At 62.3% G+C, this 55,558-nt stretch carries 59 protein-coding genes (2 of these 59 only partly in view); 37 read left to right on the forward strand and 22 right to left on the reverse strand.

Annotated elements, in window-relative coordinates; all coding sequences use genetic code 11:
• The 5 genes from FHT79_RS04340 to FHT79_RS04360 all read left to right on the forward strand — a co-directional run.
• Positions 1-86: the end of a hypothetical protein gene (locus FHT79_RS04340; RefSeq protein WP_047613454.1), read on the forward strand. Its footprint begins 175 nt before the window's first position; the window shows 86 of its 261 coding nt (coding positions 176-261); its start codon lies beyond the left edge, outside the window; the stop codon is at positions 84-86.
• 9 nt (positions 87-95) lie between these two features.
• Positions 96-335, forward strand: a complete 240-nt coding sequence (locus FHT79_RS04345; protein WP_047612774.1) for a hypothetical protein — start codon at positions 96-98, stop codon at positions 333-335.
• The gene (locus FHT79_RS32490; protein ID WP_080759866.1) at positions 220-564 is read left to right on the forward strand and encodes a hypothetical protein; all 345 of its coding nucleotides are present in this window, start codon (positions 220-222) and stop codon (positions 562-564) included. The genes FHT79_RS04345 and FHT79_RS32490 overlap by 116 nt, the downstream gene beginning before the upstream one ends.
• Positions 565-689: 125 nt before the next feature.
• Complete coding sequence (locus FHT79_RS04355) at positions 690-3,251, forward strand: FAD-dependent oxidoreductase (RefSeq protein WP_097595649.1); 2,562 nt, start codon at positions 690-692, stop codon at positions 3,249-3,251.
• Positions 3,252-3,762: 511 nt separating this feature from the next.
• The gene (locus FHT79_RS04360) at positions 3,763-5,283 is read left to right on the forward strand and encodes a mechanosensitive ion channel family protein (protein ID WP_097595648.1); all 1,521 of its coding nucleotides are present in this window, start codon (positions 3,763-3,765) and stop codon (positions 5,281-5,283) included.
• A gap of 72 nt (positions 5,284-5,355) precedes the next feature.
• On the opposite strand, the gene FHT79_RS04365 is transcribed toward FHT79_RS04360, so the two are convergent.
• The 3 genes from FHT79_RS04365 to FHT79_RS04375 form a co-directional block, all read right to left on the reverse strand.
• A complete protein-coding gene (locus FHT79_RS04365) occupies positions 5,356-5,580 on the reverse strand; it encodes a hypothetical protein (protein WP_063475984.1) in 225 nt (74 codons plus the stop codon).
• The gene (locus FHT79_RS04370; RefSeq protein ID WP_097630774.1) at positions 5,577-6,329 is read right to left on the reverse strand and encodes a TMEM165/GDT1 family protein; all 753 of its coding nucleotides are present in this window, start codon (positions 6,327-6,329) and stop codon (positions 5,577-5,579) included. Before FHT79_RS04370 ends, FHT79_RS04365 begins: the two co-directional genes overlap by 4 nt.
• Positions 6,330-6,488: 159 nt before the next feature.
• Positions 6,489-7,226, reverse strand: coding sequence for a phosphatase PAP2 family protein (locus FHT79_RS04375; protein WP_097595646.1), 738 nt, complete (start codon positions 7,224-7,226; stop codon positions 6,489-6,491).
• Positions 7,227-7,417: 191 nt separating this feature from the next.
• Between FHT79_RS04375 and FHT79_RS04380 the strand changes: the two genes are divergently transcribed.
• Entirely contained in the window at positions 7,418-7,960 is a 543-nt protein-coding gene (locus FHT79_RS04380; RefSeq protein WP_097595645.1) for a hypothetical protein, read from the forward strand.
• 5 nt (positions 7,961-7,965) lie between these two features.
• On the opposite strand, the gene hutH (FHT79_RS04385) is transcribed toward FHT79_RS04380, so the two are convergent.
• The 5 genes from hutH (FHT79_RS04385) to FHT79_RS04405 form a co-directional block, all read right to left on the reverse strand.
• Positions 7,966-9,459, reverse strand: a complete 1,494-nt coding sequence (gene hutH / locus FHT79_RS04385) for a histidine ammonia-lyase (RefSeq protein ID WP_183902988.1) — start codon at positions 9,457-9,459, stop codon at positions 7,966-7,968.
• Positions 9,456-10,232 carry an ATP-binding cassette domain-containing protein gene (locus FHT79_RS04390; protein ID WP_047614846.1) on the reverse strand — a complete coding sequence of 259 codons (777 nt, stop codon included), beginning with the start codon at positions 10,230-10,232 and terminating at the stop codon, positions 9,456-9,458. Before FHT79_RS04390 ends, hutH (FHT79_RS04385) begins: the two co-directional genes overlap by 4 nt.
• 23 nt (positions 10,233-10,255) lie before the next feature.
• Positions 10,256-10,960 carry an ABC transporter permease subunit gene (locus FHT79_RS04395; RefSeq protein ID WP_028759049.1) on the reverse strand — a complete coding sequence of 235 codons (705 nt, stop codon included), beginning with the start codon at positions 10,958-10,960 and terminating at the stop codon, positions 10,256-10,258.
• Between the two features lie 10 nt (positions 10,961-10,970).
• Complete coding sequence (locus FHT79_RS04400) at positions 10,971-11,696, reverse strand: ABC transporter permease subunit (protein WP_028759048.1); 726 nt, start codon at positions 11,694-11,696, stop codon at positions 10,971-10,973.
• A gap of 106 nt (positions 11,697-11,802) precedes the next feature.
• Positions 11,803-12,645, reverse strand: a complete 843-nt coding sequence (locus FHT79_RS04405) for a transporter substrate-binding domain-containing protein (protein WP_028759047.1) — start codon at positions 12,643-12,645, stop codon at positions 11,803-11,805.
• A 196-nt stretch (positions 12,646-12,841) separates the two neighbouring features.
• Between FHT79_RS04405 and hutC (FHT79_RS04410) the strand changes: the two genes are divergently transcribed.
• Positions 12,842-13,597 carry a histidine utilization repressor gene (gene hutC, locus FHT79_RS04410; protein ID WP_028757215.1) on the forward strand — a complete coding sequence of 252 codons (756 nt, stop codon included), beginning with the start codon at positions 12,842-12,844 and terminating at the stop codon, positions 13,595-13,597.
• A gap of 34 nt (positions 13,598-13,631) precedes the next feature.
• On the opposite strand, the gene hutC (FHT79_RS04415) is transcribed toward hutC (FHT79_RS04410), so the two are convergent.
• Both hutC (FHT79_RS04415) and FHT79_RS04420 read right to left on the reverse strand, forming a co-directional pair.
• Positions 13,632-14,354, reverse strand: a complete 723-nt coding sequence (gene hutC, locus FHT79_RS04415; protein ID WP_028756042.1) for a histidine utilization repressor — start codon at positions 14,352-14,354, stop codon at positions 13,632-13,634.
• A 120-nt stretch (positions 14,355-14,474) separates the two neighbouring features.
• Positions 14,475-15,821 carry a formimidoylglutamate deiminase gene (locus FHT79_RS04420; RefSeq protein ID WP_097595643.1) on the reverse strand — a complete coding sequence of 449 codons (1,347 nt, stop codon included), beginning with the start codon at positions 15,819-15,821 and terminating at the stop codon, positions 14,475-14,477.
• Between the two features lie 122 nt (positions 15,822-15,943).
• Between FHT79_RS04420 and hutI the strand changes: the two genes are divergently transcribed.
• From hutI to FHT79_RS04450, 6 genes are all read left to right on the forward strand, one after another.
• A complete protein-coding gene (hutI, locus tag FHT79_RS04425) occupies positions 15,944-17,206 on the forward strand; it encodes an imidazolonepropionase (protein WP_183902989.1) in 1,263 nt (420 codons plus the stop codon).
• On the forward strand, positions 17,203-18,738 hold the full coding sequence (gene hutH, locus FHT79_RS04430) for a histidine ammonia-lyase (RefSeq protein WP_063475975.1): 1,536 nt from the start codon (positions 17,203-17,205) through the stop codon (positions 18,736-18,738). The genes hutI and hutH (FHT79_RS04430) overlap by 4 nt, the downstream gene beginning before the upstream one ends.
• A 52-nt stretch (positions 18,739-18,790) precedes the next feature.
• Positions 18,791-19,594 (forward strand): N-formylglutamate deformylase, encoded by an 804-nt coding sequence (gene hutG / locus FHT79_RS04435; RefSeq protein WP_097595642.1) that lies wholly within the window; start codon positions 18,791-18,793, stop codon positions 19,592-19,594.
• A 44-nt stretch (positions 19,595-19,638) separates the two neighbouring features.
• Positions 19,639-21,312 (forward strand): urocanate hydratase, encoded by a 1,674-nt coding sequence (gene hutU / locus FHT79_RS04440; RefSeq protein ID WP_047612722.1) that lies wholly within the window; start codon positions 19,639-19,641, stop codon positions 21,310-21,312.
• 5 nt (positions 21,313-21,317) lie between these two features.
• Complete coding sequence (locus tag FHT79_RS04445) at positions 21,318-21,893, forward strand: HutD family protein (protein WP_097595641.1); 576 nt, start codon at positions 21,318-21,320, stop codon at positions 21,891-21,893.
• A 174-nt stretch (positions 21,894-22,067) separates the two neighbouring features.
• The gene (locus FHT79_RS04450; RefSeq protein ID WP_028756049.1) at positions 22,068-22,697 is read left to right on the forward strand and encodes a J domain-containing protein; all 630 of its coding nucleotides are present in this window, start codon (positions 22,068-22,070) and stop codon (positions 22,695-22,697) included.
• An 18-nt stretch (positions 22,698-22,715) separates the two neighbouring features.
• On the opposite strand, the gene FHT79_RS04455 is transcribed toward FHT79_RS04450, so the two are convergent.
• Both FHT79_RS04455 and FHT79_RS04460 read right to left on the reverse strand, forming a co-directional pair.
• Complete coding sequence (locus tag FHT79_RS04455; RefSeq protein ID WP_183902990.1) at positions 22,716-23,417, reverse strand: DUF899 family protein; 702 nt, start codon at positions 23,415-23,417, stop codon at positions 22,716-22,718.
• Positions 23,418-23,708: 291 nt separating this feature from the next.
• Positions 23,709-23,969 carry a DUF982 domain-containing protein gene (locus FHT79_RS04460; RefSeq protein ID WP_028757206.1) on the reverse strand — a complete coding sequence of 87 codons (261 nt, stop codon included), beginning with the start codon at positions 23,967-23,969 and terminating at the stop codon, positions 23,709-23,711.
• A 511-nt stretch (positions 23,970-24,480) separates the two neighbouring features.
• On the opposite strand from FHT79_RS04460, the gene FHT79_RS04465 reads away from it, so the two are divergent.
• Genes FHT79_RS04465 through FHT79_RS04475 form a run of 3 tightly spaced genes read left to right on the forward strand, consistent with a single transcriptional unit; the run spans position 24,481 to position 25,904 of the window.
• Entirely contained in the window at positions 24,481-24,825 is a 345-nt protein-coding gene (locus FHT79_RS04465; protein WP_028756051.1) for a metalloregulator ArsR/SmtB family transcription factor, read from the forward strand.
• Positions 24,806-25,291, forward strand: a complete 486-nt coding sequence (locus FHT79_RS04470; protein WP_080759865.1) for an SRPBCC domain-containing protein — start codon at positions 24,806-24,808, stop codon at positions 25,289-25,291. Before FHT79_RS04465 ends, FHT79_RS04470 begins: the two co-directional genes overlap by 20 nt.
• Positions 25,284-25,904, forward strand: coding sequence for a glutathione S-transferase family protein (locus tag FHT79_RS04475; RefSeq protein WP_028757559.1), 621 nt, complete (start codon positions 25,284-25,286; stop codon positions 25,902-25,904). Before FHT79_RS04470 ends, FHT79_RS04475 begins: the two co-directional genes overlap by 8 nt.
• 317 nt (positions 25,905-26,221) lie before the next feature.
• Here FHT79_RS04475 and FHT79_RS04480 read toward each other — a convergent pair whose 3' ends face one another.
• The gene (locus FHT79_RS04480) at positions 26,222-26,404 is read right to left on the reverse strand and encodes a hypothetical protein (RefSeq protein ID WP_047612715.1); all 183 of its coding nucleotides are present in this window, start codon (positions 26,402-26,404) and stop codon (positions 26,222-26,224) included.
• 70 nt (positions 26,405-26,474) lie between these two features.
• On the opposite strand from FHT79_RS04480, the gene FHT79_RS04485 reads away from it, so the two are divergent.
• On the forward strand, positions 26,475-27,116 hold the full coding sequence (locus tag FHT79_RS04485) for an alpha/beta family hydrolase (protein ID WP_097595638.1): 642 nt from the start codon (positions 26,475-26,477) through the stop codon (positions 27,114-27,116).
• 23 nt (positions 27,117-27,139) lie between these two features.
• Here FHT79_RS04485 and FHT79_RS04490 read toward each other — a convergent pair whose 3' ends face one another.
• The 4 genes from FHT79_RS04490 to pcaQ form a co-directional block, all read right to left on the reverse strand.
• Entirely contained in the window at positions 27,140-27,811 is a 672-nt protein-coding gene (locus FHT79_RS04490; protein ID WP_047612710.1) for an RES family NAD+ phosphorylase, read from the reverse strand.
• Positions 27,808-28,332: an MbcA/ParS/Xre antitoxin family protein gene (locus FHT79_RS04495; RefSeq protein WP_047612708.1), complete on the reverse strand. Its 525-nt coding sequence runs from the start codon at positions 28,330-28,332 to the stop codon at positions 27,808-27,810. Before FHT79_RS04495 ends, FHT79_RS04490 begins: the two co-directional genes overlap by 4 nt.
• A gap of 81 nt (positions 28,333-28,413) precedes the next feature.
• Positions 28,414-29,103, reverse strand: a complete 690-nt coding sequence (locus FHT79_RS04500) for an isoprenylcysteine carboxylmethyltransferase family protein (RefSeq protein ID WP_097595637.1) — start codon at positions 29,101-29,103, stop codon at positions 28,414-28,416.
• A 19-nt stretch (positions 29,104-29,122) separates the two neighbouring features.
• Positions 29,123-30,040 carry a pca operon transcription factor PcaQ gene (gene pcaQ, locus FHT79_RS04505; RefSeq protein WP_028757563.1) on the reverse strand — a complete coding sequence of 306 codons (918 nt, stop codon included), beginning with the start codon at positions 30,038-30,040 and terminating at the stop codon, positions 29,123-29,125.
• A gap of 94 nt (positions 30,041-30,134) precedes the next feature.
• Here pcaQ and pcaD point away from each other — a divergent pair, with 94 nt between their 5' ends.
• The 8 genes from pcaD (at position 30,135) to FHT79_RS04545 (ending at position 36,465) form a co-directional block, all read left to right on the forward strand.
• Positions 30,135-30,944 carry a 3-oxoadipate enol-lactonase gene (gene pcaD / locus FHT79_RS04510; RefSeq protein ID WP_047612705.1) on the forward strand — a complete coding sequence of 270 codons (810 nt, stop codon included), beginning with the start codon at positions 30,135-30,137 and terminating at the stop codon, positions 30,942-30,944.
• Positions 30,941-31,345 (forward strand): 4-carboxymuconolactone decarboxylase, encoded by a 405-nt coding sequence (gene pcaC / locus FHT79_RS04515; protein WP_047612703.1) that lies wholly within the window; start codon positions 30,941-30,943, stop codon positions 31,343-31,345. Before pcaD ends, pcaC begins: the two co-directional genes overlap by 4 nt.
• Before the next feature lie 9 nt (positions 31,346-31,354).
• Positions 31,355-32,104 carry a protocatechuate 3,4-dioxygenase subunit beta gene (pcaH, locus tag FHT79_RS04520; RefSeq protein WP_047612700.1) on the forward strand — a complete coding sequence of 250 codons (750 nt, stop codon included), beginning with the start codon at positions 31,355-31,357 and terminating at the stop codon, positions 32,102-32,104.
• Positions 32,105-32,106: 2 nt separating this feature from the next.
• Entirely contained in the window at positions 32,107-32,718 is a 612-nt protein-coding gene (pcaG, locus tag FHT79_RS04525) for a protocatechuate 3,4-dioxygenase subunit alpha (RefSeq protein ID WP_183902991.1), read from the forward strand.
• A gap of 189 nt (positions 32,719-32,907) precedes the next feature.
• Positions 32,908-33,954: a 3-carboxy-cis,cis-muconate cycloisomerase gene (locus FHT79_RS04530; protein WP_183902992.1), complete on the forward strand. Its 1,047-nt coding sequence runs from the start codon at positions 32,908-32,910 to the stop codon at positions 33,952-33,954.
• A gap of 326 nt (positions 33,955-34,280) precedes the next feature.
• On the forward strand, positions 34,281-35,111 hold the full coding sequence (locus FHT79_RS04535; protein ID WP_028756262.1) for an MBL fold metallo-hydrolase: 831 nt from the start codon (positions 34,281-34,283) through the stop codon (positions 35,109-35,111).
• Positions 35,112-35,197: 86 nt separating this feature from the next.
• Positions 35,198-35,572 (forward strand): GFA family protein, encoded by a 375-nt coding sequence (locus FHT79_RS04540; protein WP_097595636.1) that lies wholly within the window; start codon positions 35,198-35,200, stop codon positions 35,570-35,572.
• A 23-nt stretch (positions 35,573-35,595) separates the two neighbouring features.
• The gene (locus tag FHT79_RS04545) at positions 35,596-36,465 is read left to right on the forward strand and encodes an alpha/beta hydrolase (RefSeq protein ID WP_183902993.1); all 870 of its coding nucleotides are present in this window, start codon (positions 35,596-35,598) and stop codon (positions 36,463-36,465) included.
• Between the two features lie 41 nt (positions 36,466-36,506).
• Here FHT79_RS04545 and FHT79_RS04550 read toward each other — a convergent pair whose 3' ends face one another.
• Together FHT79_RS04550 and FHT79_RS04555 are read right to left on the reverse strand one after the other, a co-directional pair.
• Entirely contained in the window at positions 36,507-37,268 is a 762-nt protein-coding gene (locus FHT79_RS04550; protein ID WP_183902994.1) for a polysaccharide deacetylase family protein, read from the reverse strand.
• Complete coding sequence (locus FHT79_RS04555) at positions 37,265-38,356, reverse strand: glycosyltransferase family 4 protein (protein ID WP_183902995.1); 1,092 nt, start codon at positions 38,354-38,356, stop codon at positions 37,265-37,267. The genes FHT79_RS04550 and FHT79_RS04555 overlap by 4 nt, the downstream gene beginning before the upstream one ends.
• 181 nt (positions 38,357-38,537) lie before the next feature.
• Between FHT79_RS04555 and FHT79_RS04560 the strand changes: the two genes are divergently transcribed.
• From FHT79_RS04560 to FHT79_RS04570, 3 genes are all read left to right on the forward strand, one after another.
• Positions 38,538-40,256, forward strand: a complete 1,719-nt coding sequence (locus tag FHT79_RS04560) for an adenylate/guanylate cyclase domain-containing protein (protein WP_183902996.1) — start codon at positions 38,538-38,540, stop codon at positions 40,254-40,256.
• A complete protein-coding gene (locus tag FHT79_RS04565; RefSeq protein WP_097595634.1) occupies positions 40,256-41,134 on the forward strand; it encodes an FkbM family methyltransferase in 879 nt (292 codons plus the stop codon). The genes FHT79_RS04560 and FHT79_RS04565 overlap by 1 nt, the downstream gene beginning before the upstream one ends.
• Before the next feature lie 172 nt (positions 41,135-41,306).
• Entirely contained in the window at positions 41,307-42,368 is a 1,062-nt protein-coding gene (locus FHT79_RS04570) for an acyltransferase (protein ID WP_183902997.1), read from the forward strand.
• Positions 42,369-42,492: 124 nt separating this feature from the next.
• Here the strand turns inward: FHT79_RS04570 and FHT79_RS04575 are convergent, their stop codons facing one another.
• Positions 42,493-43,398, reverse strand: a complete 906-nt coding sequence (locus FHT79_RS04575) for an NAD(P)/FAD-dependent oxidoreductase (protein WP_183902998.1) — start codon at positions 43,396-43,398, stop codon at positions 42,493-42,495.
• A 132-nt stretch (positions 43,399-43,530) separates the two neighbouring features.
• Between FHT79_RS04575 and FHT79_RS04580 the strand changes: the two genes are divergently transcribed.
• On the forward strand, positions 43,531-43,986 hold the full coding sequence (locus tag FHT79_RS04580; protein ID WP_097630779.1) for an Rrf2 family transcriptional regulator: 456 nt from the start codon (positions 43,531-43,533) through the stop codon (positions 43,984-43,986).
• Between the two features lie 7 nt (positions 43,987-43,993).
• Here FHT79_RS04580 and FHT79_RS04585 read toward each other — a convergent pair whose 3' ends face one another.
• Positions 43,994-44,473: a class I SAM-dependent methyltransferase gene (locus FHT79_RS04585; protein ID WP_028755871.1), complete on the reverse strand. Its 480-nt coding sequence runs from the start codon at positions 44,471-44,473 to the stop codon at positions 43,994-43,996.
• Positions 44,474-44,596: 123 nt separating this feature from the next.
• On the opposite strand from FHT79_RS04585, the gene FHT79_RS04590 reads away from it, so the two are divergent.
• Positions 44,597-45,772 (forward strand): DUF3095 domain-containing protein, encoded by a 1,176-nt coding sequence (locus FHT79_RS04590; protein ID WP_063475962.1) that lies wholly within the window; start codon positions 44,597-44,599, stop codon positions 45,770-45,772.
• Here the strand turns inward: FHT79_RS04590 and FHT79_RS04595 are convergent.
• Positions 45,762-47,099 (reverse strand): nucleotide sugar dehydrogenase, encoded by a 1,338-nt coding sequence (locus tag FHT79_RS04595; RefSeq protein ID WP_097595630.1) that lies wholly within the window; start codon positions 47,097-47,099, stop codon positions 45,762-45,764. The genes FHT79_RS04590 and FHT79_RS04595 overlap by 11 nt on opposite strands.
• On the opposite strand from FHT79_RS04595, the gene FHT79_RS04600 reads away from it, so the two are divergent.
• From FHT79_RS04600 to FHT79_RS04630, 7 genes are all read left to right on the forward strand, one after another.
• Positions 47,092-47,457: a hypothetical protein gene (locus FHT79_RS04600; protein ID WP_063475960.1), complete on the forward strand. Its 366-nt coding sequence runs from the start codon at positions 47,092-47,094 to the stop codon at positions 47,455-47,457. The two genes, FHT79_RS04595 and FHT79_RS04600, sit on opposite strands and share 8 nt — an antisense overlap.
• A 114-nt stretch (positions 47,458-47,571) precedes the next feature.
• Complete coding sequence (locus FHT79_RS04605) at positions 47,572-48,915, forward strand: adenylate/guanylate cyclase domain-containing protein (RefSeq protein ID WP_028755868.1); 1,344 nt, start codon at positions 47,572-47,574, stop codon at positions 48,913-48,915.
• Positions 48,916-49,070: 155 nt separating this feature from the next.
• Positions 49,071-50,960: an ABC transporter ATP-binding protein gene (locus tag FHT79_RS04610; protein WP_097595629.1), complete on the forward strand. Its 1,890-nt coding sequence runs from the start codon at positions 49,071-49,073 to the stop codon at positions 50,958-50,960.
• Positions 50,960-52,867: an ABC transporter substrate-binding protein gene (locus FHT79_RS04615; RefSeq protein WP_028755866.1), complete on the forward strand. Its 1,908-nt coding sequence runs from the start codon at positions 50,960-50,962 to the stop codon at positions 52,865-52,867. Before FHT79_RS04610 ends, FHT79_RS04615 begins: the two co-directional genes overlap by 1 nt.
• Before the next feature lie 3 nt (positions 52,868-52,870).
• Positions 52,871-53,869, forward strand: coding sequence for an ABC transporter permease (locus tag FHT79_RS04620; RefSeq protein WP_028755865.1), 999 nt, complete (start codon positions 52,871-52,873; stop codon positions 53,867-53,869).
• Entirely contained in the window at positions 53,869-55,041 is a 1,173-nt protein-coding gene (locus FHT79_RS04625) for an ABC transporter permease (RefSeq protein ID WP_165932225.1), read from the forward strand. The genes FHT79_RS04620 and FHT79_RS04625 overlap by 1 nt, the downstream gene beginning before the upstream one ends.
• Positions 55,042-55,137: 96 nt before the next feature.
• On the forward strand, positions 55,138-55,558 hold the beginning of the coding sequence (locus FHT79_RS04630; RefSeq protein ID WP_097595627.1) for a glycosyltransferase family protein. The gene runs 788 nt beyond the window's last position; only the first 421 of its 1,209 coding nucleotides appear in the window; its start codon is at positions 55,138-55,140; the stop codon falls past the right edge of the window.

Below are 55,558 nucleotides of genomic sequence, written 5' to 3' on the forward strand. Positions count from 1 at the left end.
GGGAGGCTTTCGACGAATTCCTGGCCGTCGTCGCCAAGGACGGCATTCGATCGTTTCTCGAAGATGAAGAGCCATCCGTGCATTGAGGAAGATTCGTGAAGAGCATCAATGATCTAGTCGCATCGGCGAAAACCGTCTGCGATCGATACCGGGCCGGTCGGATGGAGCGCGAGACCGTGCGGGAATGGGTTCTCGGACTCGGCGCCTATCCGCCGCCGCATGGCGAGCGTGTACGGGAAGCGGCGGAATGGTTCCGATTGCACAATCGTGAGCCCGTTTCCGAAGATATCGTGCTCGCGGACATCGACCGGCTCAAGGCGATTTCAGCGCCGTGATCCCGGGGCGTGCGAACGACAGGCGGCCGGCTCAGCTCCTGCTTCGCATTTTCCTGGAATAGCTCCAGCCTCGCGAGCTGGCGCAATCACGCCGGTACTCGGCGGCGTAGGACCAATGACGATCATGAGCATGATGCATAATACCGCCATCGCAGCTTTCATGCGAAGAGGTCTGGAGGTTCCGCAGCAGAGCGGTATGGCGCTTCCGTTGAAAGCTGAGCCACTCTAGCCGCGAAGCGCAGGTCGAGCGCGGCTACTGCAATTCAAGGTGTTGCAGCGTCCTTTGCGCGTCCTATCAGACGCGCGGCGCTGCAGGTAAATTTTAATTCGTCCGATAGGCAGAAGGGACAGTACGTGGCCACATTTCCGGAAAAGGCAAAGGTCGTCATCATCGGGCTCGGCGGTATCGTCGGCGCCTCCATCGCGCATCATCTCGTCGAGCGCGGATGGGACGATATCGTCGGCATCGATAAGTCGGGCATCCCAACCGACATCGGCTCCACAGCCCATGCCTCGGACTTCTGTTACACCACGAGCCACGACTATCTGTCGGTCTGGACCACACAATATTCGATCGATTTCTACGAGAAGATGGGCCACTACGCCCGCATCGGCGGCCTCGAAGTGGCGCGGACCGGCGACGATACCTGGATGGAGGAAATCAAGCGCAAGCTTTCCTCGGCACGCGCTTTCGGCACGCGCGCCCATTATGTCAGCCCTTCCGAGATCAAGGAAAAGTTCCCGCTGATCGAGGAAGATCAGGTAATGGGCGGCCTTTACGATCCGGATGCCGGCCTCGTCATTCCGCGCTCGCAGACCGTTGCCGGCAAGCTGGTCGACGCCGCCGAAAAGGCAGGCAAGCTGCAGGTATTCGGCAACACGCCGGCAAAGTCGCTGATCGTCGAAGGCGGCCGCATCAAAGGCGTCGTCACCCATCGCGGCACGATTATGGCCGACCACGTCATCGTCTGTGCCGGCCTCTGGGGGCGCCTGATCGCGGAGATGGTCGGCGAAGACCTGCCGGTCATGCCGGTCGACCACCCGCTCACCTTCTTCGGTCCCTATAACGAGTTTGAAGGCACAGGCAAGGAAATCGGCTTCCCGCTGCTGCGCGACCAGGGCAACTCCGCCTATATGCGCGATACCGGCGACCCGGCGACGACGGAGGGCGGTCAGATCGAGTGGGGCTATTACGAAGCCACCAATCCGCGCATGTGCCATCCGCGCGATCTTCTCGAAAAACACGAAGCACGCCTTTCGCCTTCGCAGCGCGACCTCGAGATGGAACAGATCATCGAGCCGCTCGAGCGCGCCATGGAACTGACGCCGATCCTCGGCGAACTCGGCTATAACGAAGGTCACTCCTTCAACGGGCTGCTGCAGGTGTCCGCCGGCGGCGGCGCATCCTGCGGCGAGAGCCAGAAGGTGCGTGGTCTCTGGTATTGCGTTGCCATCTGGGTCAAGGACGGCCCGGGCTACGGCAAGCTGATCGCCGACTGGATGACCGATGGCCGGACTGAAATCGATCACAACAGCATCGATTACGCCCGCTTCTATCCGCATCAGTTGACGGAAGAGTTCATCGAAGGCCGCTGCTACGAAGCCGCCCAGAAGATCTATTTCCCGGCCGTTCACACCCGCGAACCCTATGCATCCGGCCGCAACGCCAAGCGCTCGCCCTTCTACGAGCGCGAAAAGGAGCTTGGCGGCTACTTCATGGAACTTGGCGGCTGGGAGCGCGCGCACGGCTACGCCGCCAACGAACACCTGCTGGAGAAATATGCCGACCGCGTCCCGCTTCGCGAGAACGAATGGGACAGCCGCCATTTCTGGCGCGTGTCGAATGCCGAGCATCTGGCGATGAGCGAAGATTGCGGTATCGTCAATCTCAGCCACTTCCACATGGTCGATATCGAAGGACCCGACCATGTCGAGCTGATGGAATGGCTGTGCGCCGCCAAGGTCGGCGGCGATGCAAACATCGGCAAGGGCATTTACACCCACTTCCTCGACGACGAAGGCATGGTGCGCGCCGACTTCACCGTCTTCCGCATGGCCGACCGCTGCCGTCTCGTCAACGGCGCCGATGCCGGCCCGCGCGACCTGCACTACATGAAGCGCGTCGCCCAGGACCGTGGCCTTGACGTCACCATCACGGACGTCTCGGAAAAATTCGTGACGATCGGCATCTGGGGTCCGAACGCGCGCGACACGCTGAAGAAGGCTGTCGCCGATCCGGCCGGGCTCGACCAGGAAAACTTCGCCTTTGCGGCGATCAAGCCGATCGAAATCGCCGGTAAGCCTGTCACCGCCTTTCGCATCTCCTATGTCGGCGAGCAGGGCTGGGAACTGCACATGAAGTATGAAGACGGCCTCGCCGTCTGGGATGCGCTGCGCTCGACCGGCGTGATGGCCTTCGGCGTCGAGACCTATGCAAACTCGCGCCGCATGGAAAAGAGCCTGCGCCTGCAGAATGCCGACCTCCTGACCCAGTACAATCTGATCGAAGCCGATCTCGCCCGTCCGAAGGTCAAGGAAGCCGATTTTCGCGGCAAGGCAAAACATCTGGAATACAAGGCGCGCGAGCACCAGCCGGCCATACTCTGCACGCTTGTCATGACCGAGAATACCGACAAGTCGGGCGTGAAGCGTTATCCCCTCGGCAACCTGCCGGTTATCGATCCCGCCACGGGAGAGGTTCTGGTCGACGAGCTTGGCCGTCGGTCCTACACGACCTCGATCGCCTACGGCCCGACGGTCGGAAAGAACATTGCCTTGGCCTATTTGCCTTGGTCGCATTGCCAGGTCGGACGCAGGCTGAATATCGAGTATTTCGCCGAGAGTTATCCGGTGGAGGTTGTCGGCGTCGGGTACAAGCCGATCTACGACCCAGAAAATCTGAAGCCGCGCAGCTAGAGCAGCTCAGCTTTTAACGGAGCACCGAACCGCTCTATCATTTTGTTCTTACGCAATTCCGGGCAAATCCGCTTCGCGCTTTGCCTGGAATTGCTCAAGGCACCTCAAGCCAGATGTGGCGCCACAACGGCGGCTTGATAAGCTCGCTCGAAACGCAGATCCGTCATCTGTTCCCGGCGCCCGCAAAAACTTGCTTGGAATTTCGCTGAAACACCGTCGCTGTCACCGTTTCCCAACGTCCATCGCATCGTCAGGGGCGGCTCGGAACGCGCCGCTTTGAGACCAGCCAGCAGCCAATCGCCCAGAGCGTGCCGTGCGCCGCCGAGTGACGTCCGCACCCGTTTCCAACGCTGTCGGCGCTGGCGCTATTTTAAGGTTGCCTCGCAGCCGGATTGGAAGTCAGGATGCGGCGAAGCCGTCTAGACGCGCTTTGGAATTCAATAGCGAGCCATGATGTTGCACGAAAACCGCTCACACTCTTCGGCATCATGCTCCGGCAAATGGACGGTCGATGCTTGATACTCTCACTTGGTCCGCAGTGCTTGCCGATCCCATCGTCCAGGCCGGGACCCTGGCAGTGGTCGGCGCGGTCGTTACGCGCATAGCGCTTCGGCCCTTCCCGAGCTGGAAGCTCGCCGGCCAGGTGTTTTTTTTCGCGGTACTGACCGTCCTGCTGCTCTATCACGACATCGTGCCCTACGAAGTTGGGCCGACGCCCGCGTCGACCTTCGAACGCGTCTTCATCGCCCTTGCCAAGGTGGTCTGGTGGATCAATGCCGCCTGGGCACTGATCGCCTTCGTTCGCGTCTTCCTGATCTTCGAGCGGCAACCGCGCGAAGGTCGCCTCGTTCAGGATCTGGTCATCGGCCTGATCTATCTCGGCGCGATCCTCTCGGTGGTCGCTTACGTCTTCAGCTTTCCCGTCGGCACGCTGATCGCCACCTCGGGTGTCTTTGCCATCATCCTCGGCCTTGCGATGCAAAGCACCCTGAGCGACGTCTTTTCCGGCATCGCGCTCAATCTCGGCCGGCCCTATACGATCGGCGACTGGATCGTGCTGAATGATGGCATCGAAGGCCGTGTCGTCGAAACCAACTGGCGTTCCACCCATCTGCTGAACGGCTCGAACGACCTCGTCGTCCTACCCAACAGCTTCCTCGCCAAGGTCGGGCTGACCAATCTCAGCAGTCCCGACCGCAGCCACGGGACGACGCTGATGGTCCGCGTCGTGCCGACGATCGGGCCGTCGGCGATCGTCGACGTCATGCGCACAGTCCTTTTGAGCAGCAACTCGATCCTGACCGAACCGAAACCCGGCGTGCAGATCAAATCGCTTACATCGGATGCAATGGAACTGGAACTCTCCTTCCGCGTCAGGGATATCGGCCAGGTCGGGCCAGCGAAGAACGAGATTTTTGACCTCATCTACCGTCACATCAAGGCCGCAGGCCTCACCTTGGCCCGACCGATCGATGCCGCGGGGCCGCTGCCCGACCGCCTGCAGTCGGAGGAGATGGCGAAGCCGCACCGGCCGACGCCGCTCAAGCTTCTCGACGCCATCCCGCTCTTTTTCTCGCTGACCGAAGACGAGAAGGAAACGCTCGCAGCATCGATGACGCGACGCACCTACAAGAAGGATGCCATCCTCATCGAACAGGGCGATACGGTCGCATCGCTGATGATCGTGCGCAGCGGCGCCCTTGTCGCCACGCGGCGGGAAGGCCACAAGGAAATCGAACTCGGCCGGCTGGCGCCGGGCGACTATTTCGGCGAAAGCGGACTGCTGATCGGCCTCGGCGAAGCCGCCAGCCTGCGGGCGCTGACCTTCGTCGTCGTCTATGAGATCGCCCAAGCAAGCCTGACGCCGCTGTTACACGACCGGCCAGGCATCGCCGAAGAACTTGCCGCCACCCTGTCGCGCCGAATCGAGACGGGCCAGCACTCCTTCGCAACTGAAGGCGCCACGCTGAACGGCGGCTCGGTGAGCTCGCTGGTGACGCGGATCCGCCATCTGTTCAAGGTGCCGCAGTAGCTCCCTAAATCAAAGAAACGGAGCATGACGTCGTCCGAAACCGCTTCACACTTTTCGGTATCATCATCCAGGCTATTTCCGCTGAAACTTCTTCCGCGCCGCGCGCATCACACTCTCGGCGAGGATCAGCAGGCAGCCGAGGAGAAGCAGAGCGGCGGCGAGCAACGCGTCGGTATGGGCGAATTTCACCAGCACGCCGACGACGGCGATCAGCAGCAGCGCCGCCAGCGCCAGCGCGCCGTCGTCGACGAACATGCCGAAGAATTCCTTGAACGCGACTTTAAGAATATTCGTCATGCGGCGACCTCGGCATGGGCGTTGAAATACTGGCGCAGCACCCGGACCGCGGCGAAGGAAAAGACGGCGAGCACGGCAAGGATCGCCAGGAGCGAAAGGTCGGCGCCCGGCCACTCTGCACCGATGCCCTCGCCGACCCAGAATATGCCGAAGGCGCTGAGCAGCAGCCCGACGACGAATTTGAGGCTGTTCTCCGGAACCGCTGAAAGCGGTTTGTGCACGAAGAGGCCGATGATCAGCACCAGCAGGCAAGCCGCGGCAGCCCCAAGGCTGGCATAACCGATCATGCCATGTCCGGCGCCGGTGGCGATGACGATGAACACCACTTCGATCCCCTCGAGCAGCACGGCCTTGAAGGCCGCAATGCCCGCCAGCAAATTCGCGCGACGCTCTGCGGATTGGCGTCTCAGACTATCCGTCTCGGCCGCAAAGGCTTTTTCCTCGTCGTGCAGGGCGATGAAACCAGAAGCCCTGAGGATCGCCTTGCGCAACCAGCGCAGGCCGAAGAGAATGAGCAGCGTTCCGATGACGAACTGCATCAACTCGACCGGAATGAGGCCGAGCAACGGACCGAGCGCCAGCACAAGAATGGCCAGAACGCCGAGTGCAAGACCGGTACCGATGAAGGCCGGACGCCAGCTTTGCGTGACGCCGACGGCAAGGATGATGGTGAAGGCTTCGACGACCTCGACGAAGGAGCCGAGAAATGCGGCCGTGACCGTCGAGGTGATCGTTGTCAGAGTTGCCATGGGTTCTGTCCGTTATGCCGGCGGAGATCAAAGCCTTGTTGATGCCGGCAGCACTGTGCAACAGCTGCGAGAAAGGGAAAAGGCATGCGCTGCCAAAGATTGTGCATGAAGGGCGATCCCTATCTCTCCGCCGCCTGCGCCATGGACGGGACAGGAGAGCTATCTGCTATCACCGTTTTCAGCCTCGGCGCCATCGTCCGGAGCGCGGCTTGGAACGAAGCGTTTCGAGATCAGCCAGCAGCCGAGCGCCCAGAGCGCGCCGGCGCACCATCCGGCGAAGACGTCCGTGGGGTAATGAACGCCGAGATAGATGCGGCTCAAACCGACAATGACGGCGAGGAAGACGCCGGCGCCCATGACGAAGATCCGCGTCGACCGGTAACGCTGTGTCCGCGCCAGCAGCGCCCCGAGCGTCAGATAGGTCACCGCTGAGACCATCGCATGTCCGGAGGGAAAGCTGAGATCGCTCACTTCGACGAGATGCGGCACGATGTCGGGACGTGGCCGGGCAACAAGGATCTTCAGCGTCGTGCTCGCCAGCCAGCCAGTCAGCACCGAGGAAAAGACGAAGATCGCGATCGGCCAGCGCCGGTCGAGCATGAGATAGACGGTGATGAGAACCGTCAGCAGCGAGAGAACGGTGACGCCGCCGAGGCTGGTGATATCGTCGACGGCATGTGTCAGCCAGGCGGGCCCGATCGGCACCGCAAGTTCGCCCGGTCGCCGCAACGCCAGCAGGATCGCTTCGTCGAAGCGGAATGTCTCGCCCTCCAGGACTTCGCTCGTCAATCGCTGGAGCACAAACAGCCCACCTGCAACGGATGCCAGCATAATGAGCGTCAGCGGCTCATAGGCGGTAAGCCGTGCCAAAAATCCGTGTCGTTGAACCTCGGACATACCTGTCATCAAACTCCGTTCACATGTTGTCGTCCCTCGCCAGATTGGCAATGCAGACCCAGGATTCAAGTCCTCGCGGCATTCAAAAACAGTCCTGCGGGCCGCCGGCGCCGGATCTCCGGCACTTGGTAGCAAAAGCTCAACCTTCTTTTGCTATCGCTGGAGTTGATTGCGTTGGAGATGGTTCGGCAATGAAAATTCTCACTGCGATGATCCTGATGGCCGCCGCCCTGCAGCCGGTTTCGGCCTTGGGCGAGACCGAGTGGATGGGCGGCGCAAGACAATGGTCGGTGGGTTTTGCAAGCGAGAAGCCGCCCTATTGTCGCCTGCGGTGGGACAGCGAACTCGGCAAGACCATGGAATTCCGCCAGAGCGCCAGCGAGACCTTCTGGCTGGTGGCAAAGAGCACCTGGGACATTCCAGCCGACACCAAGACCGAAGTGACGCTGACCGATCGCAATTTGACGAAAGTCGTCGCCGCCGAATTCTTCGACAAGACCACGCTTCGCCTCTGGCCTCCGGCCAGCAAAGGAAGCGGCGGACTGAAGAAGATCATCAAGAATTCCTTCGCCGGAACCCCTGACGTGCAGTTGACCTTTGCCGGCGACGAAGGCGACTGGACGCTGCCGCTGTCGCGGGTGGACCAGCTCTACCCGACCTATCTCCAATGCCTCAAACGTCTCGAGGCCGGCGGAAAGCCCAAGCAGGATTCCGAAACCAGCAAGCCGTTCTGACGAGATCAGCCGAGCGGCGGCGGCGCGGTCTCGCGGATCAGGCTGCGCACAGTCTCGATATCGCCGTTGAGCGGCCGCTCGTCGCCATAATGGGAAACATGCTGGCGCACGACCTGGTAGACAAGGCCCGTGCCGGCCGCCCGCGGCGCCTTTGCCGCCAGGAAATCATGTGCCTGGGCCGCCGCCATCAGCTCGATCGCCAGGATATATTCGGCATTGTCGATGATGGCGAGGAGCTTGCCGGCGGCAGCTGTGGGATGCGCCAGGAAGTCCTCCTGCAGGCCGGAAGTCAGCCCACCGTCCATGGCCGCGGGTGCGGCAAGGCGGCGGTTCTCGTTGCTGAGTGCGGCAGCGGTATATTGGGCGATCATGAAGCCGGAATGGCTGCCGGCATCGCTCGCCAAAAAGGGCGGCAGACCACTCACCAGCGGATTGACGAGCCGGTCCATGCGCCGTTCGCTGATCGCTCCGATCTGTGCGAGCGCAATGGCCAGGCTATCGGCCGCCTGCCCGAGCGCTGGGGCAACAGCATGCGCCTCGGAAGAGACGATCGGTTGTTCCGGCGTGCCTGAGACAGCCGGATTGTCGGTCACCGAAGCAAGCTCCTGATCGACGACGCGGGCGGAATTATCGAAGACATCGCGGGCAGCGCCATGGGCATGCGGCACCGAACGAAGGCTGAGCGCATCCTGCGTGCGCCGGCCGAAGGCGGCGGCGACAAGGCCGCTGCCCTGAAGCCGCGCACGCAGCGTCGCTCCCACCTTCTCTATGCCGGCCGATGGGCGCAACGCCAGCACCGCTGCGTCGAAGGCGGCGATCTGGCAGCCTGCCGCTTCCAGCGTCAGCGCCGCGATCGCATCGGCCCAGTCGAGCAGCGGTTCGGCGCGGGAAAGCGCAACGGCCGTCAGGCCAGTGGCACAGGCCGTGCCGTTGACCAGGCTCAAGCCCTCCTTGGCGCCGAGCACCAACGGTTCGAGGCCGATCGCGGCAAGCGCCTCGCGGCCGCTCAGGCGCCGGCCGGCCAACTGAGCGCTGCCTTCGCCAATGAGGACCAGCGCAATATGGGCATTGTGGACGAGGTAACCGGCAGAGCCCTTGGACGGCACGTCGGGAATGCAATCATGTTCCAGCATGGCAGCGAGATGCTCTACGATCTCGCGCCGCACGCCGGAGTGGCCATGGGCAAAATTGGCAATCTGCGCTGCGATGATGGCGCGCACCTCGCGGGCATCAAGCAATGGCCCGACGCCGCAGGCATGGCTGAGCACGATGCTGCGCGACAGCAGGCTCTGCGAGGCACGATCGACCACGGTATCGGCGAGCGCCCCGACGCCGGTGTTGACGCCATAGGCCCGCACCCCCGTCTCGACGATGCGCGCGACGATGCGGCTTGCCTGTTCGACCCGCGCCCAGGCGCCGGGCGACAGCGACAGCGCCTCCCCTGCCCCGACGCGCGCGACATCGCGCCAGGTCAGCAATGCATCGATGGTGATCGTCATTGACCGCTTCCGAAATGGCCGATGAACTGGCGGAAAGCGGGTGTGGCGCCGCCGGTGAACATGTCGTCCGGCTTGCCGCTGCTTTCGATCAACCCTTCGCGCATGAAGACGACGCGGTTCGAGACGTTGCGGGCAAAGCTCATCTCATGGGTGACGACGAGCATGGTCATGCCCTCCTCGGCCAGCGCGCGCATGACACGCAGCACCTCGCCGACAAGCTCGGGGTCCAGCGCCGAGGTCGGCTCGTCGAAGAGCATGACCTTCGGTTTCATCGCCAGCGCCCGGGCGATGGCGGCGCGCTGCTGCTGGCCGCCGGAGAGATGGGCGGGATAGGCATGGCGCTTGTCGGCGATTCCGACCTTTTCAAGCAGTGCCTCGGCCTCGGCGATGCAATCGGCCCGCGGACGCTTCAACACATGGATCGGCCCCTCGATGACATTCTGCAGGATCGTCATGTGGGACCAGAGATTGAAGGACTGGAACACCATGCCGAGTTCGGAGCGGATATGGTCCACCTGCTTCTGGCTGGCGGGTTTGCTCTTCCCGTTCTTGTGAACCATTTGAATATGCTCGCCGTCGACCCAGATCTCGCCGTCGCTGGCGGTTTCAAGCAGGTTGATGCAGCGCAGGAAGGTCGATTTGCCGGAGCCGGAGGCGCCGAGCAGCGAAATCACATCGCCGTCTTCGGCATCGAGGGAAATGCCGCGCAGGACCTCGTGCGTACCGAAGCTCTTGCGGATATTGCGGACCGAAAGTCGGGTGACGCCTGGCATGAGTGCTCCAATGGTTAGGCCGCTTACGCCTTCAGCGCCTGCGGAATGGCGCGGCGATGTCGGGACAGCGAATATTCGAGCAAGGCCATGCCCTGCAGGATGATGAAGTTCAGGACGAGATAGATGATCGCCGCGCAGAGGAAGACTTCCATCGTGCGGTAGGTCTGCGAGATCAGCCGCTGGGCCACACCGGTGACCTCCCAGACGGTGACGAGGCTTGCGAGCGCCGTCGACTTCATCATCAGCACGATCTCGGTGGAATAGGCCGGCAGCGCATGGCGGAAGGCAATCGGCGCCAGGATGCGGCGCACCAGCAGGAAGCCGGACATGCCGATCGAGCGCGCCGCCTCTATCTCCTTCGGCGAGACGGCACGGATGCCGCCGCGGAAGATCTCGGCCGTGTAGCCGGCCGTGCAGAGCGCCAGCGACAGCACGGCGCAGACCATCGGCTCACGCAGGAACGGCCAGAGGAAGGAGTAACGGATGACGCCGAACTGGCCGAGGCCGTAGAACACCAGGAACATCTGGATCAGGAGCGGCGAGCCACGGAAGACGAAGATGTAGCCCTTGGCGAAGCCCGAAAGCACCGGATTGCCGCTGACCCGCATCCAGACGATGACGAGCGCCAGCAGGCCGCCGCAGAGGATCGACAGGGAAAACAGGATGAGCGTTGTCGGTACGGCCTTGAGCAGGGTGACCATGGTCGAGGCGATGAAGGTGAAATCCATCATTCCCTCCTTACGCCTGGCCCATGGCGGATGCCGGCATGCTGCGGTTGGCGCGGCGCTCCGCCCCGTTGAAGATGCGGTCCGAAAGGCTGGTCAGGATCAGATAGAGGCAGCCGCCGGCGATGAAGAACAGGAAATATTGCCGGGTCGAGCCCGCCGCCACTTGGCTGGTGCGCATCAATTCGGCAAGGCCGGTGACGGAGACCAGCGCCGAATCCTTGAGACTGAGCTGCCAGACATTGCCGAGGCCGGGAATGGCCAGGCGCAGCACCTGCGGCATGATGATGCGGCGAAAGCGCAGGCCGCGATGCATGCCGATCGCCGAGGCCGCTTCGAGCTCGCCCTTGGAGATGGCGAGGAAGGCGCCGCGGAACACCTCCGCCTGGTAGGAGCCGGAAATGATGCCGACGGCAAGCGCGCCGGCGATGAATGAAGGCAGACCGAGGAAGCCCTCGTAACCCATCGCCTGGCCGATCGAGGTGACGGCCGAGGAGCCGCCGAAATAGATGAGATAGATGATCAGCAGTTCGGGAACGCCGCGAAATACGGTCGTATAGACGTTGCCGAGCGTGACGAGAACAAGATTGCCGGAGAGTTTTGCCGCCGCGACGGTGGCGCCGAGCACGGCGCCGATCGCCAGCGCCGTCGCCGTCACAGCCAGCGTCATCAAGGCGGCGGCAATGAGCAGCGCGCCCCATCCGGTCGAGCCGAAGCCGAGCAGTTCCAAGCTTGCCATATCGTCCGTTCCCCGTCCGTGGCAGTGTTTTGCGGATTGACAATAACATGCTGTCTCCGGCGATAAAGCCGGAGACAACATGTTTGCGGCCGAAAGGCCGAAACGCTTATTCCTGCGGGCTGACGTCGACCTGGAACCACTTCATCGACAGGTTCTTGACCGTACCGTCGGCAAGCGTCGACTTGATCGCTTCGTTGAACTTGTCGCGCAGGTCCGTATCGGCCTTGCGGATGCCGAGGCCTTCGCCCTCGCCCCAGATCGAGCCGACGATCTCGGGGCCGGTGAAGGCGAGCGTGTCGTTGGCGGTCTTGAACGCGTTGGCGAAATAGACGGCATCGTCGAAGCCGAGGTCGATGCGGCCGTTCTGCAGGTCGAGGTCGCGGTCGGCGCCGGTCTTGTATTCGCGGATTTCGGCAATATCGCCGAAATTGTCATAGACGAACTTGGCGTAGACGGTCGCCGCCTGGATGCCGATCGTCTTGCCCTTGAATGCGGCCTTCAGCGCGTCGATCTCCTTCACGCCGGTCTGGCCGGGCGTCATCTTGATCGTGGCGCCGGTGCCGGCGGCCTTTGCCAGCGGGCTGTCCTTGGCGGTCGCGAAGGCGGCAGGGGTGGCGGCATAGGGAATGGTGAAATCGATCACCTGCTTGCGCTCTTCGGTGATCGACAGCGCATCCATGATGACGTCGAACTTGCCGGCGTTGAGCGCCGGGATCATGCCGTCCCAGTCGGAAGCAACCAACGTGCACTCAATCTTGGCGCGCTCGCACAGCACCTTGGCGAGTTCGGGCTCGAAACCGCCGAGCGTGCCGTCGGCATTGGTGAGGTTCCAGGGCGCATAGGCACCTTCGAGCGTGATGGTCGCCTTCGTCCAGTCCTTGGAAAAGGCCGGCGCGGCAAAAGCGGTAAAAGCCGCCACACCGCAAAACAGGATTGCGCTAAATTTCATTTGTGAATTCTCCTCTGGAGTTGAAACAGACCTTGCGGCACCACGGCCGATCTGCGCCGGCTTGCCCTTTCCCGTCCTATTTCTGTTTTAAGGACCGATTGGGAGGTTGTATATGGTACCATATGAGATATTTTGTGATATGCAAGAGGAAAGTCGCTTTATGCGGCGAATTCCCTTCGTGCAAAAGGAATAGGCAATGAAGCGTTCCGGCGAGATGAAGCGCGAACTGGCGGAAAATGACAGCACGCCGCTCTATGCCGGCGTCAAGCAGGTGATCCTCGACCGCATCCACAGCGGCGAGTGGCCGCCGAAATACCGCGTGCCGTCGGAAAACGAGCTGGTCGTCGAGCTGGGCGTCAGCAAAATGACCGCCAACCGGGCGCTGCGCGAACTTGCCAATGAGGGCGAACTCGTCCGCATCCAAGGCGTCGGCTCCTTCGTCGCCGAGCGCAAGGGTTATTCGGCGCTGTTCGAGGTCCGCAACATCGCCGAGGAAATCGCCGAACGCGGTCATGTCCACGAAGCCTCCGTCGTCGTTCTCGCCCAGGAAACAGCCTCTCCCGAGGTTGCCGACGCGCTGGAACTGCCGATTGGCGCTGCGGTTTTCCACTCGCTGATCGTCCACAGCGAAAACGGCGTTCCGGTGCAGATCGAGGACCGCTTCGTTCATCCGGAGGCGGCCCCGGAATATCTCGACCAGGATTTTTCGACGCTGACGCCGAACGCCTATCTGACGGCCGCAGCCCCGCTCAGCGGTTCAGAGCATGTCGTCGAGGCGGCGATGCCGCAGGCCTGGGAATGCAAGTTGCTGACCATCATGAAGAGCGAACCCTGCCTGACGATCCGCCGGCGCACATGGTCGGCAAAACAGGTGGTATCGACCGCCCGCCTCGTCTATCCCGGTCACCGCTACCGGCTGGAAGCGCGCAGCGGCAAGATGTTCGAGGAATGAAAGCATCGGCCATGTTGTATATGGAACATGGCCGTTATTGTGACGCCGGCGTGAACCGTGCCACCAGCGCGTGACGATCGCCCGGATAGGTGAAGCGCACATGCGTCACCGGCCCGGCGCCGCTCCAGGTGCGGCGTTCGACCACGAGACAGGCGGTGTTGCGTGCTATATCGAGCGCTGCGGCCACTTCGGCATTGGCGGAGACGGCATGGATCCGGTGTTCGGCCGTACTCCAGGGCACCTGGTTGAGCAGCCAGGGACCCGGCGCCATCGCCAGGAAATCGGCATTGGCCGCCTCCGGCACCGTCGCAAGGCTGATCAGTCGCTCCTCCAGGCAAAAGGGCCGCGCGCCGGCATTGTGGATGCAGACGACCTCGACGACCGAGGACGCCACAGGCAGTTCCAGCCGGCGGCTGTCGTCCGCCTTGGCCTTGCGGCTCGTCTTCTTCGATACCGCATAGGAGTAGGGCAGGTTCAGCGACTGAACCTCGGCCTTGATATCGTGGATTTCGAGAACGGCCGATTGCGCCTGCGGCTGGGTGACGAAGCTGCCGGACTTCTTGCGCCGCTCGATGAGGCCGGCCTTGGCAAGCTGGGTCAGAACCTTGTTCACCGTCATGCGCGAACAGTCATACTGTGTGGCGAGATCGACCTCGAAGGGAATACGGTGCCCCGGCGGCCATTCGCCTGAGACGATATGGCCCTCGATGTCGCTCAGGATGCGCTGATGCAAGGTGGGATCCCTGCTTTGGTCCATTACCACGCTCCGGTTGGCTCCCCGCTATCTCTTTGTTTTAGCGCAATTCCGGACGCAAACCGCTACGCACTTTTGCTGGAATTGCTCTAATTCGAATATCGGGATGGGAAAAGCTCTTTTTCAGGCGGCAAGCAATTCGCCCATTGCGGCCAGGAACCGCCGGTCGATAGCGTCGCGTTCACGGTGGCGACCGCCCTCCACCTGCTTGCGGCCGCGCGCCCAGACGCAATCGACGGAAACGCCGCGGGCAAACAGCCAGTGGTCGAGGATCTGATCACCCGCGAGATAGGGAACGGCTGAAATATCGAGCGAAACGATATCGGCATGATGGCCCTCGGCGAGACCTGCCGGCGCTTTCAGCGCGGCACCGCCGCCGGCAAGTGCATGCGTGAACAGCGAAAGCGCCGTCGAACCGCCGGGGGTTGCGACGACATTGCGGGCGCGAAGCGCCAGGCGCTGCGAATATTCGAGCTGGCGCAGTTCCTCCGGCACGGAGATCAGCACGTTGGAATCCGAGCCGATGCCGTAACGCCCGCCCTCTTCGAGGAAGAGTGGCGCGGCAAAGGCGCCGTCGCCGAGATTGGCTTCGGTGATCGGGCAGAGGCCGGCGATTGCGCCGCTTTTCGCCATCCGCCGCGTTTCGTCCTCGGTCATGTGCGTTGCATGGATCAGGCACCAGCGTTCATCCACGGACGCATGATCGAGCAGCCATTCCACCGGCCGCGCGCCGGACCAGGCGATGCAATCCTCGACCTCTTTCACCTGTTCGGCGACATGGATATGAATGGGACCGTCGCCGGCCATCGGCACGAGCCTCGTGAGTTCCTCGGGTGTCGCGGCGCGCAGGCTGTGCGGCGCCAGCCCGAGTTCGGCGCCATCGAGCCGGCCGGTCACTGCCCGGCATCCCTCCATCAGTCTTTCGAAGCTTTCGAGCGAATTGATGAAACGCCGCTGGCCGTCGATCGGCGCAGCGCCGCCAAAGCCGGAATGGGCGTAGAAGACCGGCAGCAATGTCAGGCCGATGCCGGTCTCTGCGCTGGCAGCGCCGATGCGTTCGGCAAGCTCGGCGATATTGGCGTAAGCGCTGCCATCCCTGTCATGGTGGAGATAGTGGAACTCGCCGACGCGGGAAAAGCCGGCTTCCAGCATTTCCGCATAAAGCTTGGCCGCGACGGCCTCGACATGCTCGGGCGTCATCGCCAGGGCAAACTTGTACATAACAGTGCGCCAGCTCCAGAAGCTGTCGTTGGCCGGGCCGCGCACTTCCGCAAGGCCGGCCATCGCCCGCTGGAAAGCATGGCTGTGCAGGTTCGCCATGGCGGGAACGAGCAGCGTGTGGCGTTCATCGCCCGGCTCGGGAGAAACGCCGATTTCGACCCGCGCGATGCGCCCGGCCTCGAGCGTCAGCCGTACATTCTTCTGCCAGCCTTCCGGCGTCAGCGCCGTGTCTGCGTGAAGCGTGGTCATCGCCTTCCCTCTCCTCTTGCCGCGCCGCCGATCTTTCTTTTCCAGAAAAGCGCGCAAAATTTCACTTGTCACCTGTTGATTATGTATATACATGTTTTGACATAAGGAAAGGCGCAAAGCTGATGACCGGGAACAATTTTTCAGAGGAAGCCTCATCCGCCGACGTCAGGCCGGCGCTTTGGCGCAATGCGCGGCTCGCCACGCTTGCGCCTGGTAAAGAAGGCCTCGGCATCGTCGAAAAGGGCGCCGTGCTGATCGAGAATGGCCGTATCACCTTTGCCGGTGCCGAAAGCGATCTGCCCGCATCGGCCATCGAACATTCCGAGATCGTCGATCTCGAAGGCCGCTGGGTGACGCCCGGCCTCGTCGACTGCCACACCCATATCGTCCACGGCGGCAACCGCGCCCGCGAATTCGAAATGCGCCTTGCAGGCGCCACCTATGAAGAAGTCGCGCGCGCCGGCGGCGGCATCGTCTCCTCGGTGAAGGCGACCAATGCGCTGTCGGTCGAGGAGCTCGTCGCCGAGGCCCTGCCGCGACTCGACACACTGCTTGCCGAAGGCGTGACGACGATCGAGGTCAAGTCCGGTTACGGGCTGAACCGAACCGGCGAAGTGAAGATGCTGCAGAGCGCCCGCCTGCTCGGCCATATCAGACCGGTGCGCGTCGCCACCAGCTATCTCGGCGCCCATGCGACGCCGGTGGAATATAAAGGCCGCAACGGCGATTATCTCGATGATGTCGTCCTGCCCGGTCTCGACGATATGTTCAATCTCGGTCTCGCCGATGCCGTCGACGGCTTCTGCGAGGGCATCGCTTTTTCCACGACGGAGATCGCCCGCGTCTTCGACAAGGCCAAAGCGCTTGGCCTGCCGGTCAAGCTGCATGCCGAGCAGCTCTCCAATCTCGGCGGCGCCAAGCTCGCTGCATCCTACGGCGCACTTTCGGCCGATCACCTCGAATATCTCGACGAAGACGGCGTTGCGGCGATGGCCGCAGCCGGCACCGTCGCCGTGCTGCTGCCCGGCGCCTTCTACGCCATCCATGAGAAGCAGAAGCCGCCGGTCGAAGCATTGCGGCGGGCAGGCGTGCCGATCGCGATCGCCACCGACTGCAATCCCGGCACCTCGCCGCTCACCTCGATGCTACTCACCATGAACATGTCGGCGACGCTGTTCGGCCTGACCGTCGAGGAATGCATCGCCGGCGCCACCCGCGAAGGCGCCCGTGCGCTCGGCCTGCTCGACAAGACAGGAACGATCGAGCCCGGCAAGTCCGCCGATCTCGCCGTCTGGAATATCGAAAGCCTCGCCGAACTCGTCTACCGCATCGGCTTCAACCCGCTTCACTCGCGTATCTTCAAGGGCGAAAGGAACGGTCGATGACCATCACGCTCCATCCAGGCTCCGTCTCGCTCAAGGATTTGGAAATCATCTATTGGACCGGCGAGCCGGCAAGGCTCGATCCCGCCTTCGATGCCGGCATCGCCAAGGCCGCCGCCCGCATAGCCGAGATCGCCGCCGGCAATGCCCCGGTCTACGGCATCAATACCGGCTTCGGCAAACTTGCCTCGATCAAGATCGACAGCGCCGATGTCGCGACGCTGCAGCGCAATCTCATCCTGTCCCACTGCTGCGGCGTCGGCGCGCCGCTGCCCGACAATATCGTCCGGCTGATCATGGCGCTGAAGCTGGTCTCGCTTGGCCGCGGCGCCTCCGGCGTGCGGCTGGAGCTGGTACGGCTGATCGAAGGCATGCTGGAAAAAGGCGTCATCCCGCTGATCCCGGAAAAAGGCTCGGTCGGCGCCTCCGGCGATCTTGCGCCGCTGGCCCATATGGCGGCGGTGATGATGGGCGAGGCCGAAGCCTTCTTCGCCGGCGAACGCCTCCCGGGCGCGCAAGCCCTCGAAAGGGCCGGGCTGAAACCGGTGGTGCTCGCCGCCAAGGAAGGCCTGGCGCTCATCAACGGCACACAGACCTCGACGGCGCTGGCGCTGGCCGGCCTGTTCCGCGCCCATCGCGCCGCACAATCGGCCTTGATCACCGGCGCCATGTCCACCGATGCCGCCATGGGCTCTTCGGCACCCTTCCATCCGGATATTCATACTTTGCGTGGCCACAAGGGCCAGATCGATACGGCCTCCGCCCTTCGCGCCCTGCTCGAAAACTCCATCATTCGCCAGAGCCATATCGAGGGCGACGAGCGCGTGCAGGATCCCTATTGCATCCGCTGCCAGCCACAGGTCGACGGCGCCTGCCTCGATCTGCTGCGCTCGGTCGCCCGCACGCTCGAAATCGAGGCCAACGCGGTCACCGACAATCCGCTGGTGCTGTCGGACAATTCCGTTGTCTCCGGCGGCAACTTCCACGCCGAACCCGTCGCCTTCGCCGCCGACCAGATTGCGCTCGCCGTCTGCGAGATCGGCGCGATTTCGCAGCGCCGCATCGCGCTGCTGGTCGATCCCACCCTCTCCTACGGCCTGCCGGCCTTCCTCGCCAAGAAGCCGGGCTTGAACTCCGGCCTGATGATCGCCGAGGTCACCTCGGCGGCGCTGATGTCTGAGAACAAGCAGATGTCGCACCCGGCCTCAGTCGATTCGACGCCGACCTCGGCCAATCAGGAAGACCATGTCTCCATGGCCTGCCACGGCGCCCGCCGCCTGCTTGGGATGACGGAGAACCTGTTCGCCATCATCGGCATCGAGGCGCTGACCGCCGCCCAAGGCGTCGAACTGCGCGCGCCGCTGTCGACAAGCCCGGAACTGAGCAAGGCGATCGCCGCCATCCGCAGCGAGGTCCCGACCCTCGATACCGACCGCTACATGGCAAACGACCTCGCCGCCGCTGCCGAACTGGTGGCGACGGGCGCGCTGAACGCCTCGGTTTCAACAGGCATATTGCCGGTATTGGAGGGTTGATCGTGATGTATGTGCATTTGGGTATCGCCCGAGACACCGGAGCACTTTGTCCATGACCACACCATACGAAATCCGTCAGGGCACCTCGCCCGTCATCCTCGGCTTCCCCCACACCGGCACGTCAGTGCCGGCTGAGATCGCCGACCGTCTCAACGACAATGGCAGGATTCTCGCCGATACCGACTGGCACATCCACCACCTCTATGACGGGCTGCTCGACGACGTCACGGTCGTGCGCGCCACATTCCACCGCTACGTCATCGATGCCAACCGAGATCCGGCGGGCGTCAGCCTCTATCCCGGCCAGAACACCACCGGCCTCATTCCCGAAACGGATTTTGACGGCAAGGCGATCTGGAAGGATGGACAGGGACCTGACCAGGCCGATATTGCGGCGCGGCTGCGGGATTTTCATGCGCCCTATCATGCAGCCCTTGCCGCCGAGATCGAGCGCGTGAGAGCGATCCATGGCGTCGCGATCCTTTACGATTGCCACTCGATCCGGTCCCACATTCCTTTCCTGTTCGAAGGAAAGCTGCCGGATTTCAATATCGGGACCGATATGGGCAAGACCTGCGACAGCGCCATCGAACAGGCGACGCTCACCGTCGTCGAAGCCGCCGAGGGGTACGACCGCGCGCTCAACGGCCGCTTCAAGGGCGGCTGGACGACACGCCATTACGGAAAGCCGGAAACCGGTGTGCACGCGATCCAGATGGAGCTTGCGCAATCGACGCATCTCCAGACCGAGGCACCGCCCTTTGCCTATGACGCCACCAAGGCGGACAGGCTTCGCGTGCATCTCAAAGACATTCTGGTGCGCCTCGAACAGATCGCACCAGGCCTGAAACGCTGACGCCCGAAACCTGACGATTGAAACCTGAGAACAGGGGAACCGCCATGACCAATCCACGCCACAATATCCGTGAAATCCGCGCGCCCCGCGGCAACGATCTCAATGCCAAGAGCTGGATGACCGAAGCGCCGCTGCGCATGCTGATGAACAATCTCGATCCCGACGTCGCCGAAAATCCGAACGAACTCGTCGTCTATGGCGGCATCGGCCGCGCCGCCCGCACCTGGGAGGATTTCGACCGGATCGTCGCGACGCTGAAGACGCTGACGGAAGAAGAAACCCTGATCGTGCAATCCGGAAAGCCGGTCGGCGTCTTCCGCACCCACAAGGATGCGCCGCGCGTGCTGATCGCCAACTCCAACCTGGTGCCGCATTGGGCGACCTGGGATCATTTCAACGAGCTGGATAAGAAGGGCCTTGCCATGTACGGCCAGATGACGGCCGGCTCGTGGATCTATATCGGCACGCAGGGCATCGTCCAGGGCACCTACGAAACCTTCGTCGAGGCCGGCCGCCAGCACTACGGCGGCAATCTCAAGGGCAAATGGATCCTGACCGGCGGCCTCGGCGGCATGGGCGGCGCCCAGCCGCTCGCCGCCGTCATGGCCGGCGCCTGCTGCCTTGCCGTCGAATGCAATCCGGATTCGATCGATTTCCGCCTGCGCACCCGCTATGTCGACGCCAAGGCCGAGACGCTCGACGAAGCGCTTGCGATGATCGACCGCTGGACCAAGGCGGGCGAAGCCAAATCCGTCGGCCTGCTCGGCAACGCCGCCGAAATCCTGCCGGAAATGGTCCGCCGCGGCATTCGCCCTGATATCGTCACCGACCAGACCTCGGCGCACGACCCGATCAACGGCTACCTGCCGAAGGGCTGGACGATGGCGGAATGGAAGGCCAAGCGCGAAAGCGATCCGAAGGCTGTCGAAAAGGCAGCGCGCGCCTCGATGCGCGAGCATGTCGAAGCGATGATCGCCTTCTGGAACGCCGGTATTCCCACGCTCGACTACGGCAACAACATCCGCCAGGTCGCCAAGGAAGAAGGCTTGGAAAACGCCTTCGCCTTCCCGGGCTTCGTGCCGGCCTATATAAGACCGCTGTTTTGCCGCGGCATCGGTCCCTTCCGCTGGGCAGCCCTGTCAGGCGACCCGGAAGATATCTACAAGACAGATGCCAAGGTAAGGGAGCTGACGCCCGGGAATACCCACCTGCACAACTGGCTCGACATGGCCAGGGAACGCATCGCCTTTCAGGGTCTGCCAGCGCGCATCTGCTGGGTCGGACTCGGCGACCGTCATCGCCTCGCTTTGGCCTTCAATGAAATGGTCAAGAACGGCGAGCTTTCCGCTCCGATCGTCATCGGCCGCGACCACCTCGATTCCGGCTCCGTCGCCTCGCCGAACCGCGAAACCGAAGCCATGAAGGACGGCTCCGACGCCGTCTCCGACTGGCCGCTTTTGAACGCCCTGCTCAACACCGCGTCGGGCGCCACCTGGGTATCGCTACATCACGGCGGCGGCGTCGGCATGGGCTTCTCGCAGCACTCCGGCGTCGTCATCTGCGCGGATGGCACGGATGATGCGGCAAAGCGTCTCGAACGCGTGCTCTGGAACGATCCGGCGACCGGAGTCATGCGCCATGCCGATGCCGGCTACGAGATCGCCCTCGACTGCGCCCGGGAAAAGGGCCTGCGCCTGCCCGGCATTCTCGGGAACTGAACCCGGTGAGAATCCTGCGCGCCGGTGATTGTAAACGCATGCCCTGGAAGAACGGCGGCGGCGAAACGGTGGAAATCGCCGTTTCGCCTGAGAATGCCGGTCTTGCCGGTTTTGACTGGCGCGTCAGTATGGCGACCGTCGCAACCGACGGCCCGTTTTCGATTTTTCCCGGCATCGACCGCACGCTGGCGATCCTCGATGGCAACGGCATGGTGCTCGATATCGAAGGCAGCACGCCGGTGCTGCTGACGACGGCAAGCGATCCCCTGGCCTTCCCGGCGGATATCCCCGTCGCGGCCAGGCTCCAGGACGGTGCGATCACCGATCTCAACATCATGACGCGCCGCGACGGGCTCGCCCACAGGCTGGTCCGGATCGACGTCGATGGCAGCAGCACCCTGCCGCTGCCGCCCTCGACATGCCTGTTCCTCTGCCATGGTGGCGCGCTCTCCTTCCGGCGGGGCGGCGAGACCGGCGCGCTTGCGGCCGGCGATGCGCTGCTGATTGAGGATGCGGCCGCGATCGCGCTTGAGGTCGATGGTAAAGCCAAATGTTATCTCGCATCGATCACCACAGGCTGACTTTCAAATAACGATTTGAAAAGATTGAACAATCGATAATTTGGCTAAGCATGCGCATCGACTATCCTGATCTCGGGCCATGGACGTCATTCCTGCTTTCGGTCTAAACTTTGCCCTTCTGATGCAGAAGAAGACCTAGACTGCCCGCAACATGCGGGGAGCAAGGGAGCAGGCGTGACGGATCCATACGATATTCTCGGCGTTGAACGCGATGCGGACGAGGCGCAGCTGAAGGCCGCCTACCGGCGTCTGGCGAAAGTTGCCCACCCCGATTCGGGCGGTGATTCGGACGCCTTTGCCAATTTGCAGAAAGCCTATGGGCTGCTTCTCGATCCGGTCCGGCGCAAGGTCTACGACGATACCGGTTACGACGTTGAATTCGCCGATGCCGCCGAGCTGCAGGCGCTCGTGATGATCGAGAAGCTCGTCACCGACGCCGTGCTCGACGAGCGCGCGCCGGGAAGTTTCGATCCCGTCGCTGTCATGCAGGAAAGCCTTTCCGAAGAACTGCGCAAGGCCCGTTTCAGCAAGAGCGAATTGGAGCGCCACGCCTCGCGCATCGGCCTGCATCTGGAACGGCTCGAAAAGCAGTCCGGTCGCGATGTGCTTGCCCACATGTTCCGTGCCCGCATCGAAGCCATCGCCAAAGCGGTCGCGGAAACCGAGGCGAAGATCAAGGCGACCGAACGCGCCGCCGATATGCTCAGCGGCTATGTATACGACATCGATCCGCCGCCGCTGCCGGATGCCGCGGTCACCAACATCGAATGGGTCGAGACCTCCAGAAACCGCTCCACCGGCTGACGGACGACGCGGCCGATCTTAATAGGACAGTTTCGGATACCAGTCCGGCGCCCGGCCTTCGGGCGTCGCATCGAGCACGGTCCAGAGCGGCATCAGATCAGGTGCGCCGCGCGGATCCTCGCCGGGATCGGCCGTCGCTTCGCCCATCTCCTCGCTCCAGAAATGGCGGATGGTGCCGTCGCGCCGCGTGAAGACGTTGAAGGCGGCGCCATCGCTGCCGTCGCTGCCGATCGCGCGATAGTCGCGGCTGTAATCGTCCGTCATGTCGGAGTAGAGCGGCAGGTGGTGCCAGCCGCGTTCCTTCTTGAAGGCGAGCAGCCTTTCGATCGGCGAGCGGGCGACGATCGCAAGGGCGGCGCGCTGCTGGATGTCAGGTACCTCGCCGTCCCAGGCCGACAGCAGCGAGGTGCACATTGGGCATGGGCGCTCGCGTTGTGGGCCGAACATGTAGCTGTAGACGATCAGCGTATCCTTGTCGGCGAAGAACTCGGCAAAGGAGATCGGCCCATCGCTGCCTTCGAAGCGGTATTCTTTTGTCACCTCGCCGCCCGGCGGCAGCGCCCGGCGCTGTCTTGCCACGCGCTCGATATGACGGCGCAATTCGATCTCTTCGGCCAGCAGCGCTTCGCGGGCGCTGCGATAGGCCTCGCTCTCATTCGGGAAGCGGGCGCCGTTCTTGGCCGCAAGCACTGCGGCGGGTACCAGATGCCGATTATCCATGACGATATCCTCCTTCTGTTGCCGCGCGCCTCAGACGCGCAAAGGACGTGCTGAAGCCACGACCGGGTCGCAGCACATCATTACAAGGACGATCGGCTGATGCGAAAATCGACAGAAGCCGACGGAAAATATTCGCCCCGCGCTTTGGCCGGCCCGGTGCCCGGATCGCCAAAGCCAAGCAGATCAAGATTATGCGTTCCGAAATGCGGATCATCGAACCAGCTCATGATCAGCATTGCGCCCTTCCTAGAGGACGCCGCGCCGAACTCATTTCACCGTCGGCTGCGAAACTCAGTGAACGGTGATCACCGGAATGCCAGCTTCGTCGGCGGCACGGATAAGCGCTGCTCGCGCGTCCTGCGCCGGAATTTCCCCATGAATTGCATGTCGGCACGCGCTAATCGCGATAAGGTACTCTTCTCCGTCGTCGATCGGCCAGCCAACCGTCAGCATCTCGGCAGCCTGGAAAAGGGTTGCGACAAGCTTGTATTTTTCCGACCCACTCACAACGAACATCAGAGGGGCAAACTCTGCGGATGTGCACCACTTCATGACATTAGGTCTCCCCACAGTAAACATATTAGTAACTGTGCAAGAACCGTTCCGTGTTCTTCGCTCGCATGCCGAAGCTCGTTTTGGAGGCCGCATAATGGAAAGGAGAATATTTCTTAAGGGGCGCTTTAGCCTCGGCGTCGCCAGCATAAGCATGGGCACCAGCTGGCAGGGAAACGGTCGCCGGCCTCATTACCCGCCATGCTGAAGCCACCAAGGCCGCCGACATGCTTTTACCAGACGCCCTTCCCGGTCTTCTGCCTCCTCAGCAAACTCAAACTGCTCCGCGGCGGCATCAGCGAGCGCGGTGTGCCTCTGCAACCGGAAACACTTCATCAGCAGAGCGGCAAAAAGAGATCCCGTAGTCGCCTCCTACTCCGGCACGACAGACGCGGGACTTCCCGCTCTGTTGCCAACGCATGATTCTCTGTTGCCAACCTACCGGAAGATTGCCTTTGACACATCGCGATAAGTAATATATCCATTCGGTTATATAGCCATGTGGTGATATATGAAAAGCAGCCTCGATGCGATTTTCTCCGCACTTTCAGATCCAACAAGGAGAGCAATTCTGGGGCGGCTTGCTCACGGCAAGGCGACCGTGGCCGAACTCGCAGATCCCTTCGAGCTGTCTCAGCCTGCCATTTCAAAGCATCTCAAGGTCCTGGAACAGGCCGGTTTGATCCGCTCCGGCCGTGAAGCGACTTCGCGTCCCCGCGAACTTGAGCCGGACGCATTGAAGAAAATCTCTGATTGGATTGGCGATTACAGACGCTTCTGGGATCAGAGCTTTGATCGTCTCGATGGCTATTTGTCCAAGGTACAAGGATACGAAGATGACAAATCCGGAGACTGATACTGACAACGCCCGCGATCTGGTTTTTGTACGAAGGTTCGATGCCCCATGCGATCTCGTTTTCAGAGCATGGACCGACCCCAAAGCGCTAGCGCAATGGAGCGGTCCTCACGGCTTCAAGGCGGTGGGCGACCAGCTTGAAGTCTGGCCCGGCGGTAGACACCGCGCCTGTCTGATAGCGCCAGATGGAGAGGAGCACTGGGTTAGCGGAAAATACCTTGAGGTCAACCCTCCGCACAGGCTTGTCTTCACACATGCCTGGGAGATCGGAACCGGCGAAAAAAGCCCGGAAACAGTCGTCACCATCACGTTAAAGGAAAGCGACGGAGGAACGGAAATGACGTTTCGGCAAAGTGGATTTGAAGACGCATCATCACTTAAGGGTCATGAAGGTGGTTGGTCGCAAAGCTTCGAGCGACTGGGCGTTTTTCTGGGGGCTACGTCCGAAAGGCCGGATCATGAGTAAGGCGGCGATGAAGCTTTACTATTGCGAGACGCTCAATCCTCGGAAGGCCTGCGCCGCTGCCCGTTTTCTTAAAGCCGACGTGGAGTTCATAAGGATTGACCTAGCCAGCGGAGAGCAGCGTACGACGGAATTCCTAGCTCTCAACCCGAACGGGAAAGTCCCTGTGCTGCAGGATGATGCCGGAACCTTGTGGGAAGCGAATGCCATCATGTGCCGATTGTCTGACAGAGTTGGCTCGGATTTCTGGCCGCATGACCACAGGCAGATCGACGTCCTCCGGTGGCTGAGCTGGGACGCGAGTCATTTCACCCGGCACGCGGCAGCCTTGTGGTTTGAATACTTGATCAAACCTTTGTTCGGCGGGGAGCCTGACGTCGCCGTGATCGAAGATGCGAAGACGAGCTTCCGACTACATGCTCGCGTGCTCGACGACCATTTGGCTACTAACAGCGTCGCGGTCGGGAAGACGCTGACTGTCGCAGATTTCGCATTGGCCGCTGCACTTCCTTATGCGACTTCTGCTGAGATTCCACTTTCCGAGTTTACGCATATTCAGGCGTGGTACGAACGGCTTGAACAACTAGATGCGTGGAGAAACCCTTTCCCGGCGTAACAAGGTGCGGCCGCTGTTCCGTGCTTATTATTTCCGCCCACGTTTCTAAAAGTTTTGCCGGTAATTCGCTCCACAGGGCCTCGCTTCTCCGTCGCTGAAATTCCTTCCGCCATCAGACAAGCGAAAGCGGCGATATGCGCAAGGGCTGTAAAGCAAAAAGGGCGCTCGACCCTTGCGGGGAGCGCCCTTATCCTGTCGGACAACGAACAGTTCGACAACGTCGATACCGCGCGCATCCATTTTTCAGGCAGGGCCGGTATATGGACCCTTTGCGCCCCGGTTTCAAGGGCTATTCGGCAGGACGTTGACAAGGTGCGTCAGATGGCAACTCCACTGACGGGATTGACCACCGGTCGTTCGCTCTTGTCCCCGACCCCGGCCGGCTGCATCGCCGGCGGCGCCATCGATTCTGCGTCTGCGGGCTCCGGCTTGTCGGGAACGGCGCCGACATCTTTGGGACGCCGCTGCTCGGGCTTTACGTTTTGATCATTCGTCGACATTGTCAGTCTCCTTTCAGTGAAGAAGTCACGGCCGTCGACATGGTTCCGACGACGGCATGGAGGATTACCGATGCTTGACAGGTTTCTGCTGCAGGGTCCTCAGGATGCGCGTTTCACCATCCTTCTGGCACATGGCGCCGGCGCGCCGATGGATTCGGCGTCGATGACAGCAGCGGCAAATGCGCTTGCCGGCGTTGGCTTCCGTGTGGCCCGCTTCGAATTCGCCTATATGGCCGCCCGCCGCACCTCGGAAGGCCGCAAGCCGCCGCCGCGCGCCGAATCGCTCAATCCCGAATATGAGGCGGCCATTGCCGCGCTCGGCGCCAGCGGCCCGCTTATCATCGGCGGCAAGTCGATGGGCGGCCGGGTCGCCAGCATGATCGCCGACGATCTCTATCACAGGGGAAAGATCGCCGGCCTGCTCTGCCTCGGCTATCCCTTCCATCCGCCCGGCCAGCCGGAGAAGCTGCGCACCGCCCATCTCGCCGGGCTGAGGACGCCCGCCTTGATCTGCCAGGGAACGCGCGACGAATTCGGCACACGAGACGAGGTGCCGGGCTATGATCTCTCCGACAGGATCGAGATCCTCTGGCTTGAGGATGGCGACCACGACCTCAAGCCGCGCAAGACGATCTCCGGCTTCTCGAGCGCCGATCACCTCGCCACGATGGCCAAGGCGGCAAAGGCCTGGGCCGAACGATTGCCGGTTTGAGGCTCACCTTGCGATTGCCGCTATCAGGCGGCAAGCTTCCTGATATCGATGCGCCGGTCGGTGGCGGAAACGGTGATTTCGAAATGATCGGCCTGCACGACGTCCCGGATGTTGCGTGGCCGATGCGCGACGATGGCCACCCCGCCTCTCAGCCGGACACTGTCGTAGAGGATACCGGCGCCGCCGCTCGAGCGCACCTCTTCCCCCAGCACTTGCGACGCCGCATAGCTGGTGCCGTCATAGACATCGGGCCGCAGCCTCTCTTCGCCGCGAATGTCGAGGTAATCGCCAATCAGGGCGGCCGCATAGCTTCGATAGGTGCGTGCCATCGTTGCTACCCCGCGTGCGACAGCCTCGCGCCGGAGATGATGGCCGACCTCGGCGGCGGCTGTCCTGAGTTCGTCGGCGGCATACCAGGCGCCGAGATCAGGACCGTTGAACCGCATTCCTCCCGGCGCAACATGCAGGAAAGCCGCCATGACGATACTGGCGTTCGGCCTGCCGTAAACCCACTCGTTTTCGGGAAGCCGTTGGATGCGATCGGCGACGAGACGGTCGTTGGTCCAGCCGACGAGTTCCATCACCGCTTCGAGGTCGGCCACCCGCGTCACCGTCTCGAAAAGGCCGATCGGTGGAAATTGCGACGGGATCAGCCGGTGTGACGGACGCGGCGCCTCTGCAAATCGATCCCTCACCGGAAGACGATGTCCGCATCTTCGTAAGGCGCGAAGGCTTCGTCGAGCCTGTTCGGCTGCATGTAGAGACCGCCGCGCGCGCCGTCGAGAAACCGGCGGACGGTCATCAGCCCGTCCTGAGTTCCGCTGGTCACGATATCAAGCGGTGGATGCCCGCCGAAAACCGGCGCCTGATGCGGCGTGCGCAGCCAGGCGACGCCGGCGCGCTCATCGGCAAAAAGCACACCGAGTGCTTGATGGATGCCGAGCACCGCCGAGATCCGGGTCAGCGTATCGACGTCAAGCGTGAAAGCGCCGTGCTCGCGCGCCTGTTTGGCCCAATTGTGGTAGGTCGACCGGGAGGGGTAACCGAGTACGAGCAGACGCTGCTCTTCCGTCAGCCCCCAGAGATCGGCGATCGCCAGGAAGGTCCGCAAGGCCGGTGCGCTTAGCCTCTTGCGATTTGCCGGCGCAAAGCGATCCATGTCCAGCCGCTGTGGCCCCTGGTCTTCCCGGTGCTCGGTGCGTCGCGCATGCTGCATAACAGCCTCCTGTCTTGAATTAGACATAGTCCAAATCTGGGCATTCGGCAACAGATTTCAAGAATTGCTCCAATGGAGCCGTCACCATAGCCCAGGCAGCAGCCGGTAGCGGACCTCGCGGCGGTATTCGGCGTAACCCGGCAGGTCTCTTGTCAGATGTTTCTCCTCGTCCAGCAGTCGCGCGACAAGTCCGGCAAAGGCAGGAGGGATGGCCAGCAGGCCCCAATAGGAGCCGAGCGACAGCGGTATGCCGACGAAGAGCACCAGCGCCGCCGCATACATCGGATGACGCACGACGCTGTAGAGCCCGCTTGAAATGACCCGCTGATCCCGGCGGATCTCGACCGTTGCCGAAGCGAAGCTGTTTTGCCGCAGCACGAGGAAGCAGCCGTAAAAGCCGGCCGCCATCAGAACATTGCCGAAAATCACGATCGGCGCCGGAATGGCCGACCAGCCGAACCGGTAATCGAGCGCCGAACCGATGAAGAGCGCGATCAGCACGATGCCGTTGAAAAGCTGAATGCGCTTCTGGGCCGGTTCCCGCTCCGCAGCCGGCCCGACATGCAGCCGCTGTTCCAGCAAGGCGCGGTCATATTTCAGGAAATAGGCCGTCGTCGCGACAATCCAGCCGCCAAAATTGAAAAGGAACAGCCAGCCCTGCCAATAGGACAGCGAGCCCGCCGCGATGAAGATCATCGCCGCAAGCACTGCGACGAATTTCACCGTCGCTTCCGTCGCCCGCCTGCCGAGACTCCTCTTCTGATCCTCCATCGGTCCGTCCTCCATTACCTCAGGAAACCTCGCCTGCCGCCTCCCGGATCGTCTGCATCAGGATCGATTGCGGCAGCGACGGAACGGCATCGGCGCGCATCGTCAATCCGACCGGCCCCTTGGTCTCGCCGGTATCGATCGGCAGAAGCGCCAGCCGCCCGTCGGCGACATCGTCGGCCACCACGCCGTGGGAAATGATCCAGATCGCGTCGTTTGCCCGGAGGAAAGCGCGGCCGAAGGAATCCGATACCGTCTCGATCTGGTTGGGCAGGCTGGCGACGCCATTGGCGATGAGAAAATTTTCGACCACCGGCCGGATGATCGAACCCCGCGTCGGCATCAGCACCGTGTAGTTGCCGAAACCTGAAAACAGCGATTGCCGGCCGTCGAGCAGCGGATGGCCGGGGCGCACGGCAAACACTACCTGTTCGGAATAAAGATGCTCGAAGGAAAAGCCGGCCATCTTCTCGGCGCCTGCCAGACGCCCGACGACGACATCGAGATCGCCAACACGAAGCTGCTCCAAGAGCACCGCATTCTCGCCGGTGACGATCTTCACCCGACTCCAGGTGTTCTCCTTGAGGAAGAGCTCCATCGCCCGCGGCATGATTCGCGATGACACCGTCGGCAGCGCGCCGATCCGGATCGGCGGCGCTTCGGAAAACTGCTCCTGCGAGACGGAATCGAGACCCTGGCGCAGCGCCGTCAGCGCCGCACCAGCGTGCCGCAGGAAGACCTCGCCGTAACGGGTGATCTTGATGCCGCGGCCGTCGCGCTCGAAGACATCGACACCTAGCACCTGTTCCAGTTCGCGGATTGTCTTGGTGACCGCCGGCTGGCTGACATGCAGCAATTCGGCGGCCTTCATGACGCTCTTCTGCCGCGCCACCTCGACAAAGGTCTGCAGATGGCGAAACTTGACGCGGCTGTCGATCATCGCTCACATAACTCCGAAGTTATCGAAAAGCCTGAAAATATCATTTTACTTAACCGGATCAAACATTCAATTTCGCCTTCAGGAGGAGAATGACGTGCAATTCGCCCGCATAAACGACGTGACGATCCATTATCAGGTCATCGGTGCACCAGCCGACAGGCCGGTGATCGTCTTTACCAATTCGCTCGGGACGGATTTCCGCATCTGGCGCGACGTCGTGGTGCGGCTTGCCGGCGAATTCCCTATCGTGCTTTACGACAAGCGCGGCCACGGCCTGTCCGATGTCGGCCAGCTCCCCTCATCGATTGCAGATCATGCGACGGATCTCGCCGGCCTGCTCGATCTCTTGTCGGTCAAGAAGGCCGTCGTCTGCGGCCTCTCCGTCGGCGGCCTCATCGCCCAGTCGCTCTATCAGCGCCGGCCGGACCTGGTCAGTGCCCTGATCCTGTGCGACACCGCCCATAAGATCGGCACAGCAGAGAGCTGGAACGCCCGCATTGCCGCCGTCGAGAAAAACGGCATCGGCAGCATCGTCGACGCCATCATGGAGCGCTGGTTCACGCCGGCCTTCCGCCGGCCCGAAAACACCGCCTATTCAGGCTATTGCAACATGCTGACGCGTCAGCCGGTCGAAGGTTATGTCGCTGCCTGCGCCGCGATCCGCGACGCCGATTTTACCGAAACTGCAAAGACGATCACTGTCCCGACAATCTGCGTCGTCGGCGACCAGGATGGCTCGACGCCGCCCGATCTGGTGCTCTCGACCGCCAAGCTTATCCCCGACGCGCGTTATGAGGTCATCCCCAATTGCGCGCACATTCCCTGCGTCGAGCAGCCGGAAGCGCTGACGGCGGTCATCCGCGCCTTCCTCACATCCATTACACCTGGAGAAAACAGCCCATGAACGAAACCGCGTCCTCCTCCGAGCGCTATCGCCAAGGCATGGCGACCCGCCGCGCCGTGCTCGGCGACGCCCATGTCGACCGAGCCGCCGCCGCATCGACGGAGTTCGACCGTCCCTTCCAGGAACTGATCACCGAAGCCGCCTGGGGCCATGTCTGGTCGCGCCCGGCGCTGACGAAGCGCGAGCGCTCGATCGTCACCATCGCTCTGCTCGCGGCGCTCGGCCAGGACGACGAGGTCGCCATGCATGTGCGCGCCACCGTCAATACGGGTGCCTCCCGTGAGGATATCTGCGAGGCGCTGCTGCATGTGGCGATCTATGCCGGCGTTCCCGCCGCCAATCACGCGATCAAGATCGCAAAGCAGACCTTTGCACAGATGGACGCCGACAAGGCGGCCTGAGGGGGAAAAATGTCCGAACGAGCAAATCGCAAACCCGAGACCGGCGCCTTCTTCGGCCGCGACCGTGCCTGGCATGCGCCGGCGCTGACTCCCGGCTACAAGACCTCCGTGCTGCGCGCGCCGCAGCGTGCGCTGCTGTCGCTCGACGGCACGGTTTCCGAAACCACCGGTCCGGTCTTCGGCCATTCGATGATCGGCGAACTCGACAACGACCTGATCCTGAATTATGCGCGCCCCGGCGAAAGCGCTATCGGCGAACGCATCATCGTCCATGGCCGGGTGCTCGACGAACGTGCCAAGCCGGTTGCCGGCGCCCTGGTCGAGTTCTGGCAGGCCAATGCCGGCGGCCGCTATCGCCACAAGAAGGAAACCTATCTTGCGGCGATCGACCCGAATTTCGGCGGCTGCGGCCGCGCCATCACCGACGAGGAAGGCCGTTACTCCTTTCGCACCGTCCGCCCCGGCGCCTATCCCTGGCCGAACGGCGTCAACGATTGGCGGCCGGCCCATATCCATTTCTCGATCTTCGGCCACGGCTTTGCCCAGCGCCTGATCACCCAGATGTATTTCGAGGGCGATCCGATGATCTGGAAATGTCCGATCGTCGGCACGATCCCCGACAAGGCGGCGATCGAGCAGCTGATCGCGCCGCTCGACTGGGGCAACACGATCCCGATGGATTCACGCGCCTATAAATTCGATATCGTGCTGCGCGGCCGCCGCTCGACGATGTTCGAAAACAGGCTGGAGGGCAACTGACCATGCAACAGCTCGGCTATCTCAAGGAAACCCCGTCGCAGACGGCAGGCCCCTATGTCCATATCGGCCTGACGCCGAATTTCTGCGACATAAAGGGCGTCTACGACACCGATCTCGGCATCGAGATGGTCAATGACAAGACGCTCGGCGAACGCATCACCGTCAGCGGCCGGATCTTCGATGGCGCCGGCGCATTGGTGCGCGATGCCGTTATCGAGATCTGGCAGGCCGACAGCGCCGGCCTCTACAACAGCCCTTCGGAAATGCGCGGAACCGCCGATCCGAATTTCACCGGCTGGGGCCGCTGCCCGACCCGCGCCGAGGATGGCGTCTACAGCTTCGAGACCGTCAAGCCCGGCCGTGTCCCCTTAAAGGACGGCCGTAGACAAGCCCCGCACATCACCTTCTGGATCGTCGCCCGCGGCATCAATATCGGCCTGCATACGCGTATGTATTTCCCGGAGGAGACGGAGGCCAACGCCGCCGACCCGCTGCTGTCCCGCATCGAACATCGCGAGCGCGTCGCAACGATGGTCGCCACCCGCGACGGCGCGACCTGCCATTTCGACATCCATCTGCAGGGTCCCAAGGAAACGGTATTTCTCGATATCTGAGGGTATGCCGGTGGCTTGTTCGGAAAGCCCTGTGCAAGTAGCCTCCCCCTCACCGTCCCTCTCCCCGAGGGGAGAGGGACGTGCCCACGCGAGATTACCTGCCCATAAAGCGCGGACGCCACCGCAGTCCCGTCCCAATAGGGAGAAGGTGGCGGCAGCCGGATGAGGGGCCAGCAAAGCGAGACAATCATGACCGCATCGCCCTTCGACCACCCCTTCCTTTCCGGCCTGCTCGGCGACGGTGAAATCGCCTCCTATTTTTCCGCCGAGGCCGATATCCGCGCCATGCTCTCCTTCGAGGCCGCGCTCGCCAGGGCCGAAGCCGGCCATGGCCTCATCCCCGCCGAAGCAGCAAGGCGCATCACCGAAATCTGCCCCGCCTTCTCGCCCGATCTGGCCAGCCTTCGATCGGCAACGGCAAGGGACGGTGTCGTCATCCCCGAACTCATCAAGCAGCTGCGCACCGCTGTCGGCGAGGAGGCGGCCAAGAGTCTCCATCTCGGCGCCACCAGCCAGGATGTCATCGATACCAGCCTGATGGTCCGCCTGAAGGCCGTCGTCTTCCTGTTTGCCGGCCGGCTTTCCGCCATCCTCAAAGGGCTCGATGCGCTCGACGGCCAGTTCGGCCAAAACCGGCTGATGGGCCATACCCGCATGCAGGCGGCGATCCCCATCACCGTCACCGATCGCCTCGAAGCCTGGCGCACGCCGCTCGCGACCTATCGCGACCGCCTGACCGAGCAGAGTTTTCCCGTCCAGTTCGGCGGTGCGGCCGGCACGCTTGATAAGCTCGGGTCGCAGGCCGCAGCCGTTCGCGCCTCGCTCGCCCAGGAACTCGGCCTTGCCGACGCAACGCAATGGCAGAGCGGGCGTCTGCCGATCGCCGATATCGCCGGCCTGTTCGCGTCGATATCGGGCAGCCTCGGTAAGATAGGCCAGGATATCGCGCTGCTCGCCCAGGCCGGCGGCGAAATCGAAATTGCCGGCGGCGGCACCTCGTCGGCGATGGCGCACAAGCAGAACCCGGTTTCCGCCGAAGTCCTGATCTCGCTCGCCCGCTTCAATGCCACTGTTCTCTCGGGCATCCACCAGTCCCTCGTCCACGAGCAGGAACGCTCAGGCGCTGCCTGGACGCTCGAATGGCTGCTGCTGCCGCAAATGACCATGGCAACCGCCGCCTCGTTGCGTCTCGCCGCGGACCTCATAGGAAATATCAAAAGGCTTGGAACTGCCTGACGCCGCGCTGGCGTGCCACGATCTTGATAAAGGCATGCAGTGGATCTGGGCCTGAGGAGGCAGCAATTGTTTTTTCAATCGCGCGCAACCATCTAATAGGCATGACTTGCGGAAAACGCCCCGCCCCAGCAGCCCGTTTACCGAAAACCAACCAAACCGGCTTGCTTTCCGAAGCGAAAGCCGATTGCTTAGGAAAATCTACTTCTTCTTCCGCTAGCGGTTAGGAGAATGAAAGGGGGCGCAGGCAAACCCGTGGAATTCTACTGCTTCGCATCGGGATAAACAATGACTACGATGGCGACGCGGGAAGGCCGGTTTGAAGAACGATGACGACAGAACTGTTTCAGGTAAAATTTTGGGGCGTCCGTGGCAGTATTCCAGTGTCGGGCCCCGAGTTCGATCGCTACGGCGGTAACACTTCCTGCATCGAAATTCGCTGCGGAAAACATCGGATGATCTTCGACGCGGGCTCCGGCCTGCGCGAGGCGGGGCTGTCGCTGCTCGCCGACGGCGTCAGCGACGTGGACCTGTTCTTCAGCCACTGCCACTATGACCACATCATCGGCCTGCCCTTCTTCAAGGCGATCTATTACCCCTCGATCAACGTCAACATCTGGTCCGGCCACCTCGACGGCAAGATGAGCACGCGGGAAATGGTCGATCAGTTCATCAGCCCGCCCTGGTTTCCCGTCAAGACCGACATCTGTCAGGCGACGATGAACTTCCGCGACTTCCATCCCGGTCAGGTTCTGACCCCCCACGAAGGCATCGCGATCAAGACCTTCATGCTGAACCATCCGGGCGGCGCCATCGGCTACCGCGTCGAATGGCAGGGCCGTTCGATCGCTCTCGTCTATGACATCGAACATATTCCGGGCGCTTATGATCCGGTCTCACTGGAGATGATGCAGGACGCCGATCTCGTCGTCTACGACTGCACCTACAATGAAGACGAGATGCAGCGTTTCAAGGGCTTCGGCCATTCGACCTGGCAGCACGGCACCGAGCTTGCGAAGATGGCGGGCGCCAAGCGCTTCGCGCTCTTCCACCACGCCCCCTCGCGCACCGACGAACAGCTGGCTGAGATGGAAGCGCAGGCGCAGGCCGCCTTCCCCGAATCCTTTGCCGCCCGCGACAATCAGACCGTGGTGATCTAGCAACCCGCGAAACCTCAGCTTGCTGACGGAACAGATGCTGGATCAGGCCGTTTCCCGGCAGGTAAACCATTGCGCGGGGACCAGCTATGACCGTGTTTTCCGGAAAGTGCCTTTGCGGGCAAGTGCAGATCTCTGTTCGAGGCGAACCTTTGCGCGTCGGGATCTGTCATTGCACCGACTGCAGGAAAGAAAGCGGTTCGGCCTTTACCTTTTACGGGATCTGGCCAGCCGACCAATTCGAACATTCTGGGGAAACCGCCGAGTTCCGAGGTCGCCATTTTTGCACCGGCTGTGGTTCGCGGCTGTTTTCCGCCGATGACGAAGAGGCGGAAATCAAGCTCGGTATCCTGTCCGATGCCCCGACGCCGCTTGTGCCGCGCTACGAACTCTGGATCAAGCGCCGCGAGCCCTGGCTGCGGCCGGTAGAGGGCGCCGAGCAGCATGAAGGGGATCGAAAGTGAGCGGCAGCGTCGGAAGCTTCCCGATGTCCGCTCTCGTCCGGCATCGCTCGATCACGGTCGCAGGCATCGAGACTTTTTACCGCGAGGCCGGTCGGCCGGATGCTCCGGTCTTGCTGCTGCCGCACGGTTACCCCTGCTCGTCCTATGAATTTCGCAATCTCATGCCGCGCCTTGCCGACCGCTGGCGCCTGATCGCACCGGATTTCCCTGGCGCGGGCTATAGCGGCACGCCTGACGATTTCGACTACAGCTTCGATGGTTATGCCGCCTGGCTGCAGGCCTTTATCGACGCCGTCAATATCGACCGCTTCGTCCTCTACCTGCACGATTTCGGGTCGCCTATCGGCGCGCGGCTGGCAATCAAAGAGCCTCGGCGCATCGTGGCGCTCATCATCCAGAATGGCGACATCCCCTATGAGGATGCCCTCGGACCCAAGTATGCCGATATCGAGGCGACGTGGACGCTTCCAATTTCGGAGATGAGGACGGCGCTGGCGGAAGCGGTCAGCGAGGACACCTTCAGGGATGAATTCCTCAACGATCTGCCGCCGGCTCTGGCCGGTACCGTCCCGCCCGATCTCTGGAAGCTGCATTGGTCGCTGACCACGCCGCGGCGCAAGGAAATCGCCATCGACCTGATCGCCGGATTGAAGGAGAACCGGGCCTGGTTTCCGGAACACCGGAAATACCTGCGGGAATACCAGCCTGCGACCTTGATCGTCTGGGGTCCCAACGACCACTACATGCCGGAAAAATCGGCGCGAGCCTATCTGCGAGATCTGCCGGATGCCGAACTGCATCTGCTGGGCGGCGGCCACTGGCTGCTCGAGACGCATCTCGATGACGTCGTCGCACTCATGCGAGACTTCCTCGGGCGCGTTCACGCCGCCTGATCTTGTTTTTACGCATGTCGTTATCGCAAAACCGCGGCACACTATTGCGCGACATGCTCAAGCAGCTCCGACGCCGATGACCAGCGGACGGCCGCATGCCGGCCCGTCACTGCAAACAAGGCCGACAGGAAGTCCCATGCGGCCACATCGTGCACCAGATGGTGAGTGAGCACGCCGACAGGTTCCTCGCTGCCGGCAAACCGATCGCGGAGCTCCGCTACCAGGTCGGCCACCAATTCCGCCTCGCCCCGTCCGCCGCGCGTGCCGTGCCAGTCGATGATGTCGACATGGGTGTTGAGCAGCGGCACCGGGCCATCCTGCCTTGCCCGCCCATAAACCGAAAGGGCGGTAAATCCGAGGCCCGGCAGCGCCGGGATAAGACTAGCGTCGATCCGGTTCCAAGGCGGCACCAGCATCGGCAGGAAGCGGGCCGGATGCAACAGCTGCAACAGCCGGAAGCCTTCCCGCAACTCGCCGAGCACGACATCCGCCGGGCGTTCGCCGCCGAGTTCCTGCTTCTTTTTTTCCGGCCCCACATGGTTCGTATGAGACCAGCCATGCACCGCAACCGTTATGGCTGTTTCCTCCCCTAGGCGCGCGGCCAAGGCCTCGCCGGTCAGGGCGGGAATAACCGCGAGCGTCAGCGGAACGTTGCTTTCGCCCGCGAGCGCCGTCAGTGTCTCCAGTGCCGGCGTCGGTTCGACGGCATCGTCATCCCGCAGCCAGAACCGCGCCACGCGGCCGGCCGCCTGCCAGCGGTCAAGCTCGCGCCGCAAAGGCTCCCAGGCCATCTTGTCGGTCATCCCGTCGCTCCCATTCCCAGATTGTCCTGCAAAATTCCGTTCAACACTCGCGCCGCGTTGGGAAGCGAACGCTCCCTGAGCACGAAGCGCCGTGCCGCCTGCCCCATGGCGTCGCGCCTTTGCCTGTCGTCAAGCAGGGCGGCCACGGCGCCGGCATAGGCCACGACATCGCCATCCGCTGTCAGCAGGCCGGTCACGCCAGCCTCGACCACCGCGGGCACGCCCGCCGTTCTTTGCGCGACGACGGGCAGGCCGGCGGCCTGGGCTTCCAGATAGGCAAGGCCATAGGCCTCGCCGCAACCGGGCCAGACATAGAGGCCGCCGCGTCCGAGCAACTCGGCAATCTCGACGGCATTCCGCTCGCCCAGCCATTCGACGCGGCCGGGAAGATCGGCAAACAGCGCCTGCACCTCGTGGCGGATCGGACCATCGCCGATGACGGCAAGCGTCCAGGGCCGGTCTTCGATCAGCCGCAATGCTTTTGCGAGCATCGCATAACTGTCTATCTTGTCGCCGGCCCGCATCATCGCGACCGTCATCAGCCGGCGCCGATCGGGCTCCGGCGAAATCGTTTCAAACAGCGTCGTATCGATGAAGGGTTTCAGACGAGCAAGGCGCGCCTGCGGAAGGGCGGAGGCAAGTCCTGCCTGGTCACGCTCGGTGAAGCTGATATTGACCGCCGCCTGCATGATCGCCGCGCCCACGCGCTTCTGCGACGCGGCCCAGCCGCTCGCGTTGCGTTTTGCCGCATAGGAGGCTTCGGCGGTGACATAGGGAATGGCGAATTCGGCAGAGAGGACAGGCCCGAAGGGATCGGGCGATTTGTAATAGGGGTGGTAGCAGAACCAGAGATCCGGCCGCGGCGCGGATTTCCATGCCAACCGCAGCCGCTCCAGTTCGGTGTGGACGGCGGGTTCGAGCTCCGCTGCGGCTTCCGGTGTCGAGGCATAGGCGCGGAATTCGGAAGCGACCTCGACCTCGTGTCCGGCAAGTTCCAGCGCCCGGATCAACAGCCGTGCCATCAGCCGGTCGCCTGAAGGCACCGGATGGTTCGGCGATTTCATCGGCGCGTAGAAAGCCACCCGCATTGACACCTCACATAAGACAGACTGTTTACATCAGGCACTCGTGCTATCACGAAAAATTCCGCTATTGTCCCCTTCATTAAAACTTGCGCATAAGCATATGGAATGTGATCGCGATCGAAGCAATTCCGCCTCTTTCTCAATCTCTATGGGCCTGCGGTTACATCGACAAGAACGGGAATGAATGACGACGGTCTCGGCCACAGGGATTTTTTCGGAGCGTGCGATCAGAAGGGCGAGGCTCGGTTCCGGCCTCGTCATTTTCATCTTCGTCCTGCTGCATTTGTCAAACCATGCGATCGGCCTGATTTCGGTCTCCGCCGCCGATAAAGCCGCCCATCTTTTCCTGATGATCTGGCGCAATCCTCTGGGGACGACCATCTTCTATTCGGCGGTCCTCATCCATATCGCGCTGGTGCTGCGCGCCATCTATGTCAGACGCAGCCTCGTGATGCCGAAGGGGGAAATGGCGCAGATCGTGCTCGGCTTGATGATCCCGCTGCTGCTCCTCGATCATGTCATCGGCACGCGTATCGCCCACGAGTTCTACGGCTACATCGATGACTATGAGGCGGTCGTCAGCATGCTCTGGATCAGGAATCCGGCGAACGGATTGCGGCAGGGCTTCGCTGTCGTCGCCGTCTGGATCCATGGCTGCATCGGCATCCATTTCTGGCTGCGCTATCGGCCCTGGTATCCGGATTTTGCGCCCCTCCTGTTGGCGCTTGCGATCCTCGTGCCGGTGCTTTCGTTGCTCGGCTTCGTCGAAATGGGCCGAACGCTCGCCGACCCATCCTACCAGCAGGCAATGACGATCAGCGCCTACAAGGAGGGCGTCAACACCCGTTACATCTCAAACCCGGAAGTTCACCGTCAGGTCGCCATGATCCGTGCCGGGCTCTACGGCGCCTTCTCGGCCTCGCTGCTGATCGTCGTCATGGCCCGCGCCCGGCGCAAGCTGAAGGAGCGGCTTGACCAGGTCGCCGTCAATTATCCGGGCGGCGAGGTGATCCGTGTGCCGCGCGGCTTCTCGGTGCTGGAAGCAAGCCGGCTCGGCGGCCTGCCGCATTATGCCGTCTGCGGCGGCAAGGGGCAGTGCTCCACCTGCCGTGTGCAGATCCTTGGCGACTACGACAGCCTGCCGGCCCCCGACAAGATGGAACAGACGACATTGAGACGCATCAATGCCGGCCCGGATGTCCGGCTCGCCTGCCAGCTTCGTCCGAACCACAACGTCGCGGTTGCGCCGCTTCTCGTGCCGGCGACCGAGGCCGCTCTTCCCGCCAACAGTCAGGAGACGAGCCCCGGCCGCGAGCGCGAGATCGCCGTGCTGTTCGTCGATATCCGCCATTTCACCACGCTGACGGAAACCCGCCTGCCCTTCGACGTCGTCTTCCTGCTGAACCGCTATTTCGCCATAATCGGCAAGGCAGTGGAGCAGGCGGGCGGACGGCTGGACAAGTTCATCGGCGACGGCGCCATGGCGCTGTTCGGCCTCAGCACCGCGCCGGAGGAAGCCTGCCGCCAGGCGCTCAACGCAGCAGCAGCGATCGTTGCCGAGATCGAGAAGCTCGCCGCAGAGCTCGCCGACGAACTGGCGCTGCCGCTGCGCATCGCCATCGGCATTCATACCGGCCCGGCCGTCGTCGGCACGATGGGATATGGGCGGGTGCGCAGCATGACGGCGATCGGCGATACCGTGAATGTGGCGAGCCGGCTCGAGACCGCCGCCAAGGAATTCGAAGCGGCAATCGTCATCTCCGAGCCGGTGGCGAACCTTTCGGGTGCTGATCTCGCCGGCATCGAGAGCCGTGAAATCAGCGTGCGCGGCCGGGCTCTGCCCTTGAAAGTCTACGTCATTCCAAGAGAGAAAGCGGCAGAACCGCTCGAAGGAAAAGACTGATGCCCGGCAAGCCCTGGCTGACCGCCAAATATTGGAGCCGTCGCCTGCGCAAGGCGCGCAATGCCGCCGCTTCGCGCTTCTTCGACACCCGCTTCGGCCGTCGCCTGCTGATCGAGAATATCGGCCCGCGCGTCGTCTCGATGACGGTCGACGCCGGCGACCATCGGATGACCTTCTCGCCCGCCGACTATATCGGCCGCAAGGTCTTCCGGAAGGGCCATTTCGAGCGCGAGGCCGTCGACCGGCTCATCGTCATCCTGCGCGAGCGCGGCCTGCTCAGAAAGGATGCGACGCTGCTGGAGATCGGCGGCAACATCGGCACCCAGACCGTCTATTTCGCATTGAGCGGCACTTACGCCCGGATCGTCAGCATCGAGCCCGACCCGCGCAATTTCCCGCTGCTTGCCCTCAACATTCGCCAGAACCGGCTGGAGGAGAAGGTCCGGCTCGTCAATTGCGCCGCCGGCGAGAGCGAAGGCGAGATCGACTTTTTTCTCAACCTCAACAATCACGGCAAGAGCAGCGCCATCCGCCAGAGCCCGGCGGACAAGAAGATCAGCGTGCCGGTAAAGCCGGTTTCCGAGATCCTTGCCGGCCTTTCGATCGACCCGGCCGCGATCGGCCTCGTCTGGATGGATATCGAGGGTTACGAGCCGGTCGCCTGCCGGTCGATGCAACCGCTGCTTGCCCGCCGCGTTCCGCTCTACATGGAGTTCACGCCGCTCTTCTACGGCCCGGAAGGAACGAAAGCGTTCATATCGATGCTGTCGGGATTCTACGAGGATTGCCTCGTGCTCTTCGAGGACCGTGAGGAGGAGATGAAGGTGCGGGATCTGCCGGGCGAGTTCGATCAGTACAATGTGCTGTTCCTGCCCTAAAGTGGGTCGCAATCTTTCAGAGTCTCTAACCGCGCTTTAGAACGCCGATTTTGCGCATGATATGATCGCGAAACCGCTGCACACTTTTGCGCGACCTACCTAGATCTTCGTCCTCTTGCGCCCCGCCGGGGCATGGCGGAATATGACCATCGGGCGAAGGAACGGGTGGGGAATGGAGGCGGATCGGATACGAGGCCTTGATGGCATCAGGGCTTTTGCCATTCTTGGAGTGTTCTATACGCATTTCGTCGACGAAAATTCCTTGCTCGGCGATCTGGCGGTGCGAACGTTCTTCATTTTGAGTGCCTTCCTGATTACCGGCAAACTGGTCGCGTTGCGCGACGCCGAGGGGTTCACATTTGCGGCGCTGCGATCATTCTACGCGCGAAGGGCGCTCAGGCTCCTGCCGACCTATTACGCCATGGTCCTGGCCCTTGCCGCGATCGGACTCGTCACGATCCGGGATGGGCTTTTTTATCATCTCGCCTTTTTGTCAAACGTCTGGTTCGCGATGGCCATGAATTGGAACCCGTGGGTGCTTGCCCATACCTGGACCCTGTCCGTCGAATGGCAGTTTTATCTCATTTGGCCCCTAGTTGTCCTCAACTGCGCAAACAGATCCTTGGCGCTGGCAGCCGCAGGTGCCGCCATTGCGCTGGCATTCTGGCTCGGGTGCTATGTCGCCGGCTATTACCCCGACAACGTGGTCTTATGGTCTCCCTTCTCGCTTGATGCATTCGGCATGGGGGCGTTGACCTTCTTTTATTCGGGCGTGCTGGCACGCACGCTCCGAACTCGCCTCATTGCGGCACTCCTGCCGGCGGCGCTGTGGAGTGCCCTGCAACTCGTTGAGACAGATGGCCGTCCACCGTTCCTAGTGGTCGTCGATTTTCTTCTACAAATTCTTCCGCTGCTGCCAATGGCAATCCTGATTGCCATAACGGCCTCAGGGACAAGCCCGATTCTCAATCGCATTCTTGGAGCCCGGCCCTTGGCCTATCTCGGCCGCATTAGTTACGGATGTTATCTTTACCACTTTCCGATGCTTTGGCTGATGATGCATATTATGTGGCAAGTGTTCGATTATCCGCTGAAGCGGGGGATCGTCGAACTGGTCGTCGTTGCGATCCCGACAATCGCCTTTTCTGCGCTAAGCTGGAAATTCATGGAACGGCCGATCCAGAAATGGGGGGCCGATCGCCAGAAGGCCGCGCAGGCCAAGATCACCGCATGAGCCAATGGATCGATCCCCATCAAACGTCAGGGAATCCGAATCCTTCGGGTAGATCGGCGTCTAACGCGTTGAGATGTTCACTTCGGGAATTGCGAGGTGGACGTGAAGGACCCTGACCGTTGCCTTATGCGACCGACTGCGTGACAAGCGATTGATGGCAGTGCACGCCGGCGAGCACGCCTGAGGCGGAGGCGAGGGTGGCATTGTGCATGACGCTTGCCGCATCGCCGGCGGCAAAGACACCCTTGACGGTGGTTTCCTTGTTATCGGCGATCCGGATGATGGGTCCGAACGGGCCGTCGTCGAAGGCGCAGCCGAGCTGTTCGGCAATCGGGCTCGCCATCGTCGTTTTCGGCGCGACGAACACCGCGTCCAGCGGCACGACGCGGCCATCGGCGAGGCGAACCGCCTCAAGCTTCGGATTGTCGCCCAACAATTCCACGATAGGGCTGCGTTCGATCCGGACACCCCGGGCAGTCAGCCGCACCAGTTGCTCTTCGTCGGGCTCAAACAGCGCCTGGGTGAAAAAGGTCGTTGCTCCCCAGTCGGGAATCATCATGGCCGAATGGGCCGAATGCGGATGGTTTGCGAGAACGCCGAGCTTGCCGCCGCTGACCTCATAACCGTGGCAATAGGGGCAGTGCAGCGCGGAGCGGCCCCACCGATCCCGCAGTCCGGAGATCTCGGGCAGCGTGTCGCTGACGCCGGTTGCGAGCACGATGCGCGCGGCTCGTTCTTCGCCGCTGTCTTCGGTGCCGACGATGAATGCGTCACCATCCCTCTGTGCCCTTACGACTTTCCCGTCGCGGATGGTGATGGTCGCATAGAGTGAAAGCTGCCGTTTTCCCTCCCGCATGATCGCTGCCGGCGTCTGGCCGTCCTGGCCGAGGAAACCATGCGATGCTTCAGAAAACCGGTTGCGCGGCGCGCCGGCGTCGACGAGCAGCACGCGCCGCCGCGCCCTGGCAAGCTGCATGGCTGCCGACAGGCCGGCAAAATTTCCGCCGATGACGATGACTTCGTAGGACATGAAACTCTCCTTTGGCTCTACCGATCATGAATCATCATAAGTTACATGAAGAGGCGCGGTCAAGTATCACGTCACTTGTCTTGTTACGATTGACTTGTCATAATGCCCCGTCCGATCGACAGGAAGAAAACCATGCGCAATGACAGCCGCCTTTCACGCATGCTGCACGTGCTGATCCACATGGATAGGCACCAGCACTCGGCGACTTCCGAAATGATTGCCAAAATGCTGAACACCAATCCGGTGGTCGTGCGCCGCACTATGGCCGGCCTTCGCGAACAGGGCTACGTCCGCTCCGAAAAGGGCCATGGCGGTGGCTGGACGCTGGTGCGTCCCTTATCGGAAATCACCCTGCTCGACGTCTACCGCGCCATCGGCGAGCCGCATCTCTTCGCCATCGGCCCAGCCGACGATCAGCCGCAATGTCTGGTAGAACAGGCCGTGAATATCGCCCTCGGCGACGCGATGAAGGAAGCCCAGTCCCTGCTCCTGCAGCGGCTGGGCAGCGTGACGCTGGACGAAATCGCTACCGACTTCGAGGCAAAACTCACTGCGCGCTCTGCCGCATCCTATTCCTGCGCTTCATGAGCGGAGATCATGTCCTGCGATAGAGAAAATACCGCCCTTCCTTAATCCCCTCCGGCAGCGGCAGCGCCACCAGCTCGGGATGCTCCAGCGGCAGGCCGCTGACGGCGATGCCGTTTTGGGCGAGCACGCCGGCCATCAGTTGCGGCAGCCAGGTCAGCGTCACGGCGTCGATCTCGTCATGGCCGGTTCCGATATCGGCATGGGCAAGGGCTGCGCCGATGCCGACAAAGGCCTGGCCGGATTCGCGGATATTGCCGGTCACCATGTCTTCGGCCTCCGGTGTCGAGGCCGAATAGGAGCGCACCTCCCAGTCGAAGGCGACGATGCGCCGGCCGGGAAAGTTTTCGCGCAGGTGATCATAGGTGCGGCCGTTGCCGAGGCCGAACTCCAGCACAGGGCCTTCGATTTCCCCGACCAGATCGACGATCGAGTTCAGAATGTCGCGTTGAGCCGTCAACCGGCGAATGAAGCTGTCGAGGCGGCTCATCTAATCCGTATCCGTCATGAAAATCGTGTGGGCGTGCTAACACATGAAACCGCGCCAAGTCGATTGCCGTATATGGGAAATGGCGTTGCAGTGGCAACATGGGTCTGTGCTAAGCTCGATAATATGAAAACAGTGACCGATGAAGATTTCTTTGCCGAAGTGCCGCTCTTCAGCGAATTCGAGGGCGTGACCGACGCCGCCAACTACCGGCCGCTGCCGGACGGATGGGTGCTGGCGCTGGCCGACATCGTCGGCTCGACGCAGGCGATCGCCAGCGGCCGTTACAAGGACGTCAACATGGCGGGCGCCAGCGTCATCTCGGCGGTCTTGAATGGCGTCGGCAAGGGCGATTATCCCTTCGTCTTCGGCGGCGACGGCGCGCTGATCGCGCTGCCCGGCTCGCTGGAGAAGGCGGCGCGCGATGCACTTGCCGCCGTGCAGGTCTGGGTTGAGGAAGATCTGAACCTGATGCTGCGCATCGCGATTGTGCCGGTCGCCGACACTCGCGCCGAGGGCCTCGACGTCCGCGTCGCGCGTTACGCCGCAAGTCCTTACGTGACCTACGCGATGTTCTGGGGCGGCGGCACCAGCTGGGCCGAAAGACAAATGAAGCTCGGCCGTTACGGCGTTGAGCGGGCAACTGCCGGAACGCGCCCGGATCTCACCGGCCTCTCCTGTCGCTGGAGCCCGATCGACGCACGCAACGGCGAGATCGTCTCGATCATCGCGATTCCCGGCGAAGGCCGGCCGGGCGAAGAATTCCGCGATCTTGTCAACGGCATCGTCGCCATTACCACCGAGCAGAACCGGGACAGCCATCCGGTGCCGGCGGATGGCCCGAACCTTGCCTTCTCGCTGCACGGCATCAATCGCGAAGCCAAGGCCACCGCGCCGGCAGGCCGGCGACTGCGGCAGAAACTCATCATCTTCCTGCAACTCGCGATCACGGTCGTGTTCTACAGGCTCGGCATTCCGCTCGGCAGATTCGACGCCCGCCGCTACAAACGCGACGTCGCCGGCAATTCCGATTTCCGCAAGTTCGACGACGGGCTGAAGATGACGGTCGACGTCGATGCCGAACATCTGAAACGGATCGAGACGCTGCTGGAAGGGGCTCGCGCCAAGGGCATTGCCCGCTACGGTCTGCATCGGCAGACGTCGGCGCTGATGACCTGCTTCGTGCCGACGCCGATTTCGCGCGACCATGTGCATTTCATCGACGGGGCGGCGGGCGGTTATGCCGTGGCCGCAAGCCAGATGACCGGCAAGTCTTTTTCAAGTGTTTCCGTCACGCCTTGATGACATGACCGGCCGAGAGGCCGAGCCGGTTGAAGACGTTGCGCGTGTCGACGATCAGGGCCGCGCTTTTCGACAGCGCCGCATAGTCCACTTGGTCGTGGTCGGTCGCGACCAGCACCGCATCGTAGCCGGCGATGGCATCAGGGGTCAGCGTCACCGATTTGCGGCCCTTCAGCGCCTGGTATTCGCGCGTCGGCGGGATCTCGGCGACGAAGGGATCGTGGTAATCCGCCCGTCCGCCACGCTCCTCGATGATCTCGATCAGCCGCAGCGAGGGGCTCTCTCTTATATCGGCGACGTTCTTCTTGTAGGCGAGCCCGAGCACCAGCACCCGGCTGCGGCTCAGCGCCTTGCCGGCGCGGATGTCGAGCGCTTCAGCAAGCTTGCCGACGACATAACGCGGCATTGCCGAATTGATCTCGCCGGCCAGCTCGATGAAGCGGGTCGGCAGCTCGTATTCGCGCGATTTCCAGGTGAGATAGAAGGGGTCGATCGGGATGCAATGGCCGCCAAGGCCGGGGCCGGGATAGAAGGGCATATAGCCGAAGGGCTTGGTCTTGGCCGCGTCGATCACTTCCCAGACGTCGATACCCATGGCCGCATAGACGGTCTTCAGCTCGTTGACGAGGGCGATGTTGACCGACCGGAAGATGTTCTCGGTGAGCTTCACGGCCTCGGCCGTCGCATTCGAGGAGACCGGAACGACGGTCGACACCGCCGCACCGTAGAAGGCCTTCATCAGCGCCAGCGCCTCGGCGCCGTCGCCGGCGACGACCTTCGGGATGGTGGCGGTATGATAATGCTGATTGCCGGGATCCTCGCGCTCCGGCGAGAAGCCGACGAAGAAGTCCGAGCCGGATTTCAGGCCGGCCCTTTCGAGAATGACCTTCACCACGTCATCGGTGGTGCCGGGATAAGTGGTCGATTCCAGCACGACGAGTTGACCGGGGCGCAGATGCGCGGCGATCGAGCGCGACGTCGCCTCGACGAAGGAAAGGTCGGGATCGCGATGCTTCGTCAGCGGCGTCGGCACGCAGATGATGATGACGTCGCAATCGACAAGGCCGGCGAAATCGGTCGTCGCCTTGAATCGGTCCGCATCGATCTCGGCGGACAGCGCCTCGTCGCTGACCGCGTCGATATAGGAATGGCGGGCATCGAGCGCCACCATCTTGCCGGGATCGATGTCGAAGCCGGTGACGGCAAAGCCGCTGCGCGCCACCGCGATCGCCAGCGGCAGGCCGACATAACCGAGCCCGATAATGCCGGCGCGGGCGGTGCGGGTTTCGATCTTCTGCAAAAGCATATCGAAGGGGGAGATGGCCAAGGCGGGATCTTTCAAACGGGAAATTCAAGACGCTGATCTAATGCATGATCAGGGCAAATTAAACCCGGGCGTGGATCTTCCTCTTATCGCTGGCGATGCTGCTGTCCGTTTTGCCCCCATGGCTACCTCCCTCACCCCGCTGCCGTTACTCACCGTCGCAGCAGGGTGTGGCCGAAATGACTCGCCCAGCCCCTTCGCTGCAACTTGGGCGCACAAAAAATTCCAGATCCCATTGTTTCGCATTTGCAGCATCCCTATTTTGACTTTTGATAATGAACCACCTGGAAAGGACTACCCGTCCGATCCCCGGCATGGGGAGCTGAGGGGCGCTGCTGCCGGGCTTTCGGCAGATCGTTGACACAATAATACCGCTCGTACATCCTGATTTCCCTGTGACCTGCGCATGAAAATGTGCCGGCCGAGGGACTTTTGGCTCTTGGGGATGGCGTGCTTTATGAGGATCATACCGAGAATGAGCACGATCGAATCCAGCGTGTCCTCCATCCTGTTGGACCGGGTCGCTGAATGGCTGACGAACTCTTCGCTGGCCGGAGACGAGCTTGAAAACATCGTGCGCGGTTTCTGCGAAAGGCTCACCGCTGCGGGGCTGCCGCTTGCGCGCGTGCATCTTTCCTTCTCGATGCTGCATCCGCTCTACGATGCGCTGAGCTTCACCTGGCGGCGCGCCAGCGGCGTCACCATCGAGGGCTTCCGCATGCCCGCCGGGCAAAAGCCGGACCGCTTCCTGCAGAGCCCTTATTATTACCTGCTAGACAACAATCTGCAGCACATCCGCCGCCGGCTGATGCAGGATGGGCCGAACGAATTTCCCATTTTCGAGGACCTGCGCAAGGACGCCATCACCGATTACCTGGCCTTCGTGCAGCCCTTCGGCGACGGCTCGGTGCAGGGCATGATGGGCTCCTGGTCGACGGACCATAACACCGGCTTTTCCGACGACATGATCGATGCGCTGCTCAGGATGCAGAACCATCTGGCGGTTGCCGCCAAGATGGCGGTGCTCGGCAAGCTCGCCAACAACATGCTGACCACCTATCTCGGCGGCGACGCCGGCAAGCGGGTGCTGAACGGCCAGATCCGCCGCGGCGATGGTGAGACGATCCGCGCAGCCCTCGTCATGGGCGACATGCGCGAATCCACCATGTATGCCGAAAAGGAAGGCCGGCAGGCCTATATCGACACGCTGAACCAGTTCTTCGATGCCATCGCCGCCCCCTTCAACCGCAATGGCGGCGAAATCCTGAGCTTCCTTGGCGATGGTTTTCTCGCCGTCTATCCCTGCGGGCGCCACAAGGATCCATCGAAAATTGCCTGCGAAGCAGCCCTTTCGGCCGTCCATCAGGCGCAGGCGCGGGTCGCCGAACTCAACCGGGACCGCGAGCAGAAAGGCCTGACCAGGGTCGGCTACGGCATCGGCCTGCATGTCGGCAACGTCATGTTCGGCAATGTTGGCCTCAAGGACCGCCTGACCTTCTCCGCCTTCGGCTCGGCGGTCAACGAGGTTCAGCGTTTGCAGATCCTGACTAAGAAATACGGCCGCGAGGTCGTCGCCAGCCAGGCGTTCGCCGGTTATTGCGGCGGCGAATGGACGACGCTCGGCGAAGAGAAGCTGCGCGGCATCCGCCAGAAAGTGACGGTGCTGCAGCCGCGCGCGCCCGCCCCTGAAATCAATGTCGACGAAAGCTTCCGCGAGGCCGTGCAGAACGGACTTTCCGAGGCCGAGCAGGTCATTCTCCTGCATCGCGACGCCAAGAAACAGGTCAAGCGCACCAGCATGGAGAAATTCATCCAGTAAAACGCCAAGACCCCGCCATGAATCTGCTTGTTTCGCCTCAGGGAACTTTGGCGGGACGCGGCAGTTTTCCTGTGATTGTCATCTGCTAGACACCCCGTTTGCGGTACGATAGTGTGCCTTAACGGGAACACAGAAGACTGGGGAATTTCATTGGTATGGCGTCTGCGGCCGATTTGTTGCGTATTGAAAATCTCGACGTCTCCTTCTCGGTTTTCGGCGACCGACTTCGTGTCGTAAAGGAAGCCAATCTTCGCATCCTTCCGGGCAAGGTCACCGCTCTCGTCGGTGAATCCGGCTCCGGTAAATCGGTGATCAGCCAGTCGATCATGGGCATCCTGCCCAATCCGGCGAAGGCTTCCGGCCGTATCCTGTTCACCGATCCGCTCGACGGCAGCACGACCGATATCCTGTCCTTTCCACGCGACAGCGAGGAAATGCGCGATCTGCGCGGCCGGCGCATGGCGACGATCTTCCAGGAGCCGATGACCTCGCTCTCGCCGCTGCATACGATCGGCAACCAGATCAGCGAGGTGCTGCTGATCCATACCGAGGTCGACAAGCAGGAAGCGCGCGAGAAAACCGAGGAGATGCTCGGCCTGGTCGGTTTTACCAATCCGCATCGCACCTACGACATGTATCCGTTCGAACTGTCCGGCGGCATGCGCCAGCGCGCGATGATCGCCATGGCGCTGATCTGCAAGCCGGCGCTCTTGATCGCCGACGAGCCGACGACGGCGCTCGACGTGACGATCCAGGCGCAGATCCTCGAATTGCTCCGCGAGCTGCAGGCCAAGCTCGGCATGGCGATGCTGCTCATCACCCACGATCTCGGCATCGTCGCCAACATGGCCGACGAGGTGGTCGTCATCTATCATGGCGAGATCATGGAAGCCGGGCCGGTCGAGGATATCTTCCGCAATCCGCAGCATCCCTATCTCAAGGGCCTGATGGCCGCCGTTCCGCATTTCGACATGAAACCCGGCGAGCGGCTGAAAGCGCTGCGCGATGTGACGGTCAATCTCGAAGCCCTCGTCGGCAAGAAGAAGTCGCTCCAGGCAGAGGCGCCGGGCATCCTGCTTTCCGTCGCCAACCTCTCGAAAACCTACAAGACACGCAAGCGCAGTTTCTTCGGCAAGCACGAAGCCACCGTCTTGCGCGCCGTCGACGACGTCAGCTTCGACATTCGCCGCGGCGAATGTCTGGGCCTCGTCGGGGAATCCGGCTGCGGCAAGACGACGCTTAGCAAGATCCTGATGCGCGCCATCACGCCGGACGGCGGCGCGGTGGTGTTCAACGACGGCAAGGAGGTCGTCGACGTCCTCTCCGTCAAGGGCGCCGAACTGCAGGACATGCGCACCAAGATCCAGATGGTGTTCCAGGATCCGGTCTCCTCGCTCTCGCCGCGCATGACGGTGCGCAACATCTTGAGCGAACCCCTCGAGATCCACGACCGCGGCGACAGCGCCGAGCGCAAGCGCAAGGTCGAAGGGCTGATGGCGGCCATCGGCCTCGACAAGCGTTATCTCAGCCGTTATCCGCACAGTTTCTCGGGCGGCCAGCGCCAGCGCATCGGTATCGCGCGCGCTCTCGCGCTCGGCCCGAAGCTCGTCATCCTCGACGAGCCGGTCTCGGCCCTCGACGTCTCCGTGCAAGCGCAGATCCTCAACCTGTTGAAGGATCTGCAGAAGGAGCTGGGGCTGACCTATCTCTTCATCTCGCACAATCTCGCCGTCGTCGATTACATGGCCGACCGCATTGCGGTGATGTGCAAGGGCCGCATCGTCGAGATCGCGCCGCGCGAAATCATCCTGCGCGATCCGGTGCACCCCTATACGAAATCGCTGCTCGCCGCCGTCCCCTTCCCCGATCTTGACCGGCCGCTCGATTTCAAGGCGCTCCGGGAAAACGGCGCCGCCGACAAGCAGAACTGGGGCAAGACCTTCACCGCCGAGCATGACGACGCTTCCGAACTTGCCTATGCCGATCTCGGCGACGGCCATCTGGTGCGCGCCCGCAAGGGCGCCGATGCCAAGGAGTTGCGCTGATGGTAACGCGTCGCACGTTTCTCGGCGGCCTCGTCGGTGCGGCAATCGCGCCAGCGGTGCTTCGGGCCGAACAAGCCGGCGAGCCGGAATTCCTGAAGGAGCGGCTCGCAGCCGGCAGCCTGCCGCCGATGGCAGAGCGCATTCCTGCCCGCCCGCGCATCGTCAATCTGAAGGAGATGGGGCTTCAACCCGGCAGCTACGGCGGCACGGTGCGCACCATCATCGGCAGCCAGCGCGACATCCGCTTCATGACGATCTACGGCTATGCCCGCCTCGTCGGCTACGACAAGCACCTGCAGTTCCAGCCGGATATCCTCGCCGCCTTCCAGTCCGAGGAGGACACAGTCTTCACCTTCACGCTGCGCGAAGGCCATAAATGGTCCGACGGCCAGCCGTTCACCGCCGACGATTTCCGCTACTGGTGGGAAGACGTCATCCTGAACGACAAGCTGACCCCGGGCGGCGGCGCTCTGGAGCTTCGCCCGCACGGCAGCCTGCCGCGCTTCGAAGTGCTCGATCCGCTGACCGTGCGCTACACCTGGGAAAAACCCAACCCGATGTTCCTGCCGACGCTGGCAGGGCCGCTGCCGCTCGTCATCTGCGGTCCCGGTCATTATCTCAAGCAATTCCACAAGAAATTCCAGCCGGACCAGGCGAAGCTGGACGAGCTGATGAAGACCTATCGCGTCAAGAAATGGCAGGATCTGCACATCAAGATGGCGCGCTCCTACCGTCCGGAAAATCCGAACCTGCCGACGCTCGATCCCTGGCGCAATACGACGGCGCTGCCGGCCGAGCAGTTCGTCTTCGAGCGCAACCCGTTCTTCCACCGCGTCGACGAGACCGGCAGGCAGCTTCCCTATCTCGACCGTTTCATCCTCAACGTCTCCTCCTCGTCGATCATCGCCGCCAAGGCCGGAGCCGGCGAAGCCGACCTGCAGGCGACCGGCATCGATTTCAACGACTACACCTTCCTGAAGGAGGCCGAGAAGCGCTTCCCGGTGAAGGTCGATCTGTGGAAGCTGGCGCGCGGCTCGCGCATCACGCTGTTGCCGAACCTCAACTGCGCCGACGAGGTGTGGCGCGGTCTCTTCCGTGACGTGCGCCTGCGCCGGGCGCTGTCGCTGGCGATCAACCGGCACGAGATCAACATGGTCGCCTTCTACGGTCTCGGTACCCCGAGCGCCGATACCGTCCTGCCCGACAGCCCGCTCTTCAAGCAGGAATATGCCGATGCCTATGTGAAATTCGATGCCGACGAGGCCAACCGCCTGCTCGACGAACTCGGCTTGAGCAAGCGTGGCGACGACGGCATCCGGCTGCTGCCGGACGGGCGGCGCGCCGAGATCACCGTCGAGACCGCCGGCGAAAGCAATCTCGACACCGACGTGCTGGAACTGGTGCACGACCACTGGGCCAATATCGGCCTGGCGCTCTATACCCGCACCTCGCAGCGCGACGTCTTCCGTAACCGCGCCATGAGCGGCTCGATCATGATGTCGATCTGGTACGGCCTCGACAATGGCGTGCCGACGGCCGACATGTCGCCTGCGGGACTTGCGCCGACGCTCGACGATCAGCTGCAATGGCCGCTCTGGGGCATGCATTACCTCTCGGCCGGCCAGGAGGGCGTCGCACCCGACCTACCGGAGGCAGCCGAACTGGTCGACCTGCTCAGCCAATGGGGGGCGGCGCCGAAATTCGAGGAGCGTCAGGTGATCTGGCACAAGATGCTGTCGCTCTATACGCAGCAGGTGTTCTCGATCGGCCTCATCAACAGCACGCCGCAGCCGATCCTTCGCGCCGCCAAGCTGCAGAACCTGCCGGCGAGAGCGCTCTACGGCTTCGATCCCACCTCCTATCTCGGCGTCTACATGCCGGATGCATTCTGGTACAAGGAGGCCTGAGGCGTGCTCAGATACATTCTCTGGCGCATCGCCGCCATGGTGCCGACGCTCTTCGTCATTTCGGCGCTGGTCTTCACCATCATCGAGCTGCCGCCGGGCGACTTCTTCGAGAGCCAGATCGCCGAGCTGCGCGCTTCCGGCGAGACCGCCAATCTCCAGGAAATCGAGGAGATGCGCCAGCAATACGGCTTCGACAAGCCGGAAATCGTGCGCTATTTCTACTGGGTCGGCGGCATGCTGCACGGCGATTTCGGCTATTCCTTCGAGTACCAGCTGCCGGTCTCCGACGTGGTCGGCGAACGGCTCTGGCTGACGATCCTCGTCTCCTTCACGACGATCCTGCTCACCTGGCTGATCGCTTTTCCGATCGGCATCTATTCGGCCACGCATCAGTACAGCTGGGGTGATTACGGGCTGACATTCCTCGGCCTGATGGGCATCGCCATTCCGAATTTCATGCTGGCGCTGATCCTGATGTATTTCGCCAACATCTGGTTCGGCGTCTCGATCGGCCATCTGATGGACCAGCAATATATCTCGGCGCCGATGAGCTGGGAGAAGGCACGATCGATCCTCTCTCACCTCTGGATCCCGGTCATCATCGTCGGCACGGCGGGAACGGCCGGCATGATCCGGCGGCTGCGCGCCAACCTGCTCGACGAGATGCAGAAGCAGTATGTCGTCACCGCCCGCGCCAAAGGCCTGCCGCCGCTCAAAGCGCTGGTCAAATATCCGCTGCGCATGGCACTCAATTTCTTCGTCGCCGATATCGGCTCGATCCTGCCGTCGATCATCTCCGGCGCCGAGATCGTCGCCATCGTGCTGTCGCTGGAGACGACCGGGCCGATGCTCATCAAGGCGCTGCAGAGCCAGGACATGTATCTCGCCGGCTCCTTCCTGATGTTCCTGGCCTTCCTCAACGTCATCGGCGTGCTGATCTCCGACATCGCGCTCGGCTTCCTCGATCCCCGCATCCGTCTGCAAGGCAGGAGCACCAAATAATGTCGCCCCTTCCCGCACCCGGCGCGCCGCTGCCGCACTACGTCTCGACCGCGCCCTTCGATCCGCACGCGACCGAAACCATGACGGCAGCGCAATCGCGCATCCATCTCGCCTCGCAGAAAAAGCTGATGTGGTGGAAGTTCAAGCAGCACAGGCTGGCCTTGATCTCCGGCATCTTTCTCGCCGCCATCTACCTGATGATCCTGATCGTCGAGTTCCTGGCGCCCTACGGCCTGCACACGCGCAACGTCGATTTCATCCATGCGCCGCCGCAGACCATCCATTTCTTCGACAAGGGCAGCTTCGTCGGGCCCTTCGTCTATGGCCGCAGCATGACGCTCGATATCGACACTCTGCATCGCGTCTATGCCGACAGGCCGAACGACGTGCAGCCGATCCGTTTCTTCTGCCGCGGCGATGGCTACAAGTTCTGGGGCGTCGTCGCCTCCGACTATCACCTCGTCTGCCCGGCGATCGGTGGCCAGATGTTCCTGCTCGGCACCGACCGGCTCGGCCGCGATGTGCTCTCGCGCATCCTCTACGGAGCGCGGATATCGCTGACGATCGGCCTGATCGGCATTTCGATCAGCTTCGTGCTCGGCATCGTCATCGGCGGGCTTGCCGGTTATAGGGGCGGCGTTTTCGATCTCATCGTCCAGCGCCTGATCGAAGTGCTGCAGTCGCTGCCAAGCCTGCCGCTGTGGATGGCGCTGGCCGCCATCATGCCGGTGACGTGGAGCCCGATCGTCATCTATTTCGGCATCACGGTGATCCTCGGCATCATCGACTGGACCGGGCTAGCGCGCGCCGTGCGCTCCAAACTGCTGGCGCTGCGCGAAGAGGATTACGTGCAGGCCGCACAGCTGATGGGCGCCAGCACGCCGCGCATCATCGGCCGGCATCTGGTGCCGGGTTTCATGTCGCATCTCATCGCCTCGGCGACAATTTCGATCCCCGGCATGATCCTCGGCGAAACCGCGCTCTCCTTCCTCGGCCTCGGCCTTCGTCCGCCGATCACCAGCTGGGGCATTTTGCTCACCGAAGCAAAAAGCGTCAGCGTCATCGCCTTTTATCCTTGGCTGCTCTATCCGATCATTCCTGTTGTTCTTGTCATTTTGGCGTTCAACTTTCTGGGAGACGGCTTGCGTGATGCGGCAGATCCCTACAAATAGCAGAAAGCTCGGCGGCGCCTCACGGCGCCGCCCCCGCCTTGCGGCCTCCGGACGGTGGGGGTGCTAAGTATGTTGCTCACCCCAGAAGGGATGCCCATGTCCAGACGTCTCGAAGATGCGCGCATCCTCATGTACAGCCACGACACATTCGGTCTCGGCCATCTGCGCCGCTGTCGCGCCATTGCCCATGCTCTGGTCGAGGATTATCGCGGCCTCAACATTCTGATCATTTCGGGTGCCACGATCGCCGGCGCCTTCGACTACCGCGCCCGCGTCGACTTCGTGAAGATCCCGAGCGTCATCAAGCTGCGCAACGGCGAATATACGTCGCTCGCCAGCCATATCGACCTGCACGAGACGCTGAAGATGCGCGAATCGAGCATCCGCCACACCGCCGAGACTTTCCAGCCCGATATCTTCATCGTCGACAAGGAGCCGATGGGGCTGAAGGGCGAGGTCGAGGATACGCTCGCCTATCTCAAGGCCCGCGGCACCGTCCTGGTGCTCGGCCTGCGCG

Origin of the sequence: Rhizobium sp. BK212, assembly GCF_014197475.1 — a bacterium.
GTDB lineage: Bacteria > Pseudomonadota > Alphaproteobacteria > Rhizobiales > Rhizobiaceae > Rhizobium > Rhizobium anhuiense.

Bases quoted from the DNA above. Each gene is read 5' to 3' on its own strand.
- FHT79_RS04455 (WP_183902990.1), bottom strand. From the start codon at position 23,417: ATGGATAATCGGCATCTGGTACCCGCCGCAGTGCTTGCGGCCAAGAAC.
- hutU (WP_047612722.1), top strand. From the start codon at position 19,639: ATGACCAATCCACGCCACAATATCCGTGAAATCCGCGCGCCCCGCGGC.
- FHT79_RS04400 (WP_028759048.1), bottom strand. From the start codon at position 11,696: ATGGCAAGCTTGGAACTGCTCGGCTTCGGCTCGACCGGATGGGGCGCG.
- FHT79_RS04395 (WP_028759049.1), bottom strand. From the start codon at position 10,960: ATGGATTTCACCTTCATCGCCTCGACCATGGTCACCCTGCTCAAGGCC.
- FHT79_RS04600 (WP_063475960.1), top strand. From the start codon at position 47,092: ATGGCCAAGGCGGGATCTTTCAAACGGGAAATTCAAGACGCTGATCTA.
- hutI (WP_183902989.1), top strand. From the start codon at position 15,944: ATGACCGGGAACAATTTTTCAGAGGAAGCCTCATCCGCCGACGTCAGG.
- FHT79_RS04405 (WP_028759047.1), bottom strand. From the start codon at position 12,645: ATGAAATTTAGCGCAATCCTGTTTTGCGGTGTGGCGGCTTTTACCGCT.
- FHT79_RS04605 (WP_028755868.1), top strand. From the start codon at position 47,572: ATGAGCACGATCGAATCCAGCGTGTCCTCCATCCTGTTGGACCGGGTC.
- FHT79_RS04480 (WP_047612715.1), bottom strand. From the start codon at position 26,404: ATGTCGACGAATGATCAAAACGTAAAGCCCGAGCAGCGGCGTCCCAAA.
- hutH (WP_183902988.1), bottom strand. From the start codon at position 9,459: ATGACGATCACCATCGATGCATTGCTGACCTGGCGCGATGTCGCGCGC.
- hutG (WP_097595642.1), top strand. From the start codon at position 18,791: ATGACCACACCATACGAAATCCGTCAGGGCACCTCGCCCGTCATCCTC.
- FHT79_RS04500 (WP_097595637.1), bottom strand. From the start codon at position 29,103: ATGGAGGATCAGAAGAGGAGTCTCGGCAGGCGGGCGACGGAAGCGACG.
- FHT79_RS04420 (WP_097595643.1), bottom strand. From the start codon at position 15,821: ATGACCACGCTTCACGCAGACACGGCGCTGACGCCGGAAGGCTGGCAG.
- hutH (WP_063475975.1), top strand. From the start codon at position 17,203: ATGACCATCACGCTCCATCCAGGCTCCGTCTCGCTCAAGGATTTGGAA.
- FHT79_RS04625 (WP_165932225.1), top strand. From the start codon at position 53,869: ATGTCGCCCCTTCCCGCACCCGGCGCGCCGCTGCCGCACTACGTCTCG.
- FHT79_RS04560 (WP_183902996.1), top strand. From the start codon at position 38,538: ATGACGACGGTCTCGGCCACAGGGATTTTTTCGGAGCGTGCGATCAGA.
- FHT79_RS04475 (WP_028757559.1), top strand. From the start codon at position 25,284: ATGAGTAAGGCGGCGATGAAGCTTTACTATTGCGAGACGCTCAATCCT.
- FHT79_RS04470 (WP_080759865.1), top strand. From the start codon at position 24,806: ATGACAAATCCGGAGACTGATACTGACAACGCCCGCGATCTGGTTTTT.
- FHT79_RS04380 (WP_097595645.1), top strand. From the start codon at position 7,418: ATGAAAATTCTCACTGCGATGATCCTGATGGCCGCCGCCCTGCAGCCG.
- FHT79_RS04555 (WP_183902995.1), bottom strand. From the start codon at position 38,356: ATGCGGGTGGCTTTCTACGCGCCGATGAAATCGCCGAACCATCCGGTG.
- FHT79_RS04540 (WP_097595636.1), top strand. From the start codon at position 35,198: ATGACCGTGTTTTCCGGAAAGTGCCTTTGCGGGCAAGTGCAGATCTCT.
- FHT79_RS04615 (WP_028755866.1), top strand. From the start codon at position 50,960: ATGGTAACGCGTCGCACGTTTCTCGGCGGCCTCGTCGGTGCGGCAATC.
- FHT79_RS04390 (WP_047614846.1), bottom strand. From the start codon at position 10,232: ATGCCAGGCGTCACCCGACTTTCGGTCCGCAATATCCGCAAGAGCTTC.
- FHT79_RS04570 (WP_183902997.1), top strand. From the start codon at position 41,307: ATGGAGGCGGATCGGATACGAGGCCTTGATGGCATCAGGGCTTTTGCC.
- FHT79_RS04460 (WP_028757206.1), bottom strand. From the start codon at position 23,969: ATGAAGTGGTGCACATCCGCAGAGTTTGCCCCTCTGATGTTCGTTGTG.
- FHT79_RS04530 (WP_183902992.1), top strand. From the start codon at position 32,908: ATGACCGCATCGCCCTTCGACCACCCCTTCCTTTCCGGCCTGCTCGGC.
- FHT79_RS04550 (WP_183902994.1), bottom strand. From the start codon at position 37,268: ATGACCGACAAGATGGCCTGGGAGCCTTTGCGGCGCGAGCTTGACCGC.
- FHT79_RS04535 (WP_028756262.1), top strand. From the start codon at position 34,281: ATGACGACAGAACTGTTTCAGGTAAAATTTTGGGGCGTCCGTGGCAGT.
- pcaH (WP_047612700.1), top strand. From the start codon at position 31,355: ATGTCCGAACGAGCAAATCGCAAACCCGAGACCGGCGCCTTCTTCGGC.
- pcaC (WP_047612703.1), top strand. From the start codon at position 30,941: ATGAACGAAACCGCGTCCTCCTCCGAGCGCTATCGCCAAGGCATGGCG.
- FHT79_RS04375 (WP_097595646.1), bottom strand. From the start codon at position 7,226: ATGTCCGAGGTTCAACGACACGGATTTTTGGCACGGCTTACCGCCTAT.
- FHT79_RS04585 (WP_028755871.1), bottom strand. From the start codon at position 44,473: ATGAGCCGCCTCGACAGCTTCATTCGCCGGTTGACGGCTCAACGCGAC.
- FHT79_RS04365 (WP_063475984.1), bottom strand. From the start codon at position 5,580: ATGACGAATATTCTTAAAGTCGCGTTCAAGGAATTCTTCGGCATGTTC.
- FHT79_RS32490 (WP_080759866.1), top strand. From the start codon at position 220: ATGGCGAGCGTGTACGGGAAGCGGCGGAATGGTTCCGATTGCACAATC.
- pcaG (WP_183902991.1), top strand. From the start codon at position 32,107: ATGCAACAGCTCGGCTATCTCAAGGAAACCCCGTCGCAGACGGCAGGC.
- hutC (WP_028757215.1), top strand. From the start codon at position 12,842: ATGAAGCGTTCCGGCGAGATGAAGCGCGAACTGGCGGAAAATGACAGC.
- hutC (WP_028756042.1), bottom strand. From the start codon at position 14,354: ATGGACCAAAGCAGGGATCCCACCTTGCATCAGCGCATCCTGAGCGAC.
- FHT79_RS04590 (WP_063475962.1), top strand. From the start codon at position 44,597: ATGAAAACAGTGACCGATGAAGATTTCTTTGCCGAAGTGCCGCTCTTC.
- FHT79_RS04370 (WP_097630774.1), bottom strand. From the start codon at position 6,329: ATGGCAACTCTGACAACGATCACCTCGACGGTCACGGCCGCATTTCTC.
- FHT79_RS04580 (WP_097630779.1), top strand. From the start codon at position 43,531: ATGCGCAATGACAGCCGCCTTTCACGCATGCTGCACGTGCTGATCCAC.
- FHT79_RS04495 (WP_047612708.1), bottom strand. From the start codon at position 28,332: ATGCAGCATGCGCGACGCACCGAGCACCGGGAAGACCAGGGGCCACAG.
- FHT79_RS04575 (WP_183902998.1), bottom strand. From the start codon at position 43,398: ATGTCCTACGAAGTCATCGTCATCGGCGGAAATTTTGCCGGCCTGTCG.
- FHT79_RS04485 (WP_097595638.1), top strand. From the start codon at position 26,475: ATGCTTGACAGGTTTCTGCTGCAGGGTCCTCAGGATGCGCGTTTCACC.
- FHT79_RS04565 (WP_097595634.1), top strand. From the start codon at position 40,256: ATGCCCGGCAAGCCCTGGCTGACCGCCAAATATTGGAGCCGTCGCCTG.
- FHT79_RS04545 (WP_183902993.1), top strand. From the start codon at position 35,596: ATGTCCGCTCTCGTCCGGCATCGCTCGATCACGGTCGCAGGCATCGAG.
- FHT79_RS04610 (WP_097595629.1), top strand. From the start codon at position 49,071: ATGGCGTCTGCGGCCGATTTGTTGCGTATTGAAAATCTCGACGTCTCC.
- pcaQ (WP_028757563.1), bottom strand. From the start codon at position 30,040: ATGATCGACAGCCGCGTCAAGTTTCGCCATCTGCAGACCTTTGTCGAG.
- FHT79_RS04360 (WP_097595648.1), top strand. From the start codon at position 3,763: ATGCTTGATACTCTCACTTGGTCCGCAGTGCTTGCCGATCCCATCGTC.
- FHT79_RS04465 (WP_028756051.1), top strand. From the start codon at position 24,481: ATGAAAAGCAGCCTCGATGCGATTTTCTCCGCACTTTCAGATCCAACA.